The organism is Chryseobacterium vrystaatense (assembly GCF_000737765.1).
GTDB classification, from domain to species: Bacteria; Bacteroidota; Bacteroidia; order Flavobacteriales; family Weeksellaceae; genus Chryseobacterium; species Chryseobacterium vrystaatense.
Genome location: NZ_JPRI01000001.1, coordinates 922,742 through 980,412 on the forward strand (window position 1 = coordinate 922,742; position 57,671 = coordinate 980,412).

General features: G+C 37.1%; 54 protein-coding genes, 2 tRNA genes and 1 riboswitch (2 of these 57 running past the window's edge). Of the genes, 36 read left to right on the forward strand and 20 right to left on the reverse strand.

The genetic code is table 11. The annotated features are described in order from the left end of the window. Positions 1-511, reverse strand: partial view of a neutral zinc metallopeptidase gene (locus IW16_RS04275; protein ID WP_034739999.1) — the 5' portion only. 377 nt of this gene lie to the left of the window's left edge; only the first 511 of its 888 coding nucleotides appear in the window; it begins with the start codon at positions 509-511; its stop codon lies beyond the left edge, outside the window. A gap of 184 nt (positions 512-695) precedes the next feature. Here IW16_RS04275 and rplU point away from each other — a divergent pair, with 184 nt between their 5' ends. The 3 genes from rplU to IW16_RS26525 all read left to right on the forward strand — a co-directional run bounded on the left by rplU (position 696) and on the right by IW16_RS26525 (position 1,907). Continuing rightward, positions 696-1,271: a 50S ribosomal protein L21 gene (gene rplU / locus IW16_RS26030; RefSeq protein WP_073170636.1), complete on the forward strand. Its 576-nt coding sequence runs from the start codon at positions 696-698 to the stop codon at positions 1,269-1,271. 12 nt (positions 1,272-1,283) lie between these two features. Then, entirely contained in the window at positions 1,284-1,541 is a 258-nt protein-coding gene (rpmA, locus tag IW16_RS04285; RefSeq protein WP_034740002.1) for a 50S ribosomal protein L27, read from the forward strand. 198 nt (positions 1,542-1,739) lie between these two features. Next, positions 1,740-1,907 carry a bacteriocin-like protein gene (locus IW16_RS26525; RefSeq protein WP_165571954.1) on the forward strand — a complete coding sequence of 56 codons (168 nt, stop codon included), beginning with the start codon at positions 1,740-1,742 and terminating at the stop codon, positions 1,905-1,907. A 396-nt stretch (positions 1,908-2,303) separates the two neighbouring features. Here IW16_RS26525 and IW16_RS04290 read toward each other — a convergent pair whose 3' ends face one another. From IW16_RS04290 to IW16_RS04300, 3 genes are all read right to left on the reverse strand, one after another. Beyond that, positions 2,304-4,832, reverse strand: a complete 2,529-nt coding sequence (locus IW16_RS04290; protein ID WP_228376903.1) for a DUF5686 family protein — start codon at positions 4,830-4,832, stop codon at positions 2,304-2,306. Between the two features lie 834 nt (positions 4,833-5,666). Continuing rightward, positions 5,667-5,740, reverse strand: a tRNA-Asn gene (locus tag IW16_RS04295). A 137-nt stretch (positions 5,741-5,877) separates the two neighbouring features. Further along, positions 5,878-6,597, reverse strand: coding sequence for an AAA family ATPase (locus tag IW16_RS04300; protein ID WP_034740007.1), 720 nt, complete (start codon positions 6,595-6,597; stop codon positions 5,878-5,880). A 247-nt stretch (positions 6,598-6,844) separates the two neighbouring features. Between IW16_RS04300 and IW16_RS25595 the strand changes: the two genes are divergently transcribed. Beyond that, a complete protein-coding gene (locus IW16_RS25595) occupies positions 6,845-7,543 on the forward strand; it encodes a class I SAM-dependent methyltransferase (RefSeq protein WP_051889907.1) in 699 nt (232 codons plus the stop codon). After that, the gene (locus IW16_RS04310; protein WP_073170631.1) at positions 7,540-8,766 is read left to right on the forward strand and encodes a beta propeller repeat protein; all 1,227 of its coding nucleotides are present in this window, start codon (positions 7,540-7,542) and stop codon (positions 8,764-8,766) included. Before IW16_RS25595 ends, IW16_RS04310 begins: the two co-directional genes overlap by 4 nt. A 71-nt stretch (positions 8,767-8,837) precedes the next feature. Here the strand turns inward: IW16_RS04310 and IW16_RS04315 are convergent, their stop codons facing one another. The 4 genes from IW16_RS04315 to IW16_RS04330 all read right to left on the reverse strand — a co-directional run bounded on the left by IW16_RS04315 (position 8,838) and on the right by IW16_RS04330 (position 14,326). Continuing rightward, complete coding sequence (locus IW16_RS04315; RefSeq protein ID WP_034740012.1) at positions 8,838-12,008, reverse strand: S41 family peptidase; 3,171 nt, start codon at positions 12,006-12,008, stop codon at positions 8,838-8,840. A 134-nt stretch (positions 12,009-12,142) separates the two neighbouring features. Continuing rightward, positions 12,143-12,219, reverse strand: a tRNA-Asn gene (locus IW16_RS04320). An 81-nt stretch (positions 12,220-12,300) separates the two neighbouring features. Next, positions 12,301-13,782: an RIP metalloprotease RseP gene (gene rseP / locus IW16_RS04325; protein WP_034740014.1), complete on the reverse strand. Its 1,482-nt coding sequence runs from the start codon at positions 13,780-13,782 to the stop codon at positions 12,301-12,303. Between the two features lie 103 nt (positions 13,783-13,885). Then, positions 13,886-14,326 carry a DUF6646 family protein gene (locus IW16_RS04330; RefSeq protein WP_034740017.1) on the reverse strand — a complete coding sequence of 147 codons (441 nt, stop codon included), beginning with the start codon at positions 14,324-14,326 and terminating at the stop codon, positions 13,886-13,888. Between the two features lie 101 nt (positions 14,327-14,427). Between IW16_RS04330 and IW16_RS04335 the strand changes: the two genes are divergently transcribed. Beyond that, complete coding sequence (locus IW16_RS04335) at positions 14,428-15,180, forward strand: nitrilase-related carbon-nitrogen hydrolase (protein ID WP_034740019.1); 753 nt, start codon at positions 14,428-14,430, stop codon at positions 15,178-15,180. 87 nt (positions 15,181-15,267) lie between these two features. On the opposite strand, the gene IW16_RS04340 is transcribed toward IW16_RS04335, so the two are convergent. From IW16_RS04340 to IW16_RS04355, 4 genes are all read right to left on the reverse strand, one after another. Further along, positions 15,268-15,567, reverse strand: a complete 300-nt coding sequence (locus IW16_RS04340; RefSeq protein ID WP_034740023.1) for a thioredoxin family protein — start codon at positions 15,565-15,567, stop codon at positions 15,268-15,270. A gap of 65 nt (positions 15,568-15,632) precedes the next feature. After that, a complete protein-coding gene (locus IW16_RS04345; RefSeq protein WP_051889909.1) occupies positions 15,633-16,007 on the reverse strand; it encodes a rhodanese-like domain-containing protein in 375 nt (124 codons plus the stop codon). A gap of 11 nt (positions 16,008-16,018) precedes the next feature. Further along, entirely contained in the window at positions 16,019-17,428 is a 1,410-nt protein-coding gene (locus IW16_RS04350) for an MBL fold metallo-hydrolase (RefSeq protein WP_034740025.1), read from the reverse strand. 115 nt (positions 17,429-17,543) lie between these two features. Beyond that, positions 17,544-18,524 carry a hypothetical protein gene (locus IW16_RS04355; protein ID WP_131327835.1) on the reverse strand — a complete coding sequence of 327 codons (981 nt, stop codon included), beginning with the start codon at positions 18,522-18,524 and terminating at the stop codon, positions 17,544-17,546. A gap of 228 nt (positions 18,525-18,752) precedes the next feature. Between IW16_RS04355 and IW16_RS04360 the strand changes: the two genes are divergently transcribed. The 16 genes from IW16_RS04360 (at position 18,753) to IW16_RS04430 (ending at position 35,383) form a co-directional block, all read left to right on the forward strand. After that, entirely contained in the window at positions 18,753-20,279 is a 1,527-nt protein-coding gene (locus IW16_RS04360; RefSeq protein ID WP_034740567.1) for a helicase HerA-like domain-containing protein, read from the forward strand. A gap of 355 nt (positions 20,280-20,634) precedes the next feature. Continuing rightward, complete coding sequence (locus tag IW16_RS04365; RefSeq protein ID WP_034740029.1) at positions 20,635-21,858, forward strand: 3'-5' exonuclease; 1,224 nt, start codon at positions 20,635-20,637, stop codon at positions 21,856-21,858. Between the two features lie 258 nt (positions 21,859-22,116). Next, positions 22,117-23,316 (forward strand): diaminopimelate decarboxylase, encoded by a 1,200-nt coding sequence (lysA, locus tag IW16_RS04370; protein WP_175550347.1) that lies wholly within the window; start codon positions 22,117-22,119, stop codon positions 23,314-23,316. A 264-nt stretch (positions 23,317-23,580) separates the two neighbouring features. Beyond that, positions 23,581-25,314, forward strand: coding sequence for a thiamine pyrophosphate-dependent enzyme (locus tag IW16_RS04375; protein ID WP_034740033.1), 1,734 nt, complete (start codon positions 23,581-23,583; stop codon positions 25,312-25,314). Beyond that, the gene (locus tag IW16_RS04380; protein WP_034740034.1) at positions 25,314-26,558 is read left to right on the forward strand and encodes an MFS transporter; all 1,245 of its coding nucleotides are present in this window, start codon (positions 25,314-25,316) and stop codon (positions 26,556-26,558) included. Before IW16_RS04375 ends, IW16_RS04380 begins: the two co-directional genes overlap by 1 nt. 118 nt (positions 26,559-26,676) lie before the next feature. Beyond that, the gene (locus tag IW16_RS04385; protein WP_034740036.1) at positions 26,677-27,159 is read left to right on the forward strand and encodes a hypothetical protein; all 483 of its coding nucleotides are present in this window, start codon (positions 26,677-26,679) and stop codon (positions 27,157-27,159) included. A 9-nt stretch (positions 27,160-27,168) separates the two neighbouring features. Further along, positions 27,169-27,579 (forward strand): hypothetical protein, encoded by a 411-nt coding sequence (locus tag IW16_RS04390; protein ID WP_034740038.1) that lies wholly within the window; start codon positions 27,169-27,171, stop codon positions 27,577-27,579. After that, positions 27,572-27,751: a hypothetical protein gene (locus IW16_RS04395; RefSeq protein WP_034740040.1), complete on the forward strand. Its 180-nt coding sequence runs from the start codon at positions 27,572-27,574 to the stop codon at positions 27,749-27,751. The genes IW16_RS04390 and IW16_RS04395 overlap by 8 nt, the downstream gene beginning before the upstream one ends. A 26-nt stretch (positions 27,752-27,777) precedes the next feature. After that, entirely contained in the window at positions 27,778-27,945 is a 168-nt protein-coding gene (locus tag IW16_RS26035; RefSeq protein WP_084694491.1) for an energy transducer TonB, read from the forward strand. Between the two features lie 113 nt (positions 27,946-28,058). Further along, positions 28,059-29,495, forward strand: coding sequence for a tRNA (N6-isopentenyl adenosine(37)-C2)-methylthiotransferase MiaB (gene miaB, locus IW16_RS04400; protein ID WP_034740569.1), 1,437 nt, complete (start codon positions 28,059-28,061; stop codon positions 29,493-29,495). Positions 29,496-29,501: 6 nt separating this feature from the next. Further along, positions 29,502-30,017 (forward strand): hypothetical protein, encoded by a 516-nt coding sequence (locus IW16_RS04405; RefSeq protein WP_051889911.1) that lies wholly within the window; start codon positions 29,502-29,504, stop codon positions 30,015-30,017. Further along, the gene (locus tag IW16_RS04410; protein ID WP_034740042.1) at positions 29,989-30,786 is read left to right on the forward strand and encodes a tetratricopeptide repeat protein; all 798 of its coding nucleotides are present in this window, start codon (positions 29,989-29,991) and stop codon (positions 30,784-30,786) included. Before IW16_RS04405 ends, IW16_RS04410 begins: the two co-directional genes overlap by 29 nt. Before the next feature lie 32 nt (positions 30,787-30,818). After that, complete coding sequence (locus IW16_RS04415; protein WP_034740045.1) at positions 30,819-32,105, forward strand: sigma-54 interaction domain-containing protein; 1,287 nt, start codon at positions 30,819-30,821, stop codon at positions 32,103-32,105. Between the two features lie 8 nt (positions 32,106-32,113). Beyond that, complete coding sequence (locus IW16_RS04420; RefSeq protein WP_034740047.1) at positions 32,114-32,815, forward strand: hypothetical protein; 702 nt, start codon at positions 32,114-32,116, stop codon at positions 32,813-32,815. Continuing rightward, positions 32,812-33,333: an LPS assembly lipoprotein LptE gene (lptE, locus tag IW16_RS04425; protein ID WP_034740049.1), complete on the forward strand. Its 522-nt coding sequence runs from the start codon at positions 32,812-32,814 to the stop codon at positions 33,331-33,333. Before IW16_RS04420 ends, lptE begins: the two co-directional genes overlap by 4 nt. A gap of 1 nt (position 33,334) precedes the next feature. After that, positions 33,335-35,383 (forward strand): hypothetical protein, encoded by a 2,049-nt coding sequence (locus tag IW16_RS04430; RefSeq protein ID WP_034740052.1) that lies wholly within the window; start codon positions 33,335-33,337, stop codon positions 35,381-35,383. 56 nt (positions 35,384-35,439) lie between these two features. On the opposite strand, the gene IW16_RS04435 is transcribed toward IW16_RS04430, so the two are convergent. The 4 genes from IW16_RS04435 to IW16_RS04450 all read right to left on the reverse strand — a co-directional run bounded on the left by IW16_RS04435 (position 35,440) and on the right by IW16_RS04450 (position 37,891). Continuing rightward, a complete protein-coding gene (locus IW16_RS04435) occupies positions 35,440-36,048 on the reverse strand; it encodes a DUF4126 domain-containing protein (RefSeq protein WP_034740056.1) in 609 nt (202 codons plus the stop codon). A gap of 123 nt (positions 36,049-36,171) precedes the next feature. Further along, positions 36,172-36,546: a ribonuclease P protein component gene (gene rnpA, locus IW16_RS04440; protein WP_034740059.1), complete on the reverse strand. Its 375-nt coding sequence runs from the start codon at positions 36,544-36,546 to the stop codon at positions 36,172-36,174. Beyond that, complete coding sequence (locus IW16_RS04445; protein WP_034740061.1) at positions 36,547-37,272, reverse strand: tRNA threonylcarbamoyladenosine dehydratase; 726 nt, start codon at positions 37,270-37,272, stop codon at positions 36,547-36,549. Beyond that, positions 37,265-37,891, reverse strand: a complete 627-nt coding sequence (locus IW16_RS04450; protein WP_034740063.1) for a TatD family hydrolase — start codon at positions 37,889-37,891, stop codon at positions 37,265-37,267. Before IW16_RS04450 ends, IW16_RS04445 begins: the two co-directional genes overlap by 8 nt. Positions 37,892-37,989: 98 nt before the next feature. Between IW16_RS04450 and IW16_RS04455 the strand changes: the two genes are divergently transcribed. The 9 genes from IW16_RS04455 to IW16_RS04495 all read left to right on the forward strand — a co-directional run bounded on the left by IW16_RS04455 (position 37,990) and on the right by IW16_RS04495 (position 47,271). Next, positions 37,990-38,619, forward strand: a complete 630-nt coding sequence (locus IW16_RS04455; protein WP_034740066.1) for a TetR/AcrR family transcriptional regulator — start codon at positions 37,990-37,992, stop codon at positions 38,617-38,619. Between the two features lie 103 nt (positions 38,620-38,722). Then, positions 38,723-39,718: an outer membrane protein assembly factor BamD gene (locus IW16_RS04460; protein ID WP_034740068.1), complete on the forward strand. Its 996-nt coding sequence runs from the start codon at positions 38,723-38,725 to the stop codon at positions 39,716-39,718. 42 nt (positions 39,719-39,760) lie between these two features. Continuing rightward, complete coding sequence (locus tag IW16_RS04465) at positions 39,761-40,084, forward strand: DNA-directed RNA polymerase subunit omega (protein WP_027372958.1); 324 nt, start codon at positions 39,761-39,763, stop codon at positions 40,082-40,084. Positions 40,085-40,207: 123 nt separating this feature from the next. After that, a complete protein-coding gene (gene coaBC, locus IW16_RS04470) occupies positions 40,208-41,413 on the forward strand; it encodes a bifunctional phosphopantothenoylcysteine decarboxylase/phosphopantothenate--cysteine ligase CoaBC (RefSeq protein WP_034740070.1) in 1,206 nt (401 codons plus the stop codon). Between the two features lie 36 nt (positions 41,414-41,449). Continuing rightward, positions 41,450-42,352 (forward strand): type IX secretion system protein PorD, encoded by a 903-nt coding sequence (porD, locus tag IW16_RS04475; protein ID WP_034740071.1) that lies wholly within the window; start codon positions 41,450-41,452, stop codon positions 42,350-42,352. A 78-nt stretch (positions 42,353-42,430) separates the two neighbouring features. Next, the gene (locus tag IW16_RS04480; protein WP_034740074.1) at positions 42,431-44,080 is read left to right on the forward strand and encodes a DNA repair protein RecN; all 1,650 of its coding nucleotides are present in this window, start codon (positions 42,431-42,433) and stop codon (positions 44,078-44,080) included. 49 nt (positions 44,081-44,129) lie between these two features. Beyond that, a complete protein-coding gene (locus tag IW16_RS04485; protein WP_034740078.1) occupies positions 44,130-45,596 on the forward strand; it encodes a DUF5687 family protein in 1,467 nt (488 codons plus the stop codon). Positions 45,597-45,599: 3 nt separating this feature from the next. Next, positions 45,600-46,319 carry an ABC transporter ATP-binding protein gene (locus IW16_RS04490; protein ID WP_034740079.1) on the forward strand — a complete coding sequence of 240 codons (720 nt, stop codon included), beginning with the start codon at positions 45,600-45,602 and terminating at the stop codon, positions 46,317-46,319. Between the two features lie 16 nt (positions 46,320-46,335). Continuing rightward, entirely contained in the window at positions 46,336-47,271 is a 936-nt protein-coding gene (locus IW16_RS04495) for a Dyp-type peroxidase (protein ID WP_034740081.1), read from the forward strand. Between the two features lie 44 nt (positions 47,272-47,315). Here IW16_RS04495 and IW16_RS26430 read toward each other — a convergent pair whose 3' ends face one another. The 3 genes from IW16_RS26430 to fumC form a co-directional block, all read right to left on the reverse strand. Then, positions 47,316-47,522 carry a bacteriocin-like protein gene (locus IW16_RS26430; RefSeq protein ID WP_073170571.1) on the reverse strand — a complete coding sequence of 69 codons (207 nt, stop codon included), beginning with the start codon at positions 47,520-47,522 and terminating at the stop codon, positions 47,316-47,318. Positions 47,523-47,552: 30 nt separating this feature from the next. Further along, on the reverse strand, positions 47,553-47,747 hold the full coding sequence (locus IW16_RS26045; protein ID WP_073170568.1) for a bacteriocin-like protein: 195 nt from the start codon (positions 47,745-47,747) through the stop codon (positions 47,553-47,555). A 153-nt stretch (positions 47,748-47,900) separates the two neighbouring features. Continuing rightward, on the reverse strand, positions 47,901-49,295 hold the full coding sequence (gene fumC / locus IW16_RS04500; protein WP_034740083.1) for a class II fumarate hydratase: 1,395 nt from the start codon (positions 49,293-49,295) through the stop codon (positions 47,901-47,903). A 135-nt stretch (positions 49,296-49,430) separates the two neighbouring features. Here fumC and IW16_RS04505 point away from each other — a divergent pair, with 135 nt between their 5' ends. Both IW16_RS04505 and IW16_RS04510 read left to right on the forward strand, forming a co-directional pair. Continuing rightward, positions 49,431-51,038 carry a fumarate hydratase gene (locus IW16_RS04505; RefSeq protein WP_034740085.1) on the forward strand — a complete coding sequence of 536 codons (1,608 nt, stop codon included), beginning with the start codon at positions 49,431-49,433 and terminating at the stop codon, positions 51,036-51,038. Between the two features lie 93 nt (positions 51,039-51,131). Beyond that, positions 51,132-51,416: a hypothetical protein gene (locus IW16_RS04510; RefSeq protein WP_175550345.1), complete on the forward strand. Its 285-nt coding sequence runs from the start codon at positions 51,132-51,134 to the stop codon at positions 51,414-51,416. A 95-nt stretch (positions 51,417-51,511) separates the two neighbouring features. Here the strand turns inward: IW16_RS04510 and IW16_RS04515 are convergent, their stop codons facing one another. After that, the gene (locus IW16_RS04515; RefSeq protein WP_034740086.1) at positions 51,512-52,381 is read right to left on the reverse strand and encodes a helix-turn-helix transcriptional regulator; all 870 of its coding nucleotides are present in this window, start codon (positions 52,379-52,381) and stop codon (positions 51,512-51,514) included. Between the two features lie 151 nt (positions 52,382-52,532). Between IW16_RS04515 and IW16_RS04520 the strand changes: the two genes are divergently transcribed. The 3 genes from IW16_RS04520 to IW16_RS04530 form a co-directional block, all read left to right on the forward strand. Next, complete coding sequence (locus IW16_RS04520; protein WP_034740088.1) at positions 52,533-53,696, forward strand: T9SS type A sorting domain-containing protein; 1,164 nt, start codon at positions 52,533-52,535, stop codon at positions 53,694-53,696. Positions 53,697-53,955: 259 nt separating this feature from the next. Further along, positions 53,956-54,064: riboswitch (SAM riboswitch) on the forward strand. 97 nt (positions 54,065-54,161) lie between these two features. Next, positions 54,162-56,582: a TonB-dependent receptor plug domain-containing protein gene (locus IW16_RS04525; RefSeq protein ID WP_034740090.1), complete on the forward strand. Its 2,421-nt coding sequence runs from the start codon at positions 54,162-54,164 to the stop codon at positions 56,580-56,582. An 8-nt stretch (positions 56,583-56,590) separates the two neighbouring features. Beyond that, positions 56,591-57,671 carry the 5' portion of an APC family permease gene (locus IW16_RS04530; protein ID WP_034740092.1) on the forward strand. It continues 221 nt past the right edge of the window, so 1,081 of the gene's 1,302 nt are visible here — the first part of the coding sequence; the start codon lies at positions 56,591-56,593; its stop codon lies beyond the right edge, outside the window.

Below are 57,671 nucleotides of genomic sequence, written 5' to 3' on the forward strand. Positions count from 1 at the left end.
CTTCCAGTTCGTTTGGTCTTGCTGTAGATTCATTAACAGAAGGAAGATTGAAGATGTACTGTAGCTGGTGGCCATATTCATGAGCGAGAATCATGGCATTGACAATGTCTCCGCCTTTATTTTTGGCATCAGCATAAATTGCATAACCGTAATAAATCTTTCCGGTAGAATAGGAGATCGCATTGTACGTAGAATTGAAATTCGAAGGATCATCTACAAAACGAAGCGTCGGGTTGCTTCTTCCCCAAAGACTTGCAATCTTAGTCATTTGGGCATTCATGAAATTAGTGTCTGTAGAATTTGAAAGGGTAGTTTTAAGAACTGCGGAAGAACTCCAGTTCTGGTCTACATAGGAGCAACTTTTTTCGAGTTCTCCGGGTTGGTCAAGCTTGGCGCTTTCAGATTGTGAGTCAGGAAGAACAGATTCCTCCATTTTGTCATCACGGCACGCTGACAGTGAGAAAGCGGCAATGGCTCCTGCCAGAAGGCAGAATTTGAAGTTTCTTTTCATATAAAATATTTTTTGGTGATAACGAAGGTATAAAATTATCTCTTAACTATGAGCACTTTAATTGAAAAAATTATTCAAAGCATAGTGAAATGAATTTTTATATAAAAAATACAGAACTGATTGTAAGCTATTTAGAAATTTATTCATATATTTGCACCTCGAAATAACTAAAAATTTATAAACAATGTTTGCAATTGTAGAAATAGCAGGGCTTCAATATAAAGTTGAGCAAGACCAGAAGTTGTTTGTAAACCGTTTAAAAGGAGAAAAAGGAGACAAAGTTTCTTTTGATAAAATTCTTCTTACTGTAAACGGTTCAATCACTGTTGGCGCCCCAGCTGTAAGCGGAATCACTGTAGATGCAGAGATCCTAGACCATGTAAAAGCTGATAAAGTAATCGTTTTCAAAAAGAAAAGAAGAAAAGGTTACCAAGTTAAGAACGGTCACAGACAATCTTTAACTCAAATTCAAATTACTGGTATCACTGGTTTTGAAGGAGGTTCTAAGAAAGCTGTTAAAAAAGAAACTGTGAAAGCTGAAGTTCTTTCAGACAACGCAACTGTTAACTTTGGTGAAGATCACGAGCTGAACTATCACTTGAAGAAAAACAACTTGTCTCAGTCTAAAGAAAACAGAGAAACTTTAATTACTTTAGGAAAAGCAGTTAAAGTTGAATTAGAAAAGAAAATTCTTACTCACGAAGAAGTAGATGCTGCTATCGTTAAGAATATAGATCAATTTAAAGCACTTAACAAATAATCCAGTAATAAAATGGCACACAAGAAAGGAGTCGGTAGTTCCAAGAACGGTAGAGAGTCTCACTCTAAGAGATTAGGTGTGAAGATTTTCGGTGGACAAGATGCTATTGCCGGAAATATTATTATCAGACAGAGAGGTACGCAACACCACCCAGGTGAAAACGTGGGAATGGGTAAAGACCATACTTTGTTTGCATTAGTAGACGGTAAAGTAGTTTTCAGAAAGAAAGCAAACAACAGATCTTTCGTATCTGTAGAAGCAAACGCATAATTTAAGCGTTTTATAAAAATTTAAACCTCGGCATTAGCTGAGGTTTTTTTTATGTCTATACTCGTCAAACGCGAAAATATTTTCGTTAATATTCCAAGTATTGTGAAATATTTATATATTTGTTAAAGATCAAATAACAAATCATTTGCGGTAGCCGAAAAGCATATAGAGTAGGCAGACAAATTAAAACAAATTACTATGAAAAATTTAAGAAAACTAACAAAGAAAGATTTAAGAACAATTGAAGGAGGAGCTATGTTGTGTTCAACTCCTGCAACGACTTGTGGGGAATGGTGCTCATGGACGGCACAACAAAGACTTAGATGTTTAAATATGATTATGGATGCAGAGCCTTGCGGATGTTAACATAAATAAAGTTATTGAAAAAGAACCTTGGCATAAGCTGAGGTTTTTTCATATATAAAGGCTGACAAGCTTTTGAGAGATCTTAAATTAAAACAAAATACTATGAAAAATTTGAAAAAATTAACAAACAAGAATTTGAAAATGATTAATGGGGGTGAAGAAAGATGTCCTGCCATAGCTTATGACTGTTCAGCATGGTGTGGATGGAGTCTCTGGCAGAAAATGTATTGTTTACATACAACAGAGGGCTGTAATTGTGATTCATTTTAGGTGAAATAGTTGATATAATGGGTTTTTAAAGAATTATTCCATTAAAAATCAATTGTATCAGGACTGAAAAAACTGATGGGGCGGCTTCGAAGAAGCCGCCCCATCAATAATATATTTATACCTGACTTAAAATCCTACCTGGAATCCTGCCTTTATACCAAATGTTGAAATGTCCGGTCTGTCGAGATAATTTCCTCTCCAGTTAAAATCGACCCTGAAAATCCTAAGATTTCCAATTCCGATATTTTCAATTCCGAACCCATATTCAAAATAGATTTGTTCGCTCGGAGCAGAATATTTAAATCCATCTACATTGATGGCTTTAGAAGCATCGCTTAATGTTCCGTAAGCACTTCTGATGAATGCAATCTCTCGAAGCTTTAATTTTTTGATCAAAGGAATGAAAGAAAGTATTTTTCCGTTAAAATGATGTTCAAGGTGAAGAGTTGTATAGGTGTCTGCCACAAATTCATAATAATTAAGCTGTGCAAAGGTGTTCTGTGCCAGGCTATAAGATTGGTTTCCCGGAACAACATTCTGAAGCGCCAAAGGAACAGTGTCAAATGTTTTTCCTGCCTCAAAACTTACCAGTGTTTTACCCCAGCTTCCGATCAGTACCGGTTTATAAAACATAAACTGAAGCCTGTTGTAGTTGAAGTCTCCATTAAAAAGACCTTCAATTCCTCTTGTATATTTTAGGATGATCGTTGGCGCCAGTGTCCCGTGTTCATAGCGGTCTACTCCGGTTTGGGAGAACTTGGCTCCGGGTCTTGCGATTAGGCTCAAGGTAACATGTGAATCGTTGAGAGTTTTTCGTAAATCACCATTCTGATAATACATCAGACTGAATTTATCGGGATTAGCTGATTTTATACTTTGTAATGTTCCGTCTACCCTTACCTGGAAATTTTTCCACGGCTCAATAGAGGCAAAAATATTCGTTTTATTAATTGAACTTAAAGATGCATTTTCTCCTCTTGCAAAAAGAGTTGAAGAGGCAAAAGTTCTGGCCATAATTCCGTCATCGGTGGTAAGTTGTACACCAAGTTGCTCTATATCACGCTTGGTTCCGGCTCCGATCATAAATCTGTTGACTCTGTTGAACATATAACGAGCTTCGGCTCCATATTTAACCTTTTGATCCTTGAATCCATATGCTGTATAAAACTGGACTCTCCAGGGATCATTCTGTCCAAAGTAAGTTCTTGCTCCAAGTCTTATTCTGTCGCCTTCCACTTCATTCTTCCCGTAAATTGAAAAAATGGGTCCGATATCAATGCCTTTAAAGGCATTATAATAGCCTGATGCTAATGTCTCGTAAAGTTTAACGATACGATTGAATTTTGGGGTCTGCTGGAGCTTTTCAAGCATCTCATAGACGCCTTGTTCCGATTTAGAAAGTGAATCCGGTCTCGCCTGTACCCAGTAAGCATCATCTTTGTCGACAAACTTGTCGTCGTATTCCTCTTCTCTTCGTGTAAATAATTTATCATCGAGAGGTTTGTTGAACTCATATTTAGAGTAGTCCACGGTTCGCTTAGCTATGATGCTTTTAGAAGTTCTTTTCTTTGCGAAAGGGGTAAGTTCTATTTCTGTAATAAATTTTTTAGGAAGGAATGTATTCTCGTCGGGATTATCATATTCAAGCTCTGTGGAAATACTGTTGATAAAGTTGACATTGATCTTTTGTGTGGATTTTAAGGTCGCCCCCAAAACCGCATAGCTGTCTGTGTCTATATAGAGATAGCCCTGGAAGGCTAAAACATCTTTACGTTTGGGTTGGTATCTTATTTTATAAGCATTTTCCCCGTGAATAGAGATCGTGTCCGTTAAGTTATAATCATACGTGCTGAATCCGGTTGAACCGACTGGGCTGGGAAATCCTATGTCAAAATAATTAAGCGTGTTATCATAGATATTAATATCCCGATACAGGTTTTTTGCTGTGATAGTAATGACCTGATTATCCTGGAATCCAGATGTTTTCTGTGCGACCAGTAATCTTTTTATCTTTTTAGAAGGCTTGTTTTCTCCGTAATTTTCATAGATGGATTCGTTGAGGAAAATAGGAAGTCCTATCTTTCCGCTGGCTGTTGAATCCGCATAGTCAAAGATAAAATCTAGCTTGTTAAAGATCTTTTTACTCATAAAAGCACTGTCCAGATTGTTAGCATCAAACTGGATCTTTTCATATTCTTTATAAGTGTAAGTGTCGAATTTTTCTAAACCGTTATTTCTTTTTCTTTTCCATACTTCCTGCATAATAGCATAGGCAGGGTTTTCTTTCTTGTTTTTGTATTTGGGCTTCTCGTTATGGATAACAATTTCATCGATGGTGCTCACTTTTTCCTGTGAAAGTTTCACGAAGATATTCTCAGCTGTTTCAGGAGTAATCGTAATGGTTTCGGTTGAATAATTCTTCTTGGAGAATTTTAGCTTATAGATAATGCTGTCAGACTGAACGGTGAAACTTCCCAAAGAAGTTTTCAACAATGGTTCAGTTTGGTCATTGATAAATATATCTACACCGGAAATTTCTTTATTGGTTTTTGCGTCGATGATTCTGCCATTTGCTGTGTTTTGGGCATACGTGAGACAGGATACAAAAAGCAGAAAAAAAAGGTTGTAATATTTAGAGTTGTTATTTAACATCATTTGGTTCTTCAGGCAATTAGCACAAACAAAAAGCGTGCTGTTTATTTAAAAAAGAGCATATTTTTTTAACGTTTTTTGAGAAAAATCACAAAACTACAAATGTAACGAAAATATCAGTAAAAGATTGTGATAATTAATCACTTGGGCATGATGATTTTCAGACTAAAATAAATAGTATCTAATCCTAATCTGAAGAATGATAACTAAGCATGTGTTTTAAGATAGAATTTTTGTTATTCACAAATTTTCCACACTTGTAAATCCGTTGTTGATAGTTTATCAAGGGGTTTTTAATACGTTATTAACAGGTTTTTTACAATTTTATCAGATCTTTTCCATGATATGCCAACATTTTATTAATTGCTTTTCCACAGGTTACTAACAAATTTATCTAATTGATTTTTAGTTTTTTATTACTTTTATACAGTTTTTTCCACAAACTATAAAATTGATCTGTATTTTTAATGATCTTATAAAATGAAAGATATAGCTGGTAATTTCTGATTTTTTGTGGATAATGTGGATTTTCACCTTGGTATCAATAGTGATTTCAGTTTATAAATTGAATATGCTCTGTAAAGTGCTGTATGCTTGCGAAGATTGAAACTGTAAATCTGCTTAGTAAATACACTCCTTAATAACAAAGAGCAAACCTGTCTGGCTTGTTTTCTTAAAGTCACTTCATTTAATAATCATAGAAGGACCAGGATGAAAATTTTCTATACATATTGTATAGATTTCTGCTTTTCGTCTGCTCTCTTTTTCGGATAAGTTTAAAGGATGATGTTGAGGATTAAGCATAAAAAAAGACCTACATTTCTGTAAGTCTTTTTGCTCCTCCTGCTGGGCTCGAACCAGCGACCCTCTGATTAACAGTCAGATGCTCTAACCAACTGAGCTAAGGAGGAATTTTCCTCTGTTTAAGGTGCTGCAAATATAAAAGGAATATTAATATCAGGCAAATTTTATCCCCAATTTACAGTGGTTTTTGATGAAAAATGTTGACTTTCAGTAAGAAATATTTCAATAGTTTTTTTATTTAACTCTAATAATCTTCAAATAAATGCCGGAAATAGTGCTCGGGAGATTCTAAAAAATTCTTTGTTAGCTGATAATGCTCTGTTTCTTTATAGTGAGTCCGTTGAATTTGATCGTCCAGTAAATAAATTTCTGCGCCCGGATAACACATGAGAATCGGTGAGTGCGTAGAAATAATGAATTGGGCTTTTCCTGCTTTTTCTAATTTATGAATAATGGATAACAGTGAAAGCTGTCTCTGTGGGGAAAGCGCAGATTCTGGCTCATCAAGTATATAAAGGCCATTCTGGAAATGATTATGGAATAACGAAAGGAAAGCTTCACCATGCGACTGTTGGCGCAGAGATTTCCCGCCGTACGCATCCAGTACTCTTGCATCTTCCTTGGCCACTTCGTCGATATAGGTTGCGAAATTAAAAAAACTCTCCGCTCTCATGAAAAATCCCTGACCTGTTTTAGTAGTCCAGGAAAGAGTGAGGTATTCGGATAGTTCAGATTCGGTTTTGTGAAAATTATAGTTATGATTTCGGCTGCCTCCCGAAACATTGAAATCGCACTTTTCTGCGATAGCTTCCAACAACGTTGATTTGCCAATTCCATTCTCACCAACCAAAAAAGTAACATTGCTTTTGAGTTTCAGATCTAAACCTTTGCTTAGAAAAGGAAGATTGAAGGGGTAGTCTGTAGGATGGTTATCTTTTAGATAAATGCGGGATAAATAAGGCATAATGTTTATTTTATTAAATGTATTTAATTTTTATCACGCCAAATATATTACAATCAAAAAAGATCAATATTTGAATAAAAATATTCTCTCTACCTGGATTCATATAATTTATAGGCATCTAGATTATTTTAGTACGAGTTTTATACTAGAAAATTGCAGAAAAGTGTTATATGATTGGAAAATAACGATGTTACACTATTATTAATATCTAAATTTTTCGATATTTGTATTCTTAATTCAATTTTTCATGAAATATCCTTTTAATAAAAAATTCTATGAATTCATAGATGATGAATATAAACTATACTATCTGTCACCATTTGTTCATGATATTTCAAATTTTTTAGAGCATAATAAAGAAAACTATCAAGATGTTTTAGATTTTGGATGTGGGTATGGTGAATTATCCCAAGTTTTTCATCAATGTGGTTTTAATGTAACTGGTATAGATATGGATGAGGAACGAATTAGTCAGGCAAAAATAAAATTTCAAAATATTAATTTTTTAAGTAATTGTTACGATGGTATACTTTCTTTTCCGGATAATTCGTTTGATGTAATATTTTCTAGTAGTGTTCTGCAGTATATAGATCATGATTCATTTTTTTTAGAATGTAAAAGAATTTTGCGAGAAGGCGGTTGTGTGATTTTTATTGAAAACTTGAAAAACAACCCCATTACAAGAATTGGAAGAGCATATTTAAAGATGAAAAAATTTAATTATCAGTCGTATCCATGGAATCATTTAAGTTTAAATGAAATAAGTAGTATGAATAAATTTTTTCATTTGAATACAGTCAAAACGTATCATTTTTTTGGACCGTTATTGTATGTGTCCGGTTTTAAGATGATTAAGCCACTATTAAAAAGGGTGGACCAAGTGTTGATGAAGGTTAGTTTTGTAAGGCGTGTTTCATGGTTGGTGTTAATTATTGGTAAAAAATGATAACAAAAAAATATTCAAAAATAAATTTTCTGAATTTTTTACCTTTTGTAAATGATATAGTAAAATCAAATAAATCAGAGGAGCTTCTTTCATTTTTAATTTGGGAGTTTTCATGGTTTTTTTTTAAAAAAAACATCAAACAGGTTCAATTTGTAAATGAAAAACCAAGCTTATTATTCAATAAAAGTTTTAATGAGGTATGTCTTATTTTACATCCTAATTTTTGTGAAAGCTCAGACGATTTTAGTCTTGTATATTTTGACAAAAATAGCGGAATATTTGGTTCGATGATTAGTAATCCTTCTAAATTATTTTTTAAAGATGGTGTAGGGAATATAGTACAACGCTTTGATTTTGATAATAATATTGAAGGTATTTTTATTGATAGCCGGGGAAGTGTTTTTGTCTGTTGTGGTGGAATAGTATTTAAATCTACTGATTCTGGTTTTACATTTAAAAAAGTGTTAGCTTTTTCTTCAGACCAAAGTAGATTTTTATTTGAAACAATAACTGAGACCGAAAATAACGAAATATTAATTGGCGAATATGCCAATGTTAAGAAGGATAGGAAATGGATCTTTGTAGGATATATTTATATATCTTATGATGCTGGAGAATCATGGAAAAAAAGTGATTTTCTTAAAAATAAAATAAATAAGCATATTCACATCGTAAAATGGATTAAAAGTTTGAAATATTTGGTTCTTACTGAAGGAGATAATAAAAAAGGGATTTGGATAAATAATTCAAATAATTACATATTACAAGGAAAAAGTAAGGAAAAGGGGTGGTTTAGATTAAATAAGTTTCATATCCAAAAAGGCGGATATACAAGCTTGGTTGAAACAAAGAAGAATATAATTTTAGGTACCGACTATTATATGGGTACCAATTTCATTGTGTCTACCGCAAATTTTAAAAAGTTTAGTTCTGCGATGATTCCGGATCCATATAGAAAGTCAGCCGTGTTCAGGATGCTTTACTTAAGAAATGGAATGGTTTGGGGAAGCCTATATAATCACGTAAGTCCAAATAGGAGTCTGCTTATGTATTCTCGTGATTTTGGTAAAACTTGGTATAAGTTTTTAGAGTATGATGGGTCTATGATTAAAATGAGCATAGTTAGCAATTCGGGAGAGGATTGTTTCTATGTATTAATAGAAGATTTATTTTCAGATCAATTCAAAACATATAAAATGTATTCATTGGATAAGATGTCATAGATTAATCCCAAGCCGATATATATAGTTTAGCTATGTAAAGAGACCTGCAGAAAAGCAGGTCTTTTGGTGTTTTATTTCTTTAAGTCTTTTAGTATTTCCTGAACAGCTTTTTCAAGTTGAGGATCCTTATCCTGAAGTCTGTCTACGAAAGTATTTTTAATATAAATATCAGGTTTCACGCCTGTTTTTTCCAGATTCTGACCATCAAGGGTGTAGGTTCCCCATGAAGGGAGTCTGTAATAAGAGCCGTCAACTAAGCTTTTTCCTGAAGTAAAGATAATCCAGCGATAAGTGTCCTGACCGATGATTTTCCCTAATTTCAGTGCTTTAAAGCCTGCTGCCGTCATTTCGGCATCGCTCAGTGAGCTTTCATTAATCAGGAGAATGATAGGTTTTCCAGCAGGAGCAAAGTTAGGCTGAGTGGTCATTTTCCCTTCACGGTATTTCCATTGCAGATAAGGCTTTTGAGCAAGGAAATTTAATACTTTGTCGTGAACATTTCCGCCTGTGTTATACCGCAGGTCGAGAATAACGGCATCTTTTCTGTTTTCCTGTTCTACCATATCCAGAAGGAAACGGTCAAGTTCATCAGTAGACATGTTTTTCATGTATGAATAAGCAATACGGTTGTTGCTAAGCTTGTTAACGCGTTGAAGGTTGTTGAATATCCAGTCATCATAAAGCAGTTTTTTCAGATCCATATTTGAAATCGGATGCACTTTCGTTGTTACATTTTTGCCCCCACGGTTGAAGGTAAGAATCAGTTCATCCTCTTTTTTAGGACTTGTAAAATAAGTTTCGCGGTTTTTGTTGGGATCTATATTTTTCCCGTTTACAGCAGTCAGCTTATCTCCGGGCTTAACATCAACGCCAGATCGGAATGCCGGAGATTTTCGCACAATGCTTTCTACAGTATAGGGATCGTCTGTTTTGAATACAATTCCGGTTTCGTTTGTAAAGTAGTTCAGGTATCTGGTTTCTTCTTTTCCGGATGAAGAGAAGCCGGTATGTGAAGAATTAAGTTCGCCCAAAAGATCATTCAGTAAAATTCGAAGATCATTTCTGCTATTCACATAGGGAAGATATTTCGAATACTGTTCTCTTTTTGCTTTCCAGTCGACACCGTGAAAGTTTTCATCGTAGAAGTTCTCTTCAACACCTGTCCAGGCTTCATCATACATTTGAGTAAATTCTGATGCCAGATCTTTATCAAAAGCGTATTGAATGTTTATTTTTTCAGGTTTTAACGCGTCCAGTGTCATTTTATAAATATTGCCTTCCATTAATGCGAAAAGGTTTTTTTCGATTTTGGAGAAATAGTAAGCTTCTTTATCAAAGACTTTCTCGGATTTTGCGGGCTCAAAATCAGTAAAAACTTTTTTGAATAATTGTTTCTTGCCATTATCCTGATTGGAATTAAACAAGAGAATCTCTTTCTTGTCGTCAGCAAAAACGATAGGGTCGTCTTGGTTTCCATATCTGTCGGTAACCAATTCGATCCTGTCCAGAGTGTTTTCCGGATTAACTTTCAGCTCAGTTATGACAGGTTCTTTCTCTTCCTTCTTTTCTTTGCTGTCTTCTTTTTTATCTTTAGTCTCTTTTGTTGTTTCAGTAGATTTTGCTGCTTTTTTTTCTTCAGTAAAAAGCTTGTCAAATTTCTCAGATTTATAGGGTTCATCAAACCAGTCCAGGGCCATGCGGTAAATATTGGATTTTTGCATACCTAAAGGGTAAGACGGATTGGTTCTGTCACTGCTGAAATAAATATACTTACCATTAGGTGACCAAAAAGGGTCCTCCTCCGAAACGCCGGTATTGGTAAGGTTTATAGTCTCCTTTTTTTTGATGTTGTAAATAAAAATATCCAGTTCGAAATTTCTTTTTGCAGAGAATAGTACGTATTCACTATTTGGCGAAAAAGAAGGTCTTGAATTTTGGAAAGCCCAGATTTCATCTTTGACAATAGTTGTAGAGTTGAAGTTTTTTAAATCCATTATTCTTACTTCATCCCGACCGCTTAAATAGACCGCTTTTGAAAGGTCATTATTAAGGGTAATGCTGCGATTATTGCGTAAGTCGTGAGTTAATTGTTTGGATTGGCCCTTTCCGTCTGCAGCAATGCTGAACCAGTTTTGATAGCCTTTGTCGGTCTGGTTAAAAAGTAACGTGCGATTGTCTTTCATCCATTTTGCTTCCATTACGCGCTGCTTTCCATCTGAGATCTGTTGTGTAAATTTCCCTTCGATATCTGAAACGAAGAGAACGCCACGGCTTACAAAAGCTATCTTTTTGCCGTCCGGTGAAACATTGTAATAAGAGATGTTATTTTCTACACTGAAATTTTGCTCTTTTTCCAGTGTTTTATTGGTGTTCAGGCTGATATTCAGAACTTTTGTGCTTTTTGTAGCTACGTCATAAACATAAAGTTGGTAGTCCTTTTCAAAGATTACTTTAGATCCGTTTGCTGAAACAAAAGGTTTCTTTATAGAGGTTTCAAACTGAGTAAGAGGTGTTTTTTTACCATTTTCAATTTGATAAAGGTTGTATTCATTATTTTTCTCATCAGATATAAAATAAATGACACCATCTTTGTCTACACTTGGGTTGAAATCTTTTCCTTCATAATTAGTGTATTGTCTGAAAGAATTGTTCTTGGGGGTATATCCAAGAATATCAGGGTTGTTTTCTCCTTTATAATGTTTGCGGTGGGTCTGATTGAAAGCTTCCGGAGAGTTTGTAAAAAGGTATTCTCCTGTAGGGGTTTCGACGATACCACTGGTGTTGTTAAAGTAATTGTTAAAAAGCCTTTGAGGAGTTCTTCCTTCAATAGTAGTTTTAAAACTTCCAAAATTATTACTTCTGCCCGAGGTAAAATAAAGCGTTTTGCTGTCCCATCCCCAGCTTTCTATTTCGTCTTTTCCGGTGTGGAATGTAAGCTGTTTAATAGTTCCGCCTTCAGCAGGCATTACATAAACGTCATAATTGCCATACTGATTGGAACTGAAGGCAAGCCATTTTCCATCAGGAGAAATACGTGGATTAATTTCTTCCCCATCTAGAGCTGTAATTCTGGATGCATTTCCGCCATTGGAATCTACTTTCCAGATATCTCCGTCGTAAGAAAAGTATGCTGTTTTCCCATCAGGGCTAAGAGAAGGGCTAGATAAAAAATAAGACTTTTCCTGTGCTGAAATCTGGATAATAGAAAAGCATGTTAATAATGAAATAAAAATTTTTTTCATGGGCGAATAGGTATTTGTACCTTGCTGTAATACTGATTGATTATTCTCTTGCTAATATATTAATTGATTTGTTGATATGGAAAAGTTTAAAGCAAAAAAACACCTACAAATGAATGTAAGTGTTTGATCCTTAATGGCTCCTCCTGCTGGGCTCGAACCAGCGACCCTCTGATTAACAGTCAGATGCTCTAACCAACTGAGCTAAGGAGGAATGTCCTTTGTTTTAAGTGGTGCAAATATAGGACGAATATTTATACCTTACAAATATTTTTTAGAAAAAAATTCAAAAAAATTATAAATTGCCGGTCACTACTTTGAAAATGTCGCTTCCAAAGATCAGTAACATCAATCCTAACAGGAAGATAACCCCAATCATCTGTGCATTTTCCAGTACTTTCTGTGGAACTGGTTTCCCCGTAATAACTTCCCATAAGGTAAATAACACATGCCCACCATCAAGCCCTGGGATAGGAATAAGGTTCAGGAATGCCAACCATACTGAGAACATTGCAGTAAAACTCCAGAATAAGCTCCAGTTGATGGATACACCTCCGTCTTTCGACTTCTCTACAGGCATATTCTTGATGATCGCTAAAGGACCTCCCACTTTTTTATATCCCTGAACTTTTTTGTTGAATACCAGTTTAAACTGTTTAACCTGATACGTTAAACTTTCGATACTTCTCGTAAATCCTCTTCCAATAGATTGTACAACAGTGAAATGTTGTGTATTGATGAATTTTTGACGTTGCTTATAAGAGGCTATTCCTAACGTACCTTCTTTGGATACGTCAAGGCTTAAAGGCTGTAATGCTCCGGCTCTTAATACTTCCATATTAATTGCTTTACCTGCATTTTTCACCACAACTCCCTGCAGTTCGTCATAATAATTGATCTTTTGTCCATTTACTGAAACGACCTGATCTCCTACTTTTAAACCTGCTTCAGCAGTCTTAGGGTTCACGATTGTGTCAACGATCGGTGCAAACCTTGGAGTAAGGAATGCTTTTGGGTTCTCATCTTTGAAAGCCAGTGCTTTTCCGTCATCATTCGTGTTAAATGTAACTTCCTTACCTTTTCTTAAAACGGTAATCTGATCACTTAGCAAGACATCCAGAGAAAGTTTATCCAGGTTGTTCTGAACTTTTCCATCTACTTTTAAGATCTTATCACCATCTTCGAAGCCCATCGCTTTGGCAATATTGGTGTAATGCATCGGTGTATCTACTTTCGTTGTATCAAAAGAAGTTTCTCCATTGAAATAGGAAAGACATCCGAAAATAATCCACGCCAGGAAAAAGTTAACAGTAACCCCTCCAAGCATGATGATCAGCCTCTGCCATGCTGGTTTTGATCTGAATTCCCATGGCTCTGCAGGTTTTTTCATCTGCTCTGTATCCATGCTTTCGTCGATCATTCCCGCAATTTTCACATAACCTCCGAAAGGAAGCCATCCAATTCCGTATTTCGTTTGCTCTGGATGTTTTCTCCAGTCATTGTCAGAAAGTTTTGATATATCGATAGGAACTTCTTTCTCTTTTCCGTCTACTACGATAGTTTCTGTATCAGGAAGGTTTTTCGAAAGTAATTTATACTGCCATTTTCCATTGATCTTTTTCATTGAAAAGATCGAGAACCATGGATCGAAAAACAGAAAGAATTTCTCAGCTCTGGTCTTAAACCATTTTGCCGGTAAAAAGTGTCCAAGCTCATGAAGAACCACTAAAATAGAAATACTTAGTATGAACTGGAAAATCTTGATTGCTAATTCCATTAATAAATTTTAGATTTTAATTTGCAAAGGTAACAATTATCAAAACTATGCCAAATAAAAAAGCCCCTCGAAATGAGAAGCTTTGTCATATATTTAGCTTATTTTACAAGTTAAAAGAAACACCGATACTGCCGTTATTTCCCACTTCTGCAAAAACACCCACTTTCTCAGTGAAAAAGTAACGCGCTCCAATGTGCGCTCCGATACCGAAATCCTTCCCAAGAACACCAACATCAACTCCAGGATAGATATCCCATTTAGAAGGCAGATCAAGCGCTTCCTGAAGGTGGAAATTCAGTCTTCCGAAAACAAAGACACGGTTATCTTTGTCATTGTCTTTGTAGTCACCAAAGTAAGCATTAAGTCCGGCTCCAACTGATAAGAGTTTATTGAGTCCGTAATCATATGTTCCTGTAACTCCTGTTCCGTATCCCCAGGCACTCATTCCCAGTTGAATTTTCTGGTCGCCTTTCCCTGTATAAGCCTGTGCGTTGGCTGCTGTTCCTAAAAATCCCATCATCAATACAAAAAACAATTTCTTCATAACTTTACTTTTAAATGATCTTAATGAAAAATATCCTCATCAAAAATAGAACCGAAATCATTGGAAAATCGTATTTTTAGTGAAGTTTTTTAACAAAGTTTATGAGAATTGCAGGACTTAATTTAGATATTGTCTGGAAAAATAAAGACAAAAATTTTCAGTTGATCGAAGATCAGTTTAGAAATGTGGAAGCAGATATTTTCCTGCTTCCGGAAATGTTCTCAACGGGTTTTTGTATGGATGCGGCTGAAGTTTCGGACAGGAATGAAGAATCTCTGGAGTTTCTGAAAAGGATTTCTAAAGAAAAGAATGCCGCTTTCTGCGGAAGTGCTCCCGTAGAACAGGGGGGACGTTTTTATAACAGAATGTACTTCGTACAGCCTGATTCTGATAGTCTTTTCTATGATAAAAGACACCTCTTTTCCTTTTCAGGAGAAGATAAAGTATACAGCCCCGGACACAAAAGAATGATTGTGAATTATAAAGGATTCAGAATTTTACTTCAGGTATGCTATGACCTTCGTTTTCCGGTTTTTGCCAGAAATAATGATGATTATGATGCGATCCTGTATGTCGCCAACTGGCCTGAAAAAAGAGTTGGAGCCTGGGAACATCTTTTAAAAGCCAGGGCAATAGAAAATCTTTCTTTTGTTTTTGGTCTGAACAGGATTGGAACAGATGGGAATGATCTTTTTTATAAGGAAAGCTCTCACTGCTTCTTTGCTGATGGAAAAGAGATTTCTCAAAAAGTGGGTAATATCGTCTCTGCGGAACTTAATATGGATGAATTAAAAGATTTCAGACAGTATTTTCAGTTTCTAAATGACAGAGATCATTTTTCAGTTCAATTATAATTGTAAACCATTAAGAGTTTAATTTACCAGGCCTAACAGCACCTGGTCTTAATGGTTTAAAAATAAAAAACTGTGAATAATCACAGTTTAAGAATATTGTTTAAGAAGTTCAGTGAGTGTATTTACATCATGAACTCCGCTTTCTTTCCATAAAAGATCGCCATTTTTGAAAACAGCTAATGTGGGAACACCTCTTACTCCATATTGAGCTGCAATGGCGGGGTATTGGTCTACATCTATTTTGATGATTCTTGCTCCTTCTCCTACATTTTCCTTCACCGTATTTAAAACTGATGACTGTACTTTGCATGGCTGGCACCACGTAGCAAAAAAGTCAATAAGTACCGGTCTTTCCGAATTAATGATTTCCTGAAATTTTTGTGACATAGTTTTGGTTTTTTATTTGAGCCATCAGGATCCACTAAGTATCACCCGAGGATTCAATTATATTTTTATTTTACAGATTGTTTCTCGTCCTGGATTGCTTTCACATTTTTCCAGCTGGTACCATCGTAAGCATCTACACCATTCTTCTTTAAAATTTCCATAGCCTGATCAGCCTGAATTCCCTTATTGCAGAAAACAACTACTTTTTTGCCTTTAAGAGAACCAATATTATTCTGTATTTCAGCTAAAGGAATATTGACGGCGCCTTTTGCTGTTCCTGCTTCATACTGTTCCGGAATTCTTACATCTACCAATGTGACATCCGAACTGTTGACTATTTCTTTGATGTCTGCTTTTGGCGGGATAGCTGATCCTGCTGTTTTGCAGGCGGTTAGAACTAAAGCTGAAGCGAGAATGAATCCGTAAATCTTTACTTTCATTATACAGTTTACTATAGGGTTTTTGACTGACATACAAAGTCAGTGGTAGGAAATTTTTCTGTCTTTTTAATACCGTTGAAGCCTCCTTCTATTTCGGTAAAATTTCTGATTCCGTGTGAGTTAAGGATGCTTGCTGCGATCATGCTTCTGTATCCTCCGGCACAGTGCAGGAAGAAATGCTCAGAATCATCAATAGTTTTTACCCAGTCGCTGATGGTATCTAAGGGTTTATTAAATGCATTGTCAATGTGTTCAGCAGAATATTCGCTCAGTTTTCTTACATCAATTACCTTGGCATTTTCTGTAAACTGTTCTGCAAATTCAGCTGGGCTTATTCTTTTGATCTCATCAACTTCTTTTCCTGTGCTTTTCCATGCACTGAAACTGCCGTCCAAATATCCTAACACATTATCAAAACCAACTCTGCTTAATCGGGTAATAACCTCTTCTTCAGTACCTTCATCCGTAACGAGTAAAAGAGGATGCTTTACATCTACGATCATATTTCCAACCCATGGGGCGAAATCTCCTTTCAGACCTATGTTTACAGAATTAGGAATAAATCCTTTATGAAATTCCGCAGGGCTTCTTGTATCTAATATCAAAGCGCCTGTTTCCTCTGCAAATTCTTCGAAATCTTCTGCAGCAATGGGGCTTAGGCCTTTATTCATTACTACATCAAGACTTTCATATCCGCCCTTGTTCATCGCTACGTTCATTCCGAAATACTTCGGTGGAGCGGTAAGGCCGTCGAGAACCTCTCTGATAAATGATTCTTTGTCCGGCTGGTTTAGGGCATAATTGGTTTTTTTCTGATTTCCTAAAATATCCACTGTTTCCTTCTGCATGTTTTTTCCACAAGCCGAACCCGCACCGTGTGCAGGATAAACCGTAATGCTGTCATTTAATGGTAAGATCTTGGTATGAAGGCTGTCATACAGAATTCCTGCAAGATCTTCCTGTGTAAGGCTTGTAGCCTTTTGGGCAAGGTCAGGTCTTCCAACGTCTCCTAAAAATAAGGTGTCACCTGTAAAAATAGCCGTTTCAACACCATTTTCGTCGATGAGTAAATATGTTGTGCTCTCCATCGTATGTCCTGGAGTGTGCAGTACTTTTATTTTTATTTTTCCGATCTCAAAAATTTGATTGTCTTCAGCGATAATAGCCTCAAATGCGGGCTGTGCAGTAGGTCCGTAAACGATAGGAGCTCCTGTTTTTTTACTTAGATCCAAATGTCCTGAAACAAAATCAGCGTGGAAATGGGTCTCGAAAATATATTTTAAAGTTACATTGTCTTTATTAAGGCGATCCAGATAAGGTTTTACCTCTCTCAATGGATCAATAATAGCAGCTTCATTTTCTGATACAATATAATATGCTCCCTGGGCAAGGCATCCTGTATATATTTGTTCAACTTTCATCTTATTTATAAACAATTTTGTTGTTGATATTAATCTACAAAAATCGGGTTTTATTTTTAAAACCAGGTCAAAATAGAGAAACTATAACGATAGAATAAATCTATATACTCTTTATTTATTCTAATTTATAAAATATTTTGTAAAAAATCTGATTCGTATCTTCCGAAATATTCTTGTCTATTTTGAACTGGATGTAATCGTCTTTTTTATCCGCACCCTGATCGTAATTAATTATTCGGTCATATTTTTCATAGATGTGATCCTTGATTCTTCCGTTGTCTGCTATTCTGATCATTTCATCAAAGTACTTCTTGGTATCCTGATCCATTTTCCAATCTTTTTCATGAGCTTTATAGAATTCTATCATTTTTTCAATAGCAAATACCTCGGACTCAATATTCATATCACTGAATCCTGTCAGCAGTTCTTTCTTTTCTAAGTGAGTAGCCAGCCATTCAATTTTTGCCTGCGCAGCGATGATCGTAGAATTGATCATCATAGAATCCCTCTTGACAACATGAGATAGAATAATGTCAGGTGCCTGACTTATCGAAAGCGTTTTTTTTGATGCAATATTCAGCAGTCCGAAATAGTTTTCAGTTTTATCTTTTAGTTCTGATAGCTGATCGGAGGTCATATTATCACTTGATACTCTGATCTTAAAGCCCCAGCCCCCGCATTCATAAATGGAAATGAGAGATTTTTTGTCTGTATATTTTACGCCATTGAAAAAATCAGGTCGCCCCATTGAATGATCAAAAACTGAATAAATATAATTGACTTTTATGTGATCATTAGAAGCGCTTCCAAACGAAGGTTTGAGATCGGTACCTTTATTAGAATTTTGATTAAGGGCGTACCCGTATGCGGAAAACTCATCTCTTAATAACTGATTGTCAATTTCTTTTTTAGGGTAAATGTATACAGTGAGTGTAGTTTTGTCTTTTTTAGTTTTTTGCTGAACATAGCCTACCGCCAAATGATTATTCTTAAGATCATAGGAGTATATAGCTTCCCGTTGAAATCCTGACCATAACGCAGGGAATATAGTAGAAGTAGCTTCATGAGTAAAGTCTCCTTTTACGGATAAATTCACAGGCTTTATTCTTTTCTGGGAAAAAACGGTTACAGATAAAAGGTAAAATATAATGAGTAAATTTTTCTTGAACATGATGCAATGCTGAATATTAAATGGGTTATACATTCATATACTAAAGTAAGTATTATTTGTAAAAGTGTAAAACTAAAATTAATCATGTAATATGACTTTAATGACCGAATGTTATACAAAAACTTTTATATTTATATGTTAAAAAAAGATCAGATGGCAGACAAAGCACAATTTATTGAAGAACTAAATACAAGATATACTCCAAAGGGAGAACACATTATACTGGGAAAAGGAATGCTGGATGGAGAAGTAGTACCGGAAGTTAATGTAACCATTCCATTAAAAACAATCAACCGCCACGGACTTATTGCGGGAGCTACAGGAACCGGGAAGACAAAAACGCTTCAGGTTTTTGCAGAGCAACTTTCTCACGCAGGGGTTCCTTCTTTGGTTTTGGATATTAAAGGGGATTTTTCCGGAATAGCGGAAGCAGGACAAATGAATCCCATTATTGAAGAAAGGTATGCCAAAACACAGCTTCCTTACAATCCACAAGCTTTTCCCGTTGAACTGATGAGTATTTCAGGTGGAAAAGGCGTAAAACTGAGAGCTACAGTAACTGAATTCGGCCCGGTTCTATTAAGCAAGATTCTGGAATTAAACGATACTCAGCAGAGTATTATGTCTATCGTTTTTAAATACTGTGATGATAAAGGTCTTCCGCTAATTGATTTAAATGATTTAAAGAAAGTCCTGCAGTATGTAACTGATAATGCACAGGGAAAAGCTGAACTGGCAGCCAATTATGGGTCTATAGCTTCGGCTTCTTTGGGTACAATCCTGAGGTCCATTGTTGCATTGGAGCAACAGGGTGCGTCTGATTTCTTTGGTGAATTAAGCTTTGATGTTCATGATCTTCTTGAAACCAGAGATGGAAAAGGAGTCGTAAACATTCTAAGAGTAGCCGAGATCCAGAGTAAACCCCAGCTGTTCTCAACTTTTATGCTTTCGCTTTTTGCTGAAATTTATATGACATTCCCTGAAGAGGGAGACAGCGGAAAACCTAAATTGGTGCTTTTCATAGATGAAGCTCATTTAATTTTTGATGAATCTTCAAAAGCGCTGCTTTCACAGATAGAAACGATGGTGAAGTTAATCCGTTCGAAAGGTGTTGGTATCTATTTTATTACTCAGATTCCGGGAGATGTTCCTGAAAATGTATTGTCCCAGCTGGGACTGAAAATCCAGCACGCATTGAGAGGATTTACAGCTAAAGATAAAAAAGAAATTACCAAGGCCGTTGAAAACTACCCGACAACAGAATTCTATAATGCATCAAGTCTGATCCAGAATCTGGGAATCGGGGAGGCATTTATTACTGCGCTGGATGAAAAAGGTATTCCTACACCACTTGTACACACTTATCTGATTTCTCCTGAATCAAGAATGGATGTTCTGAATGATTCAGAAATTTCAGAGCTGACAGGGAAATCCGCTTTAGTAGCCAAGTATGAACAGCCTGTAGATAAAGAATCTGCTTATGAGATATTAACCAATAGAATGGAGCAGGCGGCTCAGAATCCTATACCTACTCAAAAAACAAGACCAGTGAAGGAAGAACCGGGGATGTTTGAACAGGTATTGCAGAGTAAAGCGGGAAGAACTTTTACAAGCACTTTGATGCGCGAAGGAGCAAAAGCTATTTTGGGAATGTTTGGACTCGGTGGAAGAAAGAGATAGGATTTAAATTTTTATTTCCAAAAATAATTCTGCTATGAATAGAGTATCAGCTTTTTAATGTAACTGACCGAAGGTTTTAGATCTGCTCATCGGCAGTATCAATAAGCATTTTACTTTTTTTGACATATTTTTTGTTATTTTAGCCACATTGCCTTTATAGGTAAACAAAAAACGGGCACATTAGCTATTTGAAAAATATTTTCAGTTAACAGTCTGTATGTGCTTATATACTTTGTTTCAAATATCACAGATGATGTATGGCATGGGTTATGTATTAAGCCTCACAATATTAAGCTAAGGCTGAAGATCAGAATTATTAATATTAATTAAAAATAGCAGTATAACTAAAAATTCAATGTATTCGATTATAGATATAGAAAGTAATGGTGCAGGTTATAGAGATGAATGCATTATAGATATAGCCATCTACAGGTATGATGGTCAGAAGATTACTGACCAGTTCATTTCTCTCGTAAATCCTGAAAGTGATATTACACCTTTTGTGCAAAAGCTGACAAGTATAACGCCCAAAATGGTTAAAACTGCGCCGAAATTTCATGAAATAGCAAAGAGAGTCATTGAAATCACTCAGAATACAACACTTGTAGGACATAATATTGATTTTGATTACAGAATGCTCCGCCAGTCTTTCAAAAGGCTTGGGTATGATTTTCAGACCAATACTTTGGATACCATTCCTTTAGCTAAAAAATTGATCCCGGATGAAGTAAGCTACTCATTGGGGAAACTGGTGAAGTCGTTAGGGATTCCATTGACGAATCACCACAGAGCCGAAGGTGATGCGAGGGCAACATTGGAGCTGTTTAAGCTTTTAGTCTCAAAAGATACAGAAAATGAGATTATTCAGAAACAGCATGACGAAACCAATGCTAAAACATACATCAATAAGATCAAAGTTCTCACTCAGGATCTTCCCAATGAAAAAGGATTTGTCTATTTTCAGAATGAAGCAGGAAAAATTATTTTGTCAGATTACGTACAGGATATCAATAAGTTTACAAAAAAAGTCTTTAATTCCAAGTCCAAAAAGTGGGAACAGCTTCAGAAAGACGTCGAACAGATTAATTATGAGCTTACCGGAACAGATATTATTGCAAAGCTGATCCTTAATTCCAAAAATATCAAAAGAAAGGAAGTCTTTCCGTTTGGACTTTATTTTCGAAACAATAAATACCTTGTTGAAAAGAATAAACTGAATAAAACAGAAAAGCCTATCCTGAAATTCAGATCTTTTACTCAGGGAACAAAAGCTGTTCAGTTTATCGGACTGCATGAAGAATTTAATGACCTTGATATATTCATAAAAAAAATAGATTTCAGAAAGAGAAATGAACTATGGCTGGGACAGGGAAGAAAATTGGGCGAAAAAATGTTCCTGATCATTGAAAATGGAAAAATAATTTCTTACGGTTTCTATGAGCTGTTTACCCAGATTCAAACGATGAGCAAAATTGCCAAGCTGAAAATTGATCTTCCTTTATCCTCCACAGATCTTCATAATGATCTTCAATTAGCACTCCTTCGCGGTGATTTTGAGACGTTGCCACTGCCTAAATAGTGGAGAATTTAGACTTTATAGATTTTTATCAAAAGAAGTTGTCATCAAATCAATTTTCTTAAAATAAAAAATAAATAGTATTTTTGTAAAAAATAAATAGAAGCAATGCAAAATTTTAAACAAATTAAAACTGGAAAAAAGGGAACTGTAAAGTTCTCTAAGGTTTGGAATATTTAAAAGACTTGTCTTGCATAAAAATAATTAATGTGGCAGGTTCTTTATCTAAGAATCTGCCTTTTTTTATGTTAAAATGAAATTATGAATTCAAAAGAATTATTAAAGATTGCCAATGAGTTTGGCACCCCGGTGTATGTTTACGATGCTGAATCCATCAAAGTACAATACGAGAAACTTACATCTTCTTTTTTAAAACACACAAAGTTTTTCTATGCGGCAAAGGCGTTGACAAACATCAACATTTTGAAGTACGTCAAGAACTTGGGTGCTTCTTTGGATTGTGTATCTATTAATGAAGTTAAACTTGGACTAAAAGTAGGATTCCCGAAAGAAAAAATATTATTTACTCCAAATTGTGTTGACTTAGCAGAAATAGAGGAAGCAATGACTTTCGGAGTTCATATTAACATAGATAATATTTCTATTCTTGAGCAATTTGGGAATAAATATGGAAACACCTATCCGATCCTTGTAAGAATTAACCCACACATTTTTGCAGGCGGAAACTATAAAATTTCAACAGGGCATATCGATAGCAAGTTCGGTATTTCTATTCACCAGGTCCGTCATATCGAAAGAGTGATGAAAAGCACCAACCTTAATGTGGAAGGTCTTCATATGCACACAGGAAGCGAAATTAAAGATCCGGATGTTTTCCTTCAGGCACTGGATATCATGCTGGAGCTTTCCGAGCATTTCCCTAATCTTAAATATCTCGATATGGGAAGCGGTTTCAAAATTCCTTACCAGGACAGTGAAGAAGAAACGGATGTGAAAACACTAGGTAAGAAAGTGGAAAAAGTACTGTTCGAGTTCACAAAAGCTACAGGAAGAAAATTCGAATTATGGTTTGAGCCGGGAAAATTTCTTGTTGGAAAAAGCGGATATCTTTTAGTTAAAGCTAACGTGATCAAGCAAACGACTGCTACTGTATTTGTTGGTGTCAATTCAGGATTTAACCACCTGATCCGTCCCATGTTCTATGACTCTTATCATAAGATCGAAAACCTTTCTAATCCAAAAGGAGCAGAAAGAATTTATACCGTAGTAGGAAACATCTGCGAGACCGATACTTTTGCCTGGGACAGAAAGCTGAATGAAGTACGTGAAGGGGATATCCTTTGTTTCCATAATGCCGGAGCTTACGGTTTTGAAATGAGCTCAAACTTCAACTCAAGGTTAAAGCCTGCTGAGGTATTATTCTTAGACGGAAAAGCTCTCCTGATCCGTAAAAGAGATGAGTTCGAAGATCTATTAAGAAACCAGATAGAAGTGATTTAAAATCAAATCTAAATTATATAAGCTCCGTAGATTTCTGCGGAGCTTTTTGTTTTGAAAAACAGTCTATAAGGTTGTGTTTTTCGAATTAGGTCACTTATTAACGTCCTTTAATTTATTGAAATTTTAAGACTTTGCAGGCTTGAGAATTATAATTTATTAGCTAAATTTGAGAGAGAGAAGATTTTTTTTAATACTAAAAATATCCGTTCATCCATATTCTCTTCAGTATTCTATAACGAAAATAAACACCAAAAATATAGTATTATGGCTAAAAACATAGCAGAGCAGATTGTTGAAATGCTCGAAAATGCCAATGTGAAAAGAATCTATGCAGTAACCGGCGACAGTCTTAACCATCTTAATATTGCCGTTAAAAAAAGCAGCATCGAATGGATTCATGTCAGACATGAAGAAGTGGGAGCTTATGCAGCAGCGGCAGAAGCTGAACTTGATGGTTTTGCGGTATGCGCGGGAAGTTGTGGCCCGGGACATGTTCATTTAATCAATGGAGTCTATGAAGCACACAAATCTCACGTGCCGATGCTTGTCATAGCCTCTACCATTCCGAGTGATGAAATGGGAATGGATTACTTTCAGGAAACCAATACCATAAAACTTTTTGATGACTGCAGTCACTATAACCAGATGATCACAAGACCTGAGCAGGTACAGAGAACCCTGCAGACGGCCATTCAGCATGCTATTTCAAAGAAAGGGGTTGCTGTGATAGGACTTCCCGGAGATGTGTCGGAACTGGATGCCGAAGAAGGATCTACTTCTACACAAATATTCAGAACCAATCCTGTAATCCGGCCTTCTGATGATGAGCTGAAAAGTCTTGCGAATCTAATCAATGAAAGTAAAAAAGTGACACTGTATTGCGGAATTGGCGCGGGAGAAGCGAATGCTGAGGTGGTGGAGCTGTCAAAGCTTTTAAAAGCTCCTGTTGGTTACTCATTCCGTGGAAAAATGGCCATTCAGCCCAATAACCCAAATGAGGTGGGACTTACCGGGCTTTTAGGATTTCCATCAGCATATCACGCAATGCATGAGGCTGATCTTGTATTGCTGCTTGGGACCGATTTTCCCTATCAAAAATTCATGCCGGTCAAGAATAAAATTGTCCAGATTGACGAAAGCCCGGAAAGATTGGGCAGAAGAGCGAAGCTGGAACTGGGATTGGCAGGCGATGTCAAAGAGACGATAAAAGCCTTGCTTCCTCTGCTTGAAGAAAAAAAAGATGTTCATTTCCTTAACGAACAGTTGGCGTTTTATGAAAAAGTAAAAGAAAGTCAACTCGAATATGTAAAAGACTTTGGAAAGGAAGATGCTATTCAACCCGAATATGTGGCACATACTTTAGACCAACTGGCTAAAAAAGACGCCATTTTTACGGTAGATACAGGAATGTGCTGCGTATGGGGAGCCAGATTTATTACCGGAACAGGTGAAAGAAAAATGCTGGGCTCTTTCAATCACGGATCTATGGCCAATGCGATGCCGATGGCTATTGGAGCATCACTGGCACATCCTGGTAGAGAAGTAATTGCAATGTGCGGAGACGGAGGATTGTCTATGCTTCTGGGAGACATGGCAACCATCTTTCAGTATAAACTTCCTGTAAAACTTATTGTTTTCAATAACAGAACCCTGGGAATGGTAAAGCTGGAAATGGAAGTAGGTGGTATGCCTGATAATGAAACCGATATGATCAACCCTGATTTTGCGATGGTAGCACAGGCGATGGGCTATCCTGGAAAGAATGTTCACAAACCTGAGGAAGTAGAAAGTGCGATTAAAGAATGTTTGGCTTATAATGGACCTTATCTTCTTAATATCTTCACGAATCCCAATGCGCTGGCTCTTCCTCCAAAAATAGACTTTGATCAGGTATTGGGGATGACCAAATCAATGGCTCAGCTCATGCTCGGAGGTAAAATGGAAGAAGTTCTGGATACCGTAAAAACCAACTATAAACATATTAAAGGACTGCTGTAATGAGTGCTTCCTTAAAAAGATTTTACATAATTGCCTGGGTATTCGGGCTGGTATTTTATTTTCTGGATTATGTAGTCCGTTCTGCTCCGGCAGTAATGATTCCGCAGCTGGTCAATAACTTCAGTACTACGGAACTCAAGCTTGTCAGTTTGATTGGAACCTATTATTATACCTATTCTACATGCAGTTTGATTGCCGGAATGGCTTTGGATAAGTTCGGTGGAAAGAGATCTCTTTTTGCCGGAGCATTAATTTTAGGGATAGGTTGTTTGCTATTTCTCGCATCTGCCTATTCTGGCGGAGTAATGGGAAGGTTGCTCCAGGGGGCAGGTTGTGCTTTTGCATTTCCGGGCTGTGTTTATCTGGCAAGTAAAGGGTTTTCTTCAAAATCTCTGGCTACCGCAGTAGGATTTACTCAGTGTATCGGAATGCTGGGCGGTACCGCAGGGCAGTTTGTGGTAGGACCTTGGGTAGAAGAAGGGGTCAATATCAATACTTTCTGGCTTTGGTCAGGGATCATTACCGTGATTACAGCGTTTTGCCTTTTTTTTGTTACTCCCGGAGAGAAACAGTCTGATGCAGACTCAGGTGCTGATGTAAAAAAAGTAGGATATTTAGAGCCGTATAAGATCGTTTTTAAAAATCCTCAATCGTGGTTATGTGGTCTTATTTCCGGACTTCTCTTTGCGCCTACTACCATATTTGCAATGACATGGGGAGTTGCTTTCTTTGAAAAGGATAAAGGCTTTGTGTTTCATGATGCAGCTATCACGAGTGCAATGGTTGCTTTTGGGTGGGTATTCGGATGTCCGCTTTTAGGTTTTATTACAGATAAAATAGGAAGAAGAAAGCCGGTCTTGATTGGTGGTGCGATTATAATGATTTTGAGCTTTTTACAGTTAGTGTATCTTCCCGAGCTTTATCCTGCGAAGATCAGTATGTTTATTTTCGGACTTGGCTCAGGAGCTGCAATGATTCCTTATTCTATCATTAAAGAAGCCAATCCTGACTATGTAAAAGGCAGTGCGACTGGCGCCATTAATTTTATCACCTTTGGGGTAACAACATTGGTGAGTCCTTTGTTCAGCAGATGGTTTGGCAAAAACCTGGGAGTGTCTTCCGGAGATATGCATTTTCAGTATTCCGTATTGTTTTGGATAGGCGGAATTATTCTGGCTGTTTTAATTTCGCTTCTTTTAAAAGAAACGGGAAGTAAAGCACAGGTCCAGACTGCAAAAATTTAAATTAACTCCATTATTATAGTAAAAACTTCGGGTAAAAGCCTGAAGTTTTTCTTTTTTAGAAGGCATTTAAATAATTATCTTTGTTAACGGAATTTTAATAACTAATGAATACAGTTCTATGAAAGCTTTTACATTATTTATAGCACTGCTGCTAGCTAATTTTACATGGGCACAGCAGGACATTGAAGAAAGAGGGGACAATCAGGTGACAGAAGCCAATAAAAACCTTTTAAAAATCGAAATAAAAGAACCGCTTCTACAGGTAGCTGTAAAGTGCAATGATTTTAAACCAGCTGCATTTGAAGGAGGTGTTGTTGTTTACAAAGATACCCTTCAGAAATTTATGTTTGAGTACCTGAATTCAGATTTTTATATACTGAACGGAGATTTTACTTTTACTCTTACTGTAGATCAGACCGGAAAGGTGACGAATATTGAAGGAACCCCAAAAGTAGCCAACAGCAATTACTTTTTTGAGGATATGAAATATGTGGTAAGACGGATTAAAAAGAACTGGATCCCGGCTTCATGCAACGGACAGCCTGTTACGTCACAAATTAAAATTAAAATGAATCTTGCTTCGATATCAACAGATTTATAAACTAATCACATGAAAAAATATCTTTTATTACTGCCTTTACTTTTCATTGGAGTTAAGGGTTTCTCTCAGTTGGCAACACAGACAGAGGTAACGGAATATACCCAAAGGGCAGAGTTTCCGGGTGGCGAAGAAGCTTTCAAAAAACAATTCATGGATATGCTTTATGCTTATGTAGATACCCAGAGTTATGCCATCAATGGAAAAGTAACTTTTGTGATCAATATCTCAGCAGAAGGTAAAATGAATCGCTTCGACATGCTTCCCAAGATCAAGAACAGTGAAATGTTTATGGATGATGTAAAATATGCCATGAAAAAGATCAAAGGAAAATGGAAGCCTGCTATGAAGGGCGATACTCCTGTAGACTCCAAGGTTATTTTTAAGGTTGACTTCACGACCAATGGGTATGACCATGATTAGAGTACTGTCTCTATTTGTATTTCTGCTTTTTGTCAAATTATCAGGACAGGAAAATGGAAAGGATTCCCTGAACAGGGCTATGCCTGGAGGAATGGGAGCTTTTAGGGCTGATGTGGAAAGCAGATTGATCTCAGTGATTTTATCTGGAATGAACCTTTTAATCTGGTCGTAAAATTCCAGATTAGCAAAGAAGGAAAAATGGAAAATATAAAGCTGGTACATTCTTCCGGAAATGCGGAATTCGACGAAAGAATTCTTTATGGAGTTAAAAGATTGAGAAAGAAAAAATGGGCGCCGGCAAAAAGAAATGGAAAGCCTGTAGAATCTTATTATTCAATTCCAATGACTTTCCATCCTCCGCAATAATCTCCTGCCATTCTGTCACAATATTTTGTATCTTTGCAGACTAATCTGTTTAGGGGTAAAAATTCATGAGATCAACTTTTGAATATTGAAGCCTGAACATCAAATTGATTACAGTGCAGGAAAAATATATAGACGAAACAAAACAGGGAGAAGCTTTTGCCATCGCTGAAAAGCCCGAAAATTCTAAAAAACTTTTTTTAGAAAGCTACGGCTGCCAGATGAATTTCTCTGATTCTGAAATTGTTGCATCTATTCTTAATGAGCAGGGGTACAATACCACGCTGAAAGTTGAAGAAGCAGACCTTATCCTTTTAAATACCTGTTCTATCCGTGAAAAAGCTGAGCAGACCGTAAGAATGCGTCTCTCTCAGTTCAAAAATCTGAAAAAAGAAAGGCCAAGCATGACGGTCGGTGTTTTGGGGTGTATGGCGGAACGTTTAAAAACCAAGTTCTTAGAAGAAGAACAGTTGGTTGATCTCGTTGTAGGACCGGATGCTTACAGAGATCTTCCAAACCTTCTGAAGGAAACTGAGGATGGAAGGGATGCGATTAATGTGATTCTTTCAAAAGAAGAAACCTACGCAGATATTAATCCCGTTCGTTTGGGAGGAAATGGCGTTACAGCTTTTGTAACCATTACCAGAGGATGTGATAATATGTGCACCTTCTGTGTAGTGCCTTTTACCAGAGGTAGAGAAAGGAGCCGGGATCCGCACTCTATTATTCAGGAATGTAAAAACCTTTTAGATAACGGATATAAAGAAATTACGCTTTTAGGACAGAATGTAGACTCTTACTTATGGTATGGAGGAGGTCCTAAAAAAGACTTTGTGAAAGCTTCTGAAATGCAGAAAGCAACAGCCGTTGATTTTGCACAATTGCTTGAATTGGTTGCTAAGGCAGTTCCTGAAATGAGAATCAGATTCTCGACATCAAACCCTCAGGATATGAGCCTTGACGTATTCAGAATGATCGCAAAACATGATAACATCTGTAATTATGTTCACCTTCCTGTACAGAGCGGGAGCAACAATATGCTTCTGGCGATGAACAGGCAGCATACCCGGGAAGAATATTTGGATTTAATTAGAAAAGCAAAGGAAATTGTTCCTGATATTGCTTTTTCACAGGATATGATTATTGGTTTCTGTAATGAAACTGAAGAAGACCACCAGGATACATTAAGTCTGATGAAAGAAGTGGAGTATGACTACGGTTATATGTTCGCCTATTCAGAAAGACCGGGAACACCGGCGCATAAAAAGATGGAGGACAATATTCCATTTGAGGTGAAACAGAAACGTCTGAACGAGGTCATTGAACTTCAGCGCGAATTATCCAGAAAAAGGATGGAGACTTACGTAGGAAGAACACACCAGATTCTGATCGAAGGAACTTCCAGAAAGAACGAAAACCAGTGGAAAGGAAGAAATTCACAGAATGCAGTTTGTGTATTTGATATGCTGGAAGGACAGAAAATAGGTGACATTGTGAACGTTTTTGTCTATGACAATACACAGGGCACACTTTTAGGGAGAACAGCGGAATAATTTAAGATGTTGATCAAGGCGGCTTTTTTCTCTGCATTCTTTTCTTTTGTACTGATGTCATGTCAGACTGAAAAGAGCATGAGCAAATATCCGGGAACTGTTGGAGATATTGAATTTGACGAAAAGCTGGACGATCCTGTTTTTAAAAAATGTACATCAGATAAGCTTGTCAATCTTCAGTATTATCAGGGATCAAAACAGTTTGATTATAAAGGAGAGAAATTAGCCATTATAGAAAAACTGGAAAAAGAAAAAATATCTTCCAAAAATAAAATGAACGGTTATATTACCGTAAGATTTTTAGTAAATTGTGAAGGAAAAACAGGACTGTTCAGAGTTCAGCAGATGACTACAGAGCTGAAAGGAATGGTTCAGGATAAAGAGCTTGAAGACATGTTGCTTCGGTTTACAAAATCTCTTGATGGCTGGATTCCCAAAGAGATAAAAGGTTTTAAAGTAGGCTATTATCAATATTTAACCTATAAAATTGAAAATGGAAAAGTTTCAGAGGTATTACCTTAGCTTTTTGCTTCTTATCGTTTATACCAATACTATTGCACAGGTTAACTGTAATGCAGTAGAGGGAGAGAACTGCAAAAAAGCCTGTGAGTTATACAACTGGGCTTCAGACAGACAGGGCAGCAGGGAATCTCAGGAAGCTTTTGATAAAGCTATTGGGCTCTGCCCGGATTTTTCCAATTCCTATATGGAAAAAGCCGTTCCTTATCTTAAGAACGGAGATTTTGTCTCCTGGAAATTCCTAATTGATAAAGCGGTTGCAGCAGATCCTAAAATGCACCTTGGATACAGAGGCTGGTGCAAGTTTCAGTTTCTGCGCGACTACAACGGAGCCATCAAAGACTTAGAAGATTTAAAAATATACTATCCTGATGATCTCGGGCGATCCTTAAATGGAGATTATCATTTAGAGGTGGTGAAGGCCATGTCTTACAGTGCTTTAGGTCAGAAAGAAAAAGCGGTAGGTATTATCGAAAAACTTCTCGCTTCGAAAGGATACTTTAAAGGGATGTATGACCACTACCAGTTGGGAGTAACATACTTTGAACTCGGAAGATATGACAAAGCTTCAGAAAATTTTGAAAAGCAGAGCAAAGAATATGACTTTGCCGAGAACATATATTTTAAAAGTAAAGTTTCTAAAATCAGAAACAAAGATTATTTGGATTTAAAGAAGTTAGCATTGGCAACTTATGATGAAGGCAGAACTATGAAAGATGTCTACACTCATCACTTTAACAAAGTCTACAGAAAACAGATTGCAGAACTGTAGATTATTTTAAATCAATAATCAAAAATTTACTTATGAGCAGCGACTTACAAAACATAAAAAATAGATTCGGTATCATTGGAAACTTTCCTGCACTGAACAGAGCCCTAGAAAAAGCAATTCAGGTTGCACCTACGGATATTTCTGTTCTGGTGATTGGGGAAAGCGGTGTTGGGAAAGAATTTATCCCAAAAATTATTCATTCAGAATCAAAAAGAAAACATCAGCCATATATTGTAGTCAATTGTGGTGCGATACCTGAAGGAACCATAGACTCTGAATTATTCGGGCACGAAAAAGGAGCTTTTACAGGAGCTACAGCCACCAGAAAAGGATACTTTGAAGTGGCAGATGGAGGGACCATCTTCCTCGATGAGGTGGGAGAGCTTCCTCTGCAGACTCAGGTTCGCCTTTTAAGAGTTTTGGAAAGTGGCGAATTTATGAAAGTAGGTTCTTCACAGGTTCAGAAGACCAATGTAAGGATTGTGGCGGCTACCAATGTCAATATGATGAAGGCTATTCATGACGGAAGATTTAGGGAAGATTTATTTTACCGTTTAAATACCGTTCAGATCGACATGCCTCCTTTAAGAGAAAGAAAAGGAGATATTCATCTGCTATTCAGGAAGTTTTCGATAGATTTTGCAGAAAAATACAGAATGCCGGAACTGGAGCTTGAGCCCAGTGCTGTTCATTATATTGAAAATTATGCCTTTCCCGGAAATATCCGTCAGTTAAGAAATCTGGTAGAGCAGATGACTGTGGTAGAAAGAAACCGCGAAATAACAGTCGAGAAGCTCGCTGAATATATTCCTATGGAAACCCATCTTCCGATGGTTGTTAATAATCAGAATGCGCAGAAGCAGAATGATTTCGGAAGTGAAAGAGAAATTATGTACAAAATTCTCTTTGATATGAGAAGTGACATTAATGATTTAAAATCGCTAACTTCAGAACTGATTAAGAACAGAGGAACAGCCGATTTAAGCAATCAGGAAAAGAATCTGATCAACAGGATTTATTCTGCAGAACAGTCTCAGCCGGTAGCCCAGAACTCACTGCTGTATTTTGAAGAAAAATCACCGGTAGTGCAGTCAGCACCAACTATTATTTCAAATGCTGATGACAGCTATGAAGATATAGAAGATATAGAAATAGAAGAAAACAGACCAGAATCCTTATCGCTTCAGAATAATGAAAAAGATCTGATCATAAAAGCTTTAGAGAAGCACAAAGGACGAAGAAACAGAGCCGCTGACGAATTGGGGATTTCACAGAGAACTTTATACAGAAAAATAAAACAATATAATTTAGAGGACTAAAAAGCGGAATGAAGAATTTAGAGTTGCTGAATGTAAAAGAATATAATTTCAATATAGGAAAGTATCTGTCCGAAGGGACTGAACTTTTTAAAAAAGATATAGGCGGGTTCATTGTTGCCACGCTGCTTCTGTTCGTGATGAGTTTTATTCCTTTCTGTGGAATTCTGGGATTAGGTAACTTCTATAAAATTTGTAAGAAAGTAGATGAAGGTCAGCAGGTTTCAGCAGGAGATATTTTCGACTTTACAGATTTTGTAGTATATCTGAAATTGTTTCTGCTTATTTTTGCAGTATGTATCGTTATCATGTTCCCGGTCATATTTTCATTACTTCCGCTCATGCTTGTGGCAGGTGTTGACGGAGAGAATGTATCAAATGGCGATTCTGCTTTATTTGCTGGCGGAATGGGAGTGTGGTTCTTGTTGATGATTGTTTTAATAGCTGCGGTTTCTATATCGATGTATTTTGTACAGCCTTTGATTTCGGTATACAGAGTTACAAGTGTAAGAGAAGCCTACAGGCTCTCATGGAAAATAGCCAGAAGAAATTTTTTTAAGATCTTTTTATTCTCCATTGTAGTAGGATTCATTTCTCAGCTTGGAATGATGGTATGTGGAATAGGGTTGCTTTTTTCTATACCTTTGGGAATATGTATTAAGTATGCCGCTTATAAAGATGTTTTGGAGTCGTTAAATCAAAAAATGGTATGAGTAAATTAAAAATAATATTTGGGTTTGTAATTCTGTCGCTGTTTCATCAGTGTTACTCTTTTACAGGATCTTCACTGACGGATGAAAAGACCGTCCAGATTAATGAATTTCCAAACAATGCAGCACTTGTAAATCCAACTCTTTCCCAACAGTTTTCTACAGATATCCAAAACAGATTTTTGCAGAGAACCACATTAAAAGGAACAAAATCAAATCCTGATATTTTGATAGAAGGTGAAATTTCTGACTATGGATATTCACCTACTACAATCAGCTCCAATACATTACAGAACCCTTCGGGTGGTGTAGTACAGCAGGCACAGAGCAAACTGACAATTTCAGTAAAAGTACACTACGAAAACAAAATACATCCGGATTCCAGCTTTGACAGGACCTATACGGATGAAGCCGTTTTTAACAGTAACCTGACGCAAAGTGAGATCGAAGCTTCTCAGGTGAAGCTTGTGACAGATAGAATTATTAACAAGATATTTAACGATATTGTAGCCAATTGGTAAGATGAATCCCAGAGTTTTAGAATTATTAAAGAACCCCAAAAATATTCAGTCAGAAGATCTAGGTCTTTTGAAAGAAGAAATTCATGCTTTTCCTTATGTTCAGAACATCAGGGCACTTCACTTGTTTGGGGTACACCTTTATGATAAAGAAAACTATCAGAAAGAACTTTCTACAACAGCGGCTTATACGACTGATAAAAAGCTGCTTTATCAACTGATCAATGGAAAAATACAGCGAGAACCAAAGTCTGAAGCTACAGAAGACAAAAAGGCTTTGAAAACAGCTGAAAAAGAAGTCAAATATTCCTACAAAGAGAAAGCTTTCCCGATAAAAAGAGACCAGTCATTAGAAACGGTACAGGATAAGTACGAAAAGGTGGCAAGCATGATACCGCCTGCTCAGGAAATAAAGCATATCCATATCAATGGGGAAAGAAACAGAATTCTCTTTGAAGGGGAAGAAAACTTCCTTGATGAAACCAATTCTGAAGTAATAGATCTTGAATCTACACTTGAATCGGGAGTAATAGTAACTCAAAAGACCGTACCTGTTACAGAAGATTTTAATGAAGGTTTAGTACAGGAAACAGAAACAGAAAATAACAAACAGGAAAAAGATTCAGAAGCCGGAGTAGAATTTACTCCTGAACTGATTGTAGACGAAGATAAAATCGACCGCCAGGAAGAAGAACTGGAAGTTGATAAAGATGAGGATGTAAGCTTCCATGAAGTTGAATCTCCTGATCCGCAAGCAGAAATTGAAAGAGAAAAAGAAGCGAACACAATAGCTGAAGAGCTTTCTGTTGGTGAAACAGAACAGAATCTGGAAACGGGCATCGAGGAAGAAAATGCAGATGACCCGGATGCAGAAATAAGTTTCCATGGCATGGATCAGTTTCTGCCGGATGTCAAAATTCAGGGAAACAGCGATGATGAAGCTGTAGCTGCTGAAGTTTCTACACCAAATGTCAATAAGCATGAGGAAGAAATGAGACGCCTGATTGAAGAAGTGGAGAAAAAGATGAAAGAAGCTCAATCAGTTGCTAAAACTGAAAATGCGGAGCCCGAAGCTGTTGACCATGAGATCAGTTTTGCAGAGACTCAAAATTTCCATTTCTGGTCCACTGAAAAAGAAGAACAAAAAACCGGAGAATCTACGGATTTACCGTCCGTAAATACAGCACCTCACACAGAAGAAAAAGAAGAACTTGTAGAGGAAAAAACAGAAGAACCTGAGATTATTACAGAAAATATGGCTGCATGGAAACCAATGAGTTTCGAGTCTCATCTGCCGGATTCTATGATAACTAAGGATTCTGCTGATTCTGTAACTAAAACTGATATTACAAAACAGGAAAATAGCATTGCTGTAGAAGAAGAGAAGGAGAACAAAGAAACTGTTTCACAAGCGACAGAAGAGCCTCAAAAAGAAATTGAAAAATCCTTAGAAGAAACCTCAGTTGAAGAAGATACACCTGAAATTGTAGAAGAACAACAGGAAGAAGTTAGAAGTTCTGAAGAGGGTGCTGAAATCAAAACACAGAAAGGAGAAGAAGCGCCAGTTATGAATGTGTCTTTCTTCGGATCAGATATTTCCAGTCTGTCAGTTGAAAAAACAGAAAAAGAGAACATTAAAGAAACACCCGTTAAGGACGATGTCAAAATTGTTAATATTGACCAGGCATTGGCAGACAGTAATGTTCCCGGATTTATCAATACATGGCAGAGTTGGCTTAAAATAGACAGGCCTGTAGAAGAAGTGGTTGAGAAGGTGGAGACTATTCCGGTTCAGGAAAAAGTGATTGAAGCCTTTATTGAGAATAATCCCAGAATCAGTCAGTTAAGAGATGAAAGTACGTACGTGGTCAAAGAAAAGAATGACGACATCTCCCATCTGATGACTGAGACTCTTGCCAATCTGTACTTTGAACAGAAACTCTATACCAAAGCCATTAAAGCATTTGAAATTCTGATCAAGAAAAATCCTGAAAAAAAGGATCATTTTCAATCTAAGATCAAGGAAATAAAGGATTTCAGAAGTAAAGGTTAAATCATATAAAATAGATCATAAAAAGGCTGTTCACAGAAGTGTTCAGCCTTAATTTTTTATACATTGTCAGAGCTCTTTTTAAGGCCGCGCAGTTTTCTCCAGGCTTTCCTGCCAAAAATGACAACAAGGATAAGCAGAACAATGGCAAAGATTGCTGCAATAACGGGTGCAGCCATGGCTAATATCGACATAATTCCTGCTCCTGCTGTTTCAGTGGTTCCTACTACTGGGTTCCCTAAACCACCTGTTGTTGCAGTGGAGGCAGCCCGGATTCCTGCAAAACCCGAACTAATTGTCGCCGCTGTACCTCCTCCTGCGATTAAGGCAAGTGCCCATTGAGGAAAAGTACCCAGATCTGCAAACTGGCTGGCAAATAAGACAGAGCCAGCCACAGTTGCTAAAGGGATTGAAATTGTATCAAGAAGATGATCTACAAATGGAATATAATACGTTAAAATTTCAGCGATCGTTGCTATGCCGGTCGTGATGAGGGCAGGCAGTCCGGCAAGCCAGTTAAAATTCTCATTCAGAGGGATCCAGTGGAAGTAAGAAGCTAGACTTACCGCAAATAGGGGCAGAAAAACTCTAAAGCCTGTTGCAGCCGCCAAACCGATACCAATGAAGGCGCTGAGTACATAGGAGAAATAGGGAATATGATCTAACATTTTAGTTTTCAGATTTATTGTTTCCCTTAAAATTACAAAAACTATGCAGGATTTTATAAAAAAAATGAACTACCTGCAGTTTTATTTAGCAGCATATGGCTACATTGTTAAATGGTAAGATGATTAAGATTTCTTCTGCATCTGGCAGAGTTTGATAAACTGTTCCTCTACATCCTTGAATTTAGCAGGTATTTCAGAAGATACCCAGAACATCATTGCAAGTGTTTTCTCTCCAAAAGCTTCTTTAAATAAATCCTTATTCAAACGGTAGCACTCTCTCAACAGCCTTTTCACTCTGTTTCTGTGTACAGCCTTCTTAAAGTATCTTTTTGAAACAGAAACACCGAATTTATGACTTTCTACCTCCAGATTGGGTTTGTCTTTCAGAATGATGATTCTTAGATTTCCACAGGTCCTCCATTTACCTTTGTCAAAAAGTAAAGCAATCTCAGTATTTTTTTTGAGTTTTTCTTCTCTGGAGTATGTAAAATTCTGCATTTAATCTTGTTTCACTAAATAATTAATCACCTCAGCTGCGGCATACAATCCGAAAATTGCTGGGATATAGCTTACGGTACCGTAGAAAGATCTTTTGTAGTTGGCTCCGTCCGTCAGTTTCAGGCTTTCTTCCTGCTGAAGTTCATTAGAAAAGACGCATCTGAACCCCTTATTGATATTTTCTTTTTTAAGTCGTTTCCTGATTTGTCTGGCAAGAAAACAATTTTGCGTTTTGCTGATATCTCGTACCATTACCTTACTGGGATCTGTTTTTCCACCTGCTCCCATAGAACTGATGAGCTTTATTTTTCTCCTTTTGGCAGCCTTTATCAGAAATAATTTAGGCGTAACACTGTCGATACAGTCCAGAATGTAATTAAACTTATCAGAATCGAGAACTTCGTCCATTCTTTCAGGATTAAGGAATTCATTGATCTTGATGAGATTAAGGTCCGGATTGATATCTAAAAGTCTTTCGGCAACCACTTCCACTTTATGTTTTCCTACAGTGGAACGCAATGCGGGTAACTGCCTGTTAATGTTAGTGATATCTACCGTATCACCATCCACAATAGTCATGTTTCCTACGCCCGATCTGGCTAAAAATTCTGCAGCAAAAGAGCCTACCCCTCCTAAACCTATGACGAGGACCTTTGCCTTGTTCAACTTTTCTAATCCATCCTCTTTGATCAGGAGCTCAGTTCGCTCCAGCCAGTACTTATCCATTCTTTATCGTGTCTAAATTTTCTAAAACCTGTTCATTAAGTTTTTCTGCAGAAATACCCTTTAATTCTGAAACTTTTGAATATAATTCTTCAATATTAAAACATTCATTGTCAGTTTCTAAAAAGATTTTATTTAACGGTGTATTTCTTACAATATCCTGCAAAGATAAATGATACAAAACAGCTTTTCCAAAACTCATATAAAAATTATTTTTCAACAGGTCTTCCGCGATACGCTGCTTTTTGTTAAAACCATGAATGATAACCGCTTGTTGAGCTTTCTTTTTAAGAGAAATTACTTCATAAAATTTTCTTACACAGTGAATAATCAACGGTTTTTGGATTTCATTGGAAATGAAAATTTGTCTTAGAAAGAACTGTTCCTGACTATTTTGTGGAGTTAAAACCATAGAATCCAGTCCGCATTCTCCTATGGCCACGCAGTTTTTGGATATGTTTGATTCTAGCCAGTGGAATTGCTCTTCCTGAGAAGTCATAACAATATCTTTAGGATGTATGCCTATGGAATAAGGTGATTCAGGGGGAACCGATCCGAATTCCACATTGTAGATCCCGTAAACATTACTCTTATGATGATGGTGAAAATCAAAAAAATCCATTAACAAAAGTACGATTATTCAGAAAATTAATTTAAAATTATTAAACGAACGTTTATAATTGTGTTAAAAATTTCTTAACTTTACTCAAAGTGCACTTCATGAGAAAAAAATTTACGGAAAAACAGATCCACATACTGGATATTGCTGAGGAACTTATTGCCAAAAAAGGGTATGAGGGAACTTCAGTAAGAGATATCTGTTCCAAGGCCAACATCAACGTGGCGATGATTTCCTATTACTTCGGTTCCAAAGAAAAAATGATGTCTTACCTTTATCAGTACAGAGTACTGAAAACAAGAGAAAATTTTTCAGAATTTGCTGACACCATTAAGGATGGAAAACCGGAAATGCAACTGAGAGAGATCATCAAATATATCGTTTCCCAATTGTTTAAATACAATTATTTCCACGGATTTGTAACACAGGAGCTCAGGCATACCGAAAACTTAAAAGATGAGTTGCTGGATTTCTATCAGCTATTTGTCAAAAAACTGGATGATGTCATCAAAAAAGGGGTCGCTTCAGGAGTATTCACATTTACATCAAAACCTGAAGATATTCTTACGATGATTATCGGATCCACATTATTTGTGATTAGAAATAAAAATTTCTACGAACTCTATGTGCCTAGTAAAAACGAAGAAGCCTATACCAAAGAAGCTGAAAAAAAAGTAAGAATGAATCTTTTACTCAGTGTTTTTGCAATTTTGGGATACGCTGCAGACTAAATTTACGTTAAATATTCATAAAAAAAAATCTATTGACAAAAAAGTTATATTTTTGCAAATTAGTAAATCGGCTGTATTATCCGAAAACTGTTGAATTTTTTATATGAAAAAATATATTTTAGGTCTATTTGCGGTGGCAGTTATTTCCTCATGCGTAAGCCAGCAGGAAAAAGCAATGAAGAGTGCTGACAAGAATTTTATCTTAAAGGCAGCTAATGAAAACTTTACCAAAAAGAAATGGAAAAACGCATTAGCACTATATGACAGGCTTACGAACCTTGTAGCGGGAACAGATGATTTTCCTAACGTAGGTTTTAATACTGCTTATGCTAATTATTATGACAAGAGTTATAAACTGGCAGGACACCAGTTTAAAAACTTTGCCGTGAATTTTCCGAAGGATCCAAGAGCAGAAGAAGCAGCATACATGTCTGCATTATGCTACTATGAAGGTTCTATGGATTACAACCTCGATCAGTCTACTACAGAAATCGCGATCAATGAACTTCAGGACTTCCTGACAAATTATCCAAACTCTGAGAGATCAAAAAATATCAGCCAGCTTATTGATGAACTGTCTTATAAATTAGAATTTAAGGCATACGAAAATGCAAAACAGTATTTCAAAATGGGTGAATATAAAGCTGCTAACGTAGCTTTAGATAATGTATTGGATGATTTTCCAAGTACAAAACTTCGTCCCAAGATCTATGATTTTATCATGAAATCACGCTATGAATTGGCTTTGAAGTCTGTTTACGATCTTAAAGATGAGCGTATTGAAAGCGCGCTTTCTTATACAAAATTGGTGGAAAAAGAACTTCCGAATACAGAATACGCTAAAACAGCAGTAGACCTGAGAGGAAAATTAGAAAAAGAAAAACAGAATTTTGTTGTTGTTAAAAAACAGACAGAAGCAAGGATTGCTGCATTAACAGCAAAACAGAAAAAAGAAGCTGACAGGATGTCGGAAAAGAATAAAACTGAACAGCAGATTAAAGATCAGATCACAAATGAAAAGAAGGCAATGCAGATCCAGAGGGACAGTGCGGCACTTCAGACCCCTCCACCGGCAGCCACTTTCAAAATCCAAAGATAATTCGTAAATTTGCGACCTTATTAATAAAATAATTTTCTCAAAATGAGTGTAAAAGATACAAAAGCAGAAGTAAATACTATTACTTACGATAAAGACAAGATTGAAGATAAAGTAGGTTCAATCTATGAAGCTATTGTTATCATGGGAAAGAGAGCAGAGCAGATCAATGCGGAGATCCGTACGGAACTTCACAATAAATTGGACGAATTTGCTGTGCACAATTCTACATTGGAAGAAGTTTTCGAAAACAGAGAACAGATTGAGATCTCTAAACATTACGAAAAACTTCCTAAGCCTACTTCTATTGCAATTGAAGAATGGCTGAATGAAGATATCTATTTCAGAAAGACAGAAGACAGAAAATAATTATTTTTGTTTTTAATCATATGAAGGTCATAAGGGAATTCAATTCTTTTATGACCTTTGTCTGTTTGTACCCGTCTTTGTGCGAAAAAATAAGTAATTTAGTAATTCAAAAATTAAAACTAAATGAGTGTTTCCGGTAAAAAGATACTTATCGCTGTTTCTGGAGGAATTGCGGCCTATAAAATTCATTTTCTCATTAGAGATTTTGTGAAAAACGGAGCCGAAGTTCAGGTAATGATGACGCCTGATGCAGAAAATTTTGTAACGAAATTGAGTCTGTCAACTTTATCTAAAAAACCTGTATATTCAGACTTTTACAGTGATAATGGTACCTGGAACAGTCATGTGGAAATGGGGCTTTGGGCAGATGTAATCATTATTGCCCCATGCACAGCCAATACATTAGCCAAGATGATTCACGGAATGTGTGATAATCTGGTAATTGCCACCTATATGTCTGCAAAATGCCCGGTATTTATTGCCCCTGCAATGGATCTTGACATGTATGCACATCCTTCTACCAGACAGAATCTTGAAATGGCAGAAGATTACGGACATTTTATTATTCCGGCTGAAACCGGTGAACTGGCCAGCGGACTGATCGGGCAGGGTAGAATGGCAGAGCCGGAAAAGATCTTTAAAACCGTTGAAGATTTCTTTACATCTGCAAGTTCCACCAAAAGTCTCGAGGGAAAAACCGTTCTGATCACAGCAGGTCCTACCTATGAGGCTATTGATCCTGTACGGTTTATCGGGAACCATTCTTCCGGGAAAATGGGGTTCTCGCTTGCTGAAGAAGCTTCAAAAAGAGGGGCGGAGGTGATTCTGATATCCGGACCAAGTTCTCAAACAACGGACGATAAGAATATTGAAATTCATAAAGTAACCTCGGCCAGAGAAATGCTGAATAAAGTTTTTGAATTTTATGACCGTGTAGATATTGGTATTGCCAGCGCGGCCGTAGCAGACTATGCTCCAAAAGAGGTTGCCAAGGAGAAAATTAAGAAAAATGATGATAATTTAACCATTGAACTGGTTAAAAATCCAGATATTCTTAAAACTATGGGTGAGAAGAAAACCCATCAGTTTTTGGTAGGTTTTGCATTGGAAACCCAGAATGAAGAAGAGAATGCCAAAGGAAAACTGGAAAAGAAAAACCTCGATATGATTGTCCTGAACTCCCTGAGGGATGAAGGTGCAGGCTTTAAAAATGACACCAATAAAATCAAAATATTTACCAGAACCGAGAAGAAAGAATTTAACCTGAAATCTAAGGACAAAGTAGCTGTAGATATTCTGGATTTTGTTGAGTCTCAACTTTTAAAATAATTTTAATAAATTTCCGTTCTCAATTTTTAATAGATAATGAAAAAAATCATAAGCCTATTCTTGCTGCTTTTTATATATAATCTGAGTTTTTCCCAGGAACTGCTTGCAACGGTACAGATCAACTCCCAACAGCTGGGAGGAAGTAACCAGCAGGCCTATAAAGCTCTGGAGAAAAGCCTTAGAGACTTTATCAACAATACAAGCTGGACCGGAAAGAAACTTCAGAATTTCGAAAAGGTAAAATGTAACTTTGCCGTCGTGATTGCGGAAAGAGACGGGAATAGATTCAAAGGAAGCATTGTAATCCAGGCTGTTCGTCCGGTGTACAATACCAGCTACGAGTCACCTTTAGTTAATCTTCAGGACCAGAGATTTGCTTTTGAATATGTGGAAAATGAAAATCTTGTATTTAATGAAAGACAATTCTCAGGGAAAAACCTTATTGATGTTGTCAGCTTTTATGTATACGTCATTTTAGGTTATGATGCAGACAGCTTCCAGTCTATGGGAGGAACTCAGTGGTTTGCAAAAGCTCAGCAGATAGCTCAAAACTCTCAGAACAGGAACTATGAAGGATGGAATGTCATCAATGAGCCACGAAGCCGTACAATCTTGATCAATGAGATCATCAATCCAAACTGGAGCCAGCTGCGGTCTACCATGTATACTTACCATAGAGCTGGTTTAGATAATCTGTTTAATCAGGATCAGACTACAGCGAAAAAGGTAATCTTTGATGCCCTTATGCAGCTGAAAATGTATGAAAACTCCTTTCAGCAGTCTTATTACTTCAATCTTTTTCTGGACAATAAAAGTGATGAGATATTTAATGTTTTCAATTCCGGAAACAACGGAGGTATCGTTATTAATGATCTTAAACAGCTGATGATGACGCTTTCTCCAAAAAATTCGGAGAACAAGTGGAATAAATGGAAATAAAGATCCATTACTTTCAGCTATTGAATACTTAATTCTAAATTCTATATTTGCATTACCTAAAGTAATCAGCTATTATCCATGCTTTCGAGAATTTACATTAAAAACTTTGCTTTGATTGATACTCTTGAAGTATCATTGAATACCGGTTTGCAGGTCATTACCGGTGAAACAGGAGCAGGTAAATCTATTATATTAGGTGCCTTAAGGCTTATCCTTGGCGAAAGAGCCGAAACAAAATCTATTTCTAAATCAGAGGAAAAAAGTATTGTCGAAACGGAATTTGCTTTAAATAACCAGTTCAAAAAATTCTTTATTGAAAATGATCTGGATTATGAGCATCAGACCATCATAAGAAGGGAAATCCTTCCTTCCGGGAAATCCAGAGCCTTCATCAATGATGTGCCTGTGACCCTTGATGTACTGAAAGAACTTTCTTCCAAGCTGATTGATATTCATTCACAGTTTGAAACCTCAAACCTTTTTACTTCAGAATATCAGTTTAAAATTATTGACGGACTTTCTGAAAACAAAAAAAATATTGAAGATTATCAGAATGAATTTTCAGACTTTCAAAGTTTAAAAATACAGCTTAAAAAACTTCAGACACAGCTTGCTGAGAACAGGAAAGAAAGTGATTACAAAGAATTTTTGCTGAACGAACTGGAAGAAATCAAATTGGATGATGTAGATTATGAAGACCTGCAGAATCAATTGTCTGTTCAGGAAAATGCTGAAATGATCTCTGAAAACCTTGTACAGGTTCTGTCAAGATTTCATCAGGAAGAAGTTGGAATCCTGTCATTCTTTAATGAAGCGAAAAACAAACTGTCCAGAATTGCTGAAGTCTCAAATACCTTTGCAGAACTTGATGAAAGGCTGGAAACCTCATTTGTAGAGCTGAAAGATATTATCTCCGAACTTGAAAATGAGTCAGAAAGAATAGAAATCAACCCAGCTAACCTGGCGATCCTTGTTGAGCTTAATAATAAAATCAATGCTCTGTTTTTAAAACATAATGTTTCTGACATAGATGAACTGAAAGAGCTAAGAGATCAGTTGGCAGGTGAACAGAAAGGGGCTTCAGAACTCGAAGATCATATCGCTGAGATTCTTGAAAATATTTCTAAAAAGGAGAAAACACTTCAGTCTCTTGCCGAAAAACTTTCAAAAAACAGGAAAAAATCAGTTCCTGTTTTCATCAAAAAAGCAGAAGGACTTCTTAAAAAACTAGGTCTTGAAAAAGCAAAAGTTGATATTGAACTTCAGGATACAGCGGAATTTAATGCATTTGGAAAAGAAAACATACAGCTTTTATTCCAGGCCAATTCCGGGTTTCCTTTAAAACCTATCCAGACTGCTATTTCCGGAGGTGAAAGATCCAGAGTGATGCTTGCCGTTAAAAAGATTATTGCCGAAAGTGATGAACTTCCAACCCTGATTCTGGACGAAATTGATACCGGAGTTTCTGGAAAGGTAGCTGAAGAGATCGGAAATCTGATGAGAGAAATGTCAGCAGATATGCAGCTGATTGTTATTTCCCACCTTGCACAGGTGGCTGCCAAAGGAAATAACAATTATAAAGTGGTAAAACGGGATGTTTCCGGAAAAACACAATCAACCATCATTGCTTTAAACGAAGAAGAAAAACTGAACGAAATAGCCCAGCTTCTTTCAGGAAGTAAAATTACAGAAGCTGCTCTGGCACAGGCAAAAGAATTAATAGGCTAAAAATCTGTAACATATTTTACATTATATTTACTAATATAAAAACTAAAATATGTTTCTAAAGTTTCTGAGACTTGAAATAAAAAGCTTTTTTCGCGGTACTTCTCTAGGCGTGAATCTTGCCATGAAGATTCTCCGTTTTATTGGAGTCCTCTATTTTATGGCTTGTATGGCCGGGGGTGCATTTGCTGCTTTCTACTACGTACAGAAAGAAATGCATCTGGATCCTTTGAGGGTTGTTTCAAAATACCTCGTGATGGCATGGGCTGCAGATCTGATTTTCAAATACATCTGGCAGGAAATGTCAACACAGAACATTAAGCCGTTTCTTACTCAGAATATTCCGAAGAATGCGCTGGTCAATTATATGCTCATTAAAACTTTTCTTTCCCCGTTAAGCTGGCTGAACTCTTTATTCTTTATCACTTTTTCGGTCATAGCATTATTTAACGGATATAGTACATTTGGAGTTTTGACTTGGTTAGTTGGGATTTCTTTTTTATTCTATCTTAATAATTTCATTAATATTCTGTTTAACGACAAAGAAACCGTTGCCATTATCATAGGCTGTATTTTTGCGGCGGTTGCTGGTCTTGGGTATTATAATGTAGTATCTGTACTTTCATACTCAGAGAAATTGATATATGGTTTCTACCAGACACCTTATTTAATTCTCATTCCCATTGTATTGTTTTTTGGTCTGTGGAAAATATGTTTTAGCTACGTTCGAAAAGAATTTTATCTTGATCAGGGGCTTGAAGCAAAAAAACAGTTCGGAAAAACAGAGAATATTGCGTTCTTAAACAGATACGGTGTCATTGGGACATTTATTAATAACGATATAAAAATGTTAAGACGTAATAAGGTAACCAAAGGAATTCTTATCGGAAGTTTTTTCTTTCTTTTTTACGGAATGCTGATGTATACCTCAACAATTTATAAGACACCGGCCATGATGATGTTTATGGGACTGTTTGTGACAGGAGGGTTTCAGTTTTTGTTCGGACAGAGGGTGCCGGCTTTCGACAGTTCTTACTATCCGTTGATGATGACACTTAACGTTCCTTACAAAGAATATCTCAAAGCAAAATGGTGGCTCATCAATATGGTCACTGCTGCTTCTATTGTTATCGCTATGTTTTATGCCTTTTTCGGTTGGGAGGTTTATGTTACATTCTTTGCTGCAGGCATATATAATATTGGAGTAAATTCCCAATTGACCCTTTGGTCTGGGGCATTTAATAAAACTCAGATCGACCTTAATTCAAAAGAAAAAAGGATCGGACAGAAAAACAGTTTTAATCTTAAGTCTATTCTTCTTCTGATCCCTAAAATGCTTCTTCCTATGGGGGTCTTTGCTTTGTCAAAATACTTTTTTGGAATGACAGCTGGAGTAGTAAGCATAGGACTTTTAGGGCTTATAGGGTTTCTACTGAGAGAAAAAATATTTGATATCATCGTAAAACAATATAAACGCGAAAAATACAGTACACTGGACGCATTTAAAAACAAAGACTAATCTATGATTACTATCAATAACTTATCCAAGACATACGGAACTGCTACAGTTCTTAATATTGAGCACCTTGAAATTACAAATGGTGAGACATTCGGGCTGGTAGGAAACAATGGGGCCGGAAAGACCACGCTTTTTAGTCTGATGCTAGACCTGATTCAGCCTACAACAGGTTTTGTAAGTATTGAAGGAATCAAAGTGAATAAGTCTGAAGCTTGGAAAAATAAAGTTTCTGCTTTTGTAGATGATACATTCCTGATAGGCTATCTCACACCTGAAGAATACTTTTATTTCATCGGGGAGCTGAGAAGCCAGAATAAAGCTTCTATCGATGAGTTTCTGAAACCTTTTCATGATTTTTTTAATGGAGAGATTCTCAATTCAGGAAAATATGTTCGTGATTTATCGAAAGGAAACCAAAAAAAAGTAGGAATCGTGGGGGCACTTATCGGAAACCCTGAGATTATCATCCTGGATGAGCCCTTTGCAAATCTGGATCCCTCGACTCAAATCAAACTTAAAAATTTAATTAAGGAACTTTCTAAGGAAGATGGAGTGACTTTTCTGATCTCAAGCCATGATCTTTCGCATACCACGGAAGTCTGTAATAGAATCGTTGTCGTCAATAAAGGGATACAGGTGAAAGATATTCAAACTAATCCTGAGACATTAAGAGATCTGGAACAGTATTTTGCGGATCAGGTTGCTGCACCTTCAGAAGTTTAATTCATAAAACAAAATAATGAGCATTGAATCACAAAATGTTACGGACTATCCTAACAGCAATACTATTTTTATGGTATGGAAACTTAATGACGGCCCCCAGCTGAAAGAAGCGTTTCAGCAGCTCTGTGCTTTGATTCTTAACCTAAATAATTCAGCTTTTAACAGATTTCCAGACAGCAGAGCAAGCTGTGTCATGGGGATTGGTTTTCATGCATGGAAAAAATTGAACCTTTCAACAACCCTTCCTAAAGAACTTGTAAATTTTGAAGAGATTAAAGGGGTGAAACATACTGCCGTTTCTACTTCAGGAGACCTTCACTTTCATCTGAGAGCAGATAATAACAGCCTTATTTTCGATATGGCAATAGAGATATCAAAATTATTGGCGCCGGTTGCAGAAAGTATTCTTGAGATCCATGGATTTAAGTATTGGGATGCACGTTCTATTCTTGGTTTTGTAGATGGAACGGAAAATCCACATGGAGAAGACCGGGATTATTTTGCTAAAATAGGGGATGAGGACTTACAGTATAAAGGAGGCAGCTACCTGTTTGTTCAGAAATATATGCATAATATGGATGCATGGAAAGGGCTTTCTACAGAACAGCAGGAAAGAGTAATCGGACGGTCCAAAGAAAATGATATTGAAATGTCTGATACTGTAAAACCGTCCAATTCCCATATTGCTTTGGCTAATATTGAAGGAGAAAATGGGGAAGAACTGAAGATCGTACGGGATAATATGCCTTTCGGAAGTCCTTCTTCCAATGAATTTGGCACTTATTTCATTGCTTATTCCAGTACATTTAGCACGACTAAGAAAATGCTAACCAATATGTTTGTGGGCGACCCTCCAGGCAATTATGACAGGATTTTAGATTTTAGTACAGCAGTAACGGGAACACTTTTCTTTGTTCCGACAAGAAATATGCTGGATGAATTTTCAGGATAATAAAAAGTCCGGGAAATTATTTCCCGGACTTTCTATCAATTATTTTAGATTGGATCTTCCTCTATCGGAACTGCGCACATATTAACGTGAACCATACACATTCCCTGACATGGGTTTTCTGTATAAGCACTACAACACGCATAGTAACCGTTATACTGGATCAGGTACCAGTTAGTAGGGCAGCGTGGAATGACTGCACCGCCAAATACATCTTTAAGGTTGGCTCTGCTGAATTTTTTTAGATTTTTCATAGCAAAATATAATTAGGCTCTACTATAGTTCTACATGGGATCTCCCGAGCACATTCCCTCTGGAATAAGGCAGAATGTTCCCTTGCATGGATTTCGTTCAGGAGGCATCGAAAGGCAGCAGGCATGATAACCGTTAAATTCCAAATGAATCGTAGTACCCGGACATGTGTGTCCTCCCAAAATTTCTCTTAAGTGATCTCGGTTTAATTTTTTTAGATTTTTCATAAGAATAGTTTAAAAATTACAATTATATCCCTAATATAGGAAAAAATATTAAATCGTAAATATGCTTTGTAAAAAATTGTAATTCAGTGTTTTGATAAAAAGAGAAAACCTCAGAATTTCTGAGGCTTTCTACTATTAGTTTATAGTGAGATTTTATTTAAGGCTTCCGACCATGTCTTCCGGCTTTACCCATTCGTCAAACTGCTCTGCAGTTAAAAAGCCTAGATTAACAGCTTCTTCTTTTAGAGTAGTTCCATTTTTATGGGCTGTTTTTGCGATTTTTGCTGCATTTTCATAGCCTATGTGGGTATTTAGAGCGGTAACAAGCATTAGTGATTTGTCTACCAGTTCTTTGATTCTTTCATGATTAGGCTCAATTCCTTCTGCACAATGGTCATTGAATGATATACATGCATCAGCAATCAGTTGCGCTGACTGCAGGAAGTTGTATGCCATCACCGGTTTGAAAACATTAAGTTCGTAATTTCCCTGAGTTCCGGCAAAAGATATTGTCGTGTCATTTCCAAGAACCTGAGCACAAACCATAGTCAATGCCTCATTCTGTGTAGGGTTTACTTTCCCCGGCATAATAGAAGATCCCGGTTCGTTTTCGGGAATATGAATCTCTCCGATTCCCGAACGCGGTCCGGATGCCAGTAATCTGATATCCTGAGCTATTTTAAATAAAGAGACGGCCAGTTGCTTTAGAGCTCCATGAGATTCCACAATGGCATCGTGAGCCGCTAAAGCCTCAAATTTGTTTTCAGCTGTGACGAACGGATGGTTTGTAAACTTTGCAATATATTCAGCTACTTTTACATCGTAGCCATTTGGTGTATTAAGTCCTGTACCTACAGCGGTACCGCCCAAAGCGAGTTCAGAAAGGTGTGGCAGGGTGTTTTTTAAAGCACGCAATCCATATTCAAGCTGAGCCTTGTAGCCTGAAAATTCCTGTCCAAGAGTAAGAGGAGTAGCATCCATAAGATGGGTTCTCCCGATTTTTACAATATCTTTAAACGCGTCAGCTTTGGCAGCAATCGTGTTTTTTAATTTTTCAACCGCTGGGATTGTTACTTCCACCACCTTTTTATAAGCTGCAATGTGCATGGCTGTTGGGTAGGTGTCATTGGAAGATTGTGATTTGTTGACGTCATCATTCGGATGAATTTCAGATTTATCACCTAAAGTTCCTCCATTGTTTACGTGGGCTCTGTTTGAAACGACTTCATTAATATTCATATTCGACTGTGTTCCCGAGCCCGTTTGCCAGATCACCAGAGGAAACTGGTCGTTGAGTTTTCCTTCGAGGATCTCATCACATACTTTAGAGATCATATCCCTTTTTTCTGCAGGAAGAACTCCCAGATCCGTATTAGTATACGCTGCTGCTTTCTTTAAAAAAGCAAAAGCTTCAATGATTTCGTGGGGCATAGAACCCTCAGGGCCGATCTTAAAATTATTTCTGGAACGCTCAGTTTGTGCACCCCAGAATTTGTCTGCAGGTACCTGAACCTCTCCCATAGTGTCCTTTTCGATTCTGTAATTCATTGTGATTGAAATTTTTATAAAGTTAATCATAAACGCAGAATCCCACAATTTATAATCATTATAAATATCAATACAGGTGAGTGATTTTACTCATGTTTTTTAGGGATGACGTATTTTTGCACAAACAAAAATTGAATGGATTTTAGATATCAGGATCCGTATCCGATCCAGAAAGATGATACGGTGTATAAAAAATTGACATCCGACTATGTAAAGGTTGAAAAACTAGGCGAGAGAGAAATTTTAACAATTGATCCTAAGGGATTGGAGCTGTTGGCTGAAGAAGCTATGGCTGATGTATCTTTCATGCTTCGTTCTTCGCATCTTGAAAGTCTTAAGAGAATTATCGATGATCCTGAAGCAACAGATAACGACAGATTCGTTGCCTATAACCTTCTTCAGAATGCTGCCGTTGCGGTTGAAGGAGCTCTTCCTTCATGCCAGGACACCGGTACAGCTATTGTGATGGGTAAGAAGGGAGAAAATGTTTACACCGGAGCAGACGATGGAGAATATCTGAGCAAAGGAATTTACAATACCTATCAGAAGAGAAACCTGAGATATTCGCAGGTCGTTCCTTTAACGATGTTCGAAGAAAAAAATTCCGGATCCAATCTTCCCGCACAAATTGATATTTATGCTAAAAAAGGAGATTACTACGAATTTCTATTTTTGACGAAAGGAGGTGGATCTGCCAATAAAACATTTTTATACCAAAAGACAAAATCATTATTGAACGAAAAGTCTCTTGAAGCTTTTGTAAAAGAAAGAATTTCAGACCTTGGAACCGCTGCCTGTCCACCCTATCATCTGGCACTTGTTATTGGTGGAACTTCTGCTGAAGCAAACCTTGCTGCCGTAAAAAAAGCATCTGCCAAATATTATGACCACCTTCCAACAGAAGGGAATGAAGCAGGACAGGCTTTTAGAGATTTGGAATGGGAAGCGAAAGTTCAGAAGATTTGCCAGGAAAGTGCCATCGGAGCACAATTTGGTGGTAAATACCTTACCCATGATGTACGAGTGATCAGACTTCCCCGACACGCAGCTTCTTGTCCGGTAGGAATGGGAGTTTCATGTTCTGCTGACAGAAATATCAAAGGTAAAATTACGAAAGACGGTATTTTCCTTGAACAGCTGGAAGAAAATCCAAAAAGATTTTTACCCGACACTCCTCCACACTTAGAAGAGGCTGTTGAAATCAACTTGAACAAGCCAATGCCTGAGATATTGGCTGAGCTGTCAAAATATCCAATTAAAACAAGACTGAAACTAAACGGTACGCTGATCGTTGCCAGAGATATTGCTCATGCAAAAATTAAAGAGATCATCGACAGCGGAAAGCCTATGCCGGAATATTTTAAAAATCATCCGATCTATTATGCCGGACCGGCAAAAACTCCGGAAGGAATGGCTTCAGGAAGTTTCGGACCTACAACTGCCGGAAGAATGGACGTCTATGTTGACGAATTCCAAAGCCACGGTGGAAGCATGATCATGCTTGCTAAAGGAAACAGAAGTAAAGACGTTACCGATGCATGTGGAAAATATGGAGGGTTCTATCTGGGATCAATCGGAGGACCAGCAGCGATTCTTGCCAAAGACAATATTGTTGCCGTAGACATCGTAGATTTCCCTGAGCTGGGGATGGAAGCGGTAAGAAAAATTGAAGTGAAAGACTTTCCGGCGTTCATCATTACGGATGATAAAGGCAATGATTTCTTCGCAGATCTGGCTCACTAATTAGTTTAAAATAAAAATAAATTATAAAATAGGGCTTGTATGTTTTGTGTACAACACAAAAAAGTCCTATTTTTGCCTAAAATCTTTAAGAGAATGATAACGATTTTATCAGCATTTTGGCCGTTCTACCAGTTCCTATGGACTGTATTCTTTATAATTATGTTCCTAGTAGGATTCTGGTGTATTTTCATGTTCTTCGGTTTGGTAATCCCTATGTGGTTAACTGAAGGTCTGAAAGAATATTTCGGAAAAGTAAAACCTTTTGATCCTGAAGATATCAGAAGAAAAGAGCTTAATGAGCAGGAAGGCGTAGAAGTAATCTTCAGTAATCCTAAAGGAAACGGACCTTTCCTTCACGATCACGGACATCATCATTAATTGATTGTCATTGCTTTTTCACCTTAATTCTGAAAAAGTAATATCAAAGCAAAACAACATATATAAACCGTTTAATTTTTTTAAACGGTTTTTTATTATCCGTTTCTCAGCTTTTCCGGAGAAACTCCAAATTTTTTCTTGAATGCCCGTGTAAAATTCTGAACGTATTCATATCCGCATTCAATAGCAATTTCTTTGATCATTATATCTTTATCAATGATCATTTTCTTCGCTTTCAGCATTCTCAGTTCCGAAATATAATCAGCCACAGTCATATGGTATTGTGCTTTAAATTCCTTCCGGATCTTATTCTGATTGATTCCTGTGAGTTTTCCTATATCTTCCGCGCGGATATTCTTGTGATAATTTTCGTCAATGAATTTTTTGATCTCAAGAGATGCTCCCAGTTCAGCCTGCGTTATATTTTTTTCATTAAACTGCTCAAAAATAAGAATAAGAAGTTTGATGATCTTAGCCTCAATAAATAATCTCTGCATCACCCCTTTTTTTGAATAGCTGATCAGCTCTTTTAAGATCATATGCATTTCCACGGTCATATATGGAGGTGTTTTTTTATGAAGAAAAATATAATTGTTCCGAATCATATTTTCCAGAATATCTGCATTCTCTTTGCTCGATGCAGGATCAATCAGGTTGAAAATATATTGATAATTGATTTGGATATGAAAATATTTTAGAGCTTCCTGGTTTTCTGTCCAAAGTTCTGCTGTACTTTCTTTTGAGGAATAATGAAGAATGTACTGATTCTTTCTGAACAGAAATTTTGTCTCACAATCATTAGCTTCCAGCCTGATATTAGGGCTCAGAAGGAAAAGTAGACTAAAACTCTCTCTGCTTTCAATCATATGTAATCTTGAAAACTTTTCGGGCTGCTGATCTTCCTGTATGACCATCTTGATGTTTTCGGAACTGAACAGTAATTCGCTCCTGGATAGATTCTTCATACGAAATGATTTTACGGGTATGGTACAATTTGAAATAAAAGCCTTACATAGGATAACAAAAAGTTTGGAAATGATAACTCAGCGTTAATAATGAAAGGTAATTTTGCGCAAAATTAAATTAAATTTAGAATAATTAAAAATAATATTAAATATGTTTCAAAATTTACATTTTGCGATCCGTAAAATAGGAGCTGGTTTAGCGATGCTAACCTTCGCAGGAAGTTATCTATATGCCCAACAGGGGCCGGTTGCAGGAGGAGGTTCAGGATCTGATCAGATGGGCGAGACGGGTTATCATTCATGGCAGTCCCAGTCTCAGGAAGTCGTTCAGGGTAAGAAAACTCACTTGAGTAAAAACTCACTTACGTGTAATAATACAGATCCGGGAAGCAGTCCGGGAGATACAGGATGCGTTACTTTTACCTACCAGGGACAGCCAGTAACCTATACTAGTGTGAGAGGAAAGGATGGGAATATTTGGCTGCAGCAAAATCTTGGAAGCTCGAAAGTCGCCTCTGAGATGGGGGATGAGGCCTCTTTTGGAGATCTTTTCCAGTGGGGGAGATGGGATGACGGTCATCAGCTTAGGAATTCGGCTACAGGAACTCCTACAACCCCTAATTCACCGGACGGACTGGCGGGTTCAAACGCCTTTATTATTGGAAACCCTGATTGGTGGGCGAATTTTGCAGATACTGATAAATGGACGGCGGCCAATGCTGCCGGTATAACCAATAGTACTGGTGTTGATCCCTGCAAAGCGATTGGCCAAGACTGGAAGTTGCCTTCTCAGGCTGAGTGGACAGCTATTGTTGATTCAGAAAATATTGTAAACCCTGCAACAGCATTTAACAGTCAATTGAAACTGCCGGCATCTGGTTACAGAAGTTCTTCAAACGGATCATTTACTTTCGTAGGTAAGAGAGGGTATTACTGGAGCTCTGAAACTTCAGGTCTGGGAGGGAAATACTTATATGTAGGTACTGTGATTGCTAATCCATCCGCAGGAGCAATGAGAGGACAGGGCTCAGCAGTAAGATGTATCAAAACAGGTTCAGCATTGGGAACATCAGATATTATCAGAAATACAGAAACAGTGGGAATATATCCAAATCCGACCAACGGTATTTTGAATATCAAGGCTGATTCATTAATCGAAAGCGTAAGCGTTATCAATATGGTCGGGCAGAAACTGAGTAATATCCAGTTCTCTAATAACCAAATCAATATAAGCAGTCTTTCTAATGGAATTTATATAGTAGAATTAAAATTAAAGAACGGCCAGATTTTTTCTAAGAAAGTGATTAAAAACTAAACAGTAATAAATTGGGTTCATAAGCTGGACTCTTTTTTAAAAACTACTGTTGCTAAAGTCCAAAATAATTGATATTAAAACAGTTCATTACAATTACTTTTTATCGTAAAGGCCTATGAAATATTCATGGGCCTTTTTTTGATTTAGTATTTCCTGCAGCAGATAGTGACAGCGCATACTTTTGTATCGTTCTATTAACTGTCCAGAATATATAAATCTACTTTTTGAAAATTAAAAATATTAGTCTACTTTTGCAGTAGATTTATCAAGAAAGGTGGAGGGATTTGGCCCTATGAAACCTTAGCAACCTGCACGTCTCTAAAAAGTGTAAAGGTGCTAATTCCAGCCCGTTGTGGGGAAGATGAGCAAAGTCAATATTCTGACAGCAATTCCATTTCTTGAAGTCTTTTATACCTGCGGATCAAGTCCGGGGAAGTATTTATTATTAATTTAGAAGAACAAAAAATGAAAAAAATCAGCCTGGCTGTCATATTTCTGGGAGCTGTTTTGGTTAACGCACAGGAGCAGGAAAAAGGAACTCAGATAGAGGATGTTGTGATTGTAGGAAACAGGAATGCCAAAAGAACAAAACTTGAAACACCGGTTCCCGTAGACATCATCAATATAGAGAAGCTTCAGAGATCTGCTCCGCAAATGACGGTTCAGGACTTGCTGAACTATGTGATTCCATCATTTAATTCTGTAAGACAGTCTGCGTCCGACGGAACGGAACATATCGATCCGGTTACTTTAAGAGGAATGGGACCCGATCAGGTTCTGGTTCTGGTCAATGGAAAAAGAAGGCATACTACCTCCCTGGTCAACTACCAGAATACGGTTGGAAATGGATCTGTGGGAACCGATCTCAGTACCATTCCGGTGATTGCTATTGACAGAATAGAAGTGCTAAGAGACGGAGCAGCGGCACAGTACGGTTCTGATGCCATTGCAGGAGTCGTCAATATTATTCTTAAAAAAGATATCGGAGCATCAGCATCGGCTTCCTATGGGATGAGTGGGAGAAATGATGGAGAAACTTATCAGGCCGGAATTAATTATGGGTCGTCTTTGGGAAAGAAAGACGGTTATGTCAATCTTTCGCTGCAATTAAGCCACAGAGGAAAGACAACCAGAACTCAAAATCATGACCTGTATATTTTCGGAAGTAATTTTGCCTACGAATTTGCCGATAATCCTGAAGCAGCGATCATAGCAGACAATACAATATTAAAAGAAAGAGGGCTGACCCGCGATGATTTTAATTTTCAGATTGGTGATGCACAGATCAGGCAGGCACAACTGTTTTTTAATTCCGAATATCCTTTGAGTGAAAACTTTAAACTGTATTCTTTCGGAGGATTCAGTATAAAGGAAGGAAAAGGTTTTGGTTTCAGAAGACTGCCGGGTGAAAAAGATAATGTAGTTTCTTCTATTTATCCAAATGGCTTTCAGGCATCTCTGGGCTCCCAGGTATATGATTTCTCCTATGCTGCCGGAGCTAGGTATAATGTAAATAACTGGTTATTTGATGTAAGTAATACATTCGGAAGCAATACTTTCAATTACCACGTAGATAATACCAATAATGCTTCATTAGGGGCGAAGTCTCCGACAGGGTTTTATGCTGGTGCACACAGTTTTCTTCAGAATACGGTCAACTTGGATGTTTCTAAAAACATCAATCAGTTTAATATAGCATTTGGTGGAGAATTCCGTTTTGAACAGTATGAGATCAAGCCGGGTGATGAGGCCTCTTACACTCGCTATGATATCAATGGAAACCCAGCAGTTCCCGGTTCTACTGTAGTCGGGAATGGAGGATCACAGTCGTTTATTGGTTTTTCTCCCGATAATGCATTGAAAAAATCAAGACATTCAGCGGCAGTATATGCAGATGTTTCTTATGATCTCGCTAAAAAATTAAATATTGATCTGGCAGGTAGATTTGAAAACTATTCAGATTTTGGAAATACTCTGAACGGAAAACTGGCGGTGAGGTATGAATTTGTGAAAAACTATGCTATACGAGCAGCTGTAGGAACCGGCTTTAGAGCTCCATCTCTTCAACAGCAATATTTTAACAATTCCTATGCTGATATTTCTACCTCAGGGTCGGGAATTGTGACCAAGGGCATCTTCAGAAATGACAGTGATGCAGCCAGAGCGCTAGGATTTGATCAGTTAAAACAGGAAACATCAGTCAATGCGAGTGCCGGTTTTACATTGAAGCCTGCCAACAGATTATTGATTACAATAGATGGTTATTGGATCAGAGTAAAAGACAGAATTGTGATTACCAGTAACATCACCGATCCAAGACTGGCTCAGTACAATGTAGAAAGTGGAAGATTTTTCGCCAATGCCATTGATACCGAAACAAAGGGTGTAGATGTAGTGGTTTCATATGATGTAAAGCTTGGTGGCGGAAGTTTAAATGTTAATCTGGCAGGAAACTATACAGAAACGAAGATCAAAGACTTTCATTTCCCTGAAAAGCTGGTGCCGTCGCAAAAAGATTTCTTCGGGCCGGACCAGATCAATATCATCGAAACCCTTTCTCCCAAGACAAAAGCGTCTTTAGGAATCAATTATGCCATAGGGAAACTCAATTTCATGGTAAGAAATACGTATTTTGGTCAAGTCACAAGAGACGGTTATCCTTTTGGAAAAGTTCAGAACTTCTCTCCTAAGGTGGTAACAGATGTGAGTGTAGGATATGATATAACAAAAAATATCAACCTTACATTAGGTGCCAATAATGTATTTGATGTTTTTCCGGATCTTCAGATCTATGCGAATTCATATTATGGAGTATTTAAATATGCACCGGTTCAGATGGGAACGCTGGGTAATTACTTCTTCGGAAGACTTAACTTTAATTTTTAAACTGCTAAATGAGTACTGCTACACACCAGATCGGCTGGAAGACCGCTGCTGCTATTGTTGTTTCTAATATGATAGGAACGGGAATATTCACGACTTTAGGGTTTCAGCTTTCTGATATTACCAATACGTATAGTATTTTTCTGCTGTGGATCATCGGGGGGATCCTCGCGTTGTTCGGGGCTTTCTGCTATGCTGAACTGGGATCTTATTTCAAGGGAAACGGTGGAGATTATATTTATCTCAAAGAAACGTATCATCCCGTCTTTGGTTATCTCGTCAGCTGGATTTCCCTGATCATCGGATTCTCTGCACCGGTAGCTTTAGCAGCGCTTGCCATGTCAAAATATCTTTCAGTATTTAATTATACTTTTGGAAATGGTTTTGCGATCGGATTCATTTTTCTGGTTGCGGCAACGTTATCATTCAGCCTGAAAGCATCAAGCAGGTTTCATAATTTTTTCACTTTTATAAAGATTGCCTTCATCATTGTTTTGGTAGTTATTGGGGTAATGCTTCCAGGGTCTTCGGCGGGAAACAGCCTGGAATTTGGAAATAGCTGGCAGGATGAAATTATACTTCCCGCTTTTGCCACATCCCTGGTTTTTGTTACCTATTCATATACAGGATGGAATTCTGCATCCTACATTGCCGGAGAAATAAAAGATGTTCAGAAGAACCTGCCAAGAGCTTTGATTGTAGGGACTGTTTTTGTAACAGTAAGTTATCTGCTGGTTAATTTTATCATGCTGAAACACGCACCGATAAGCCAAATGGCTGGGAAAGAAGATGTAATGGGAGAGGCAGCCGGTAATATGCTGGGCAGCGGTTTTGGAAAAATAGTTAATATTTTTATTGCTTTGCAGCTGATTGCTACCATCAGTGGTTATCTTTGGGTGGGTTCAAGGCTGACACAGGCCTTTGCTAAGGAAAATCATTTGTGGAGATCACTTGCCGTCAATAACAAAAAAGGAATTCCGGTAAGGGCAATATTTATACATGCCATAATTGCATCGGTGATCATTCTGACAGGAAGCTTTAAAGAAATATTTGTATATACAGCCTTTATCCTTCAACTTTTTGCAAGCCTTT

Excerpts from the sequence above, each read along its gene's own strand:
- IW16_RS04385 (WP_034740036.1), top strand. The coding sequence starts at position 26,677 with ATGAAAGCTTTTACATTATTTATAGCACTGCTGCTAGCTAATTTTACA.
- coaBC (WP_034740070.1), top strand. The coding sequence starts at position 40,208 with ATGAGTGTTTCCGGTAAAAAGATACTTATCGCTGTTTCTGGAGGAATT.
- IW16_RS04365 (WP_034740029.1), top strand. The coding sequence starts at position 20,635 with ATGTATTCGATTATAGATATAGAAAGTAATGGTGCAGGTTATAGAGAT.
- IW16_RS04445 (WP_034740061.1), bottom strand. The coding sequence starts at position 37,272 with ATGGATAAGTACTGGCTGGAGCGAACTGAGCTCCTGATCAAAGAGGAT.
- rnpA (WP_034740059.1), bottom strand. The coding sequence starts at position 36,546 with ATGCAGAATTTTACATACTCCAGAGAAGAAAAACTCAAAAAAAATACT.
- IW16_RS26430 (WP_073170571.1), bottom strand. The coding sequence starts at position 47,522 with ATGAAAAATCTAAAAAAATTCAGCAGAGCCAACCTTAAAGATGTATTT.
- IW16_RS04420 (WP_034740047.1), top strand. The coding sequence starts at position 32,114 with ATGAAGAATTTAGAGTTGCTGAATGTAAAAGAATATAATTTCAATATA.
- IW16_RS04405 (WP_051889911.1), top strand. The coding sequence starts at position 29,502 with ATGTTGATCAAGGCGGCTTTTTTCTCTGCATTCTTTTCTTTTGTACTG.
- IW16_RS04490 (WP_034740079.1), top strand. The coding sequence starts at position 45,600 with ATGATTACTATCAATAACTTATCCAAGACATACGGAACTGCTACAGTT.
- rseP (WP_034740014.1), bottom strand. The coding sequence starts at position 13,782 with ATGGAATTAGCAATCAAGATTTTCCAGTTCATACTAAGTATTTCTATT.
- IW16_RS04375 (WP_034740033.1), top strand. The coding sequence starts at position 23,581 with ATGGCTAAAAACATAGCAGAGCAGATTGTTGAAATGCTCGAAAATGCC.
- IW16_RS04435 (WP_034740056.1), bottom strand. The coding sequence starts at position 36,048 with ATGTTAGATCATATTCCCTATTTCTCCTATGTACTCAGCGCCTTCATT.
- lysA (WP_175550347.1), top strand. The coding sequence starts at position 22,117 with ATGAATTCAAAAGAATTATTAAAGATTGCCAATGAGTTTGGCACCCCG.
- IW16_RS04360 (WP_034740567.1), top strand. The coding sequence starts at position 18,753 with ATGGCAGACAAAGCACAATTTATTGAAGAACTAAATACAAGATATACT.
- IW16_RS04410 (WP_034740042.1), top strand. The coding sequence starts at position 29,989 with ATGGAAAAGTTTCAGAGGTATTACCTTAGCTTTTTGCTTCTTATCGTT.
- IW16_RS04390 (WP_034740038.1), top strand. The coding sequence starts at position 27,169 with ATGAAAAAATATCTTTTATTACTGCCTTTACTTTTCATTGGAGTTAAG.
- fumC (WP_034740083.1), bottom strand. The coding sequence starts at position 49,295 with ATGAATTACAGAATCGAAAAGGACACTATGGGAGAGGTTCAGGTACCT.
- rplU (WP_073170636.1), top strand. The coding sequence starts at position 696 with ATGTTTGCAATTGTAGAAATAGCAGGGCTTCAATATAAAGTTGAGCAA.
- IW16_RS04465 (WP_027372958.1), top strand. The coding sequence starts at position 39,761 with ATGAGTGTAAAAGATACAAAAGCAGAAGTAAATACTATTACTTACGAT.
- IW16_RS25595 (WP_051889907.1), top strand. The coding sequence starts at position 6,845 with ATGAAATATCCTTTTAATAAAAAATTCTATGAATTCATAGATGATGAA.
- IW16_RS04395 (WP_034740040.1), top strand. The coding sequence starts at position 27,572 with ATGATTAGAGTACTGTCTCTATTTGTATTTCTGCTTTTTGTCAAATTA.
- rpmA (WP_034740002.1), top strand. The coding sequence starts at position 1,284 with ATGGCACACAAGAAAGGAGTCGGTAGTTCCAAGAACGGTAGAGAGTCT.
- IW16_RS04290 (WP_228376903.1), bottom strand. The coding sequence starts at position 4,832 with ATGATGTTAAATAACAACTCTAAATATTACAACCTTTTTTTTCTGCTT.
- IW16_RS04335 (WP_034740019.1), top strand. The coding sequence starts at position 14,428 with ATGAGAATTGCAGGACTTAATTTAGATATTGTCTGGAAAAATAAAGAC.
- IW16_RS04350 (WP_034740025.1), bottom strand. The coding sequence starts at position 17,428 with ATGAAAGTTGAACAAATATATACAGGATGCCTTGCCCAGGGAGCATAT.
- IW16_RS04510 (WP_175550345.1), top strand. The coding sequence starts at position 51,132 with ATGATAACGATTTTATCAGCATTTTGGCCGTTCTACCAGTTCCTATGG.
- IW16_RS04495 (WP_034740081.1), top strand. The coding sequence starts at position 46,336 with ATGAGCATTGAATCACAAAATGTTACGGACTATCCTAACAGCAATACT.
- IW16_RS04345 (WP_051889909.1), bottom strand. The coding sequence starts at position 16,007 with ATGAAAGTAAAGATTTACGGATTCATTCTCGCTTCAGCTTTAGTTCTA.
- IW16_RS04315 (WP_034740012.1), bottom strand. The coding sequence starts at position 12,008 with ATGAAAAAAATTTTTATTTCATTATTAACATGCTTTTCTATTATCCAG.
- IW16_RS04525 (WP_034740090.1), top strand. The coding sequence starts at position 54,162 with ATGAAAAAAATCAGCCTGGCTGTCATATTTCTGGGAGCTGTTTTGGTT.
- IW16_RS04340 (WP_034740023.1), bottom strand. The coding sequence starts at position 15,567 with ATGTCACAAAAATTTCAGGAAATCATTAATTCGGAAAGACCGGTACTT.
- porD (WP_034740071.1), top strand. The coding sequence starts at position 41,450 with ATGAAAAAAATCATAAGCCTATTCTTGCTGCTTTTTATATATAATCTG.
- IW16_RS04520 (WP_034740088.1), top strand. The coding sequence starts at position 52,533 with ATGTTTCAAAATTTACATTTTGCGATCCGTAAAATAGGAGCTGGTTTA.
- IW16_RS04415 (WP_034740045.1), top strand. The coding sequence starts at position 30,819 with ATGAGCAGCGACTTACAAAACATAAAAAATAGATTCGGTATCATTGGA.
- IW16_RS04380 (WP_034740034.1), top strand. The coding sequence starts at position 25,314 with ATGAGTGCTTCCTTAAAAAGATTTTACATAATTGCCTGGGTATTCGGG.
- IW16_RS04330 (WP_034740017.1), bottom strand. The coding sequence starts at position 14,326 with ATGAAGAAATTGTTTTTTGTATTGATGATGGGATTTTTAGGAACAGCA.
- IW16_RS26045 (WP_073170568.1), bottom strand. The coding sequence starts at position 47,747 with ATGAAAAATCTAAAAAAATTAAACCGAGATCACTTAAGAGAAATTTTG.
- IW16_RS04485 (WP_034740078.1), top strand. The coding sequence starts at position 44,130 with ATGTTTCTAAAGTTTCTGAGACTTGAAATAAAAAGCTTTTTTCGCGGT.
- lptE (WP_034740049.1), top strand. The coding sequence starts at position 32,812 with ATGAGTAAATTAAAAATAATATTTGGGTTTGTAATTCTGTCGCTGTTT.
- IW16_RS04460 (WP_034740068.1), top strand. The coding sequence starts at position 38,723 with ATGAAAAAATATATTTTAGGTCTATTTGCGGTGGCAGTTATTTCCTCA.
- IW16_RS04430 (WP_034740052.1), top strand. The coding sequence starts at position 33,335 with ATGAATCCCAGAGTTTTAGAATTATTAAAGAACCCCAAAAATATTCAG.
- IW16_RS04450 (WP_034740063.1), bottom strand. The coding sequence starts at position 37,891 with ATGGATTTTTTTGATTTTCACCATCATCATAAGAGTAATGTTTACGGG.
- IW16_RS04300 (WP_034740007.1), bottom strand. The coding sequence starts at position 6,597 with ATGCCTTATTTATCCCGCATTTATCTAAAAGATAACCATCCTACAGAC.
- IW16_RS04480 (WP_034740074.1), top strand. The coding sequence starts at position 42,431 with ATGCTTTCGAGAATTTACATTAAAAACTTTGCTTTGATTGATACTCTT.
- IW16_RS04515 (WP_034740086.1), bottom strand. The coding sequence starts at position 52,381 with ATGAAGAATCTATCCAGGAGCGAATTACTGTTCAGTTCCGAAAACATC.
- IW16_RS04310 (WP_073170631.1), top strand. The coding sequence starts at position 7,540 with ATGATAACAAAAAAATATTCAAAAATAAATTTTCTGAATTTTTTACCT.
- IW16_RS26525 (WP_165571954.1), top strand. The coding sequence starts at position 1,740 with ATGAAAAATTTAAGAAAACTAACAAAGAAAGATTTAAGAACAATTGAA.
- IW16_RS26035 (WP_084694491.1), top strand. The coding sequence starts at position 27,778 with ATGGAAAATATAAAGCTGGTACATTCTTCCGGAAATGCGGAATTCGAC.
- IW16_RS04455 (WP_034740066.1), top strand. The coding sequence starts at position 37,990 with ATGAGAAAAAAATTTACGGAAAAACAGATCCACATACTGGATATTGCT.
- IW16_RS04505 (WP_034740085.1), top strand. The coding sequence starts at position 49,431 with ATGGATTTTAGATATCAGGATCCGTATCCGATCCAGAAAGATGATACG.